The organism is Rhodococcus sp. 2H158 (genome assembly GCF_053764755.1).
Genome location: NZ_JBSNCE010000001.1, coordinates 341,586 through 382,184, shown reverse-complemented (window position 1 = coordinate 382,184; position 40,599 = coordinate 341,586). Strand labels below are relative to the sequence as shown.

Here is a 40,599-nt window from a genome sequence, read left to right as displayed (position 1 = left end):
ACGAACGCATCGAGACGTTCACCGACATCGGTCAGGGCTGCGGCATCCACCCGGTTATCGTCTCGAACACCACGCCGAATCTCGAGTCCCCACAACAAGAAGTGGTGAACCTAACAAAGTCCTACTACGCGGCCTTCTGAAAGTTGCCAGCTCATGACCATCTCTGTCCTCCGCACCGCCGACGCCTGGTGGGTCGTCACACCGACGGGTGCCGCCCGGGTAGACACCGAGGCCACCACCACCGCCCAACTGCTGGCCGACCGACCAGCCGTCGAGGCAGCGGCATCCAGCGAGGGCACCGTGCCCGTCGAGACCCTCTCGTTGCTCTCCCCGGTCACCGCCCCCTGCCGTGTGGTCGCACAGATGACGAACTTCGCCTCGCACGTCAAGGACGCCGGGATGAACCCCGACACCATTCCGTTGACCTTCTTCCGAAAGGCATCCGGTTCGATCAGCGGTCCCCACGACGACGTGATCCGTCCTGCCCATGTCCGGCTACTGGACTACGAGGTGGAGATCGGGCTCGTCTTCGGGCGCGAACTCCCCGTCGGCACCACGATCACCGCAGACACTCTCGCCGATCACGTCGCCGGCCTGGTTGTCACCAACGACATCTCCGCGCGCGACGTCCAGCTTCCCAAAACGCAGTTCTACGAGGCCAAGTCATACCCGACGTTCACCCCGGTCGGCCCCGCGCTCGTACTGCTCGATGCCGACGAACTGAAGCGGTTCACCGACCTGCGCCTGCGGCTCTGGGTCAACGGTGAGCCTCGCCAGAACATGACCGTTGCCGACATGATCTACCAGCCGGCCGAGACTCTGCAGGCGCTGACCCGGTTCCAACGCCTCGATGCCGGAGACCTGCTGCTGACCGGAACACCGGTCGGGACGGCGCTGAGCGCCCCACCGAAGCCGATCGAAATCCTCTCCTCCCTGCTGCCGCCGGCAGTCAAATGGAAGCTCTTCTTTGCGGGCCAGGCCAGGAATTCGAACTATCTGCAGGACGGCGACGTCATCGAAGCCACCGTCGCCACAGACGACGGGACAATCGACTTGGGGCGGCAGCGCACGGTGGTGAGGTACGCGCGATGACCACCGACCTGCTGTGGCCGCGGTACGCGGCGCCCACGGATGTGACGGCGATCGAGGCCGTGCCGCTGCGAGATCGGGGGCTTCCGGAGTCCACCTATGCCTTGCTCACCCGAGCGGCCCGCAGGTGGCCGGACCGCCTCGCGCTCACCGTCCTCCCGGACGCCGCGCGGTGGCGGGAGCCGTTGCAGCGCAGTTTCTCCGAACTACTCGACGATGTTCACCGTTACGCGAACCTGCTCCATCGTCTGGGCGTGCGGCGCCACGACCCGGTCGCCTTGATGGCGCCCAACTGCGCCGAACTGATCCCCGCGACTCTCGCCGCGCAGCTTGCCGGCATCGCCGCCCCCATCAACGCGGCACAGTCGCAGCAGCACATCGCTGAACTGTTGCGCCGCTCAGGCGCCCGGGTACTCGTCGCGGCCGGTCCGGAACTTGCGGCCGACACATGGGAGGTCGCGCACGAGATTGCCGTGAGCGGAGGGGTGGACGCAGTGCTGGTCCTCAGGCCCACCGGTGCCGCCGGCGCCCCTGCGGACCTGCCCGAAGTCGACGGAGTGCGGATCGGCTATCTCAGTGCGCTGTCGGCCGGCATCGACCCCTCCGGCTTCGCCGGTGATCCCCCCTGTGGGTTCGACATGGCGGCACTGTTTCACACCGGTGGTACCACCGGCGTTCCGAAGCTGGCCGCCCACACCCACGACAACGAGGTCGCCAATGCCTGGATGCTGGCCGCGAACTCGTTGTGGGACTCGGACTCCGTCGTATTCGCCGCCCTGCCGCTGTTCCATGTCAATGCCTTGATGGTCACGCTGTTGGCACCGCTGTTCAAGGGCCAGGGTGTGGTGTGGGCCGGCCCGCTCGGCTACCGCGACCCGGTACTGCTCAGCGAATTCTGGAAGATCGTCGAGCACTACCGCATCGCGTCGATGAGCGCGGTGCCCACCGTATACGCGGCCCTGGCGGAGCGCCCGGTCGACGCCGATATCAGTAGTCTGCGATTCGCCATGGTCGGAGCGTCGCCTCTACCGACTGCGCTCGTCGAGAAGTTCCGGGAACACACGGGTGTGCCCCTTCTCGAAGGCTACGGCCTGACGGAGGCAACCTGCGCGAGTGCACGCAGCTTCACCGACGCGCCACGGCCCGGCGCGGTCGGCCTACGGATGCCCTATCAGCAGGTCAAAGTGGTACGCGTCCGCGAAGACGGCAGCTGGGAAGACCTGCCCACCGGAGCGACCGGCGTGCTGGCCATCAGCGGTCCGACGGTGTTCGCCGGCTACGCTGCCGCCCACGACGAACACGGACACGTGCTCGACACCATGGGCAAACTGGTCGACGGGTGGCTCGATACCGGCGACCTGGCGCGCGTCGACAGCGACGGTTTCATCTACCTGGTCGGACGCGCGAAGGACGTCATCATCCGGGGCGGGCACAACATCGACCCAGCGGTCATCGAAGACGCCCTACTGGCCCATCCGCAGGTCACCGCGGTCAGCGCGGTGGGACGTCCCGATGCCCACGCCGGCGAAGTGCCCGTCGCGTACGTCACCGTTGTCGCAGACGCCGGCATCACCGAGGAAGAGCTGCACGCCTGGGCGAGTGAGCGTGTCCCCGAGCGGGCCGCGGCACCCAGAACGGTGACCGTCCTCCACGCCTTGCCCGTCACGGCGGTAGGCAAGCCCTACAAGCTCGCACTGCGCGCCGACGCGACACGGCGCGAGCTCGAGCAGGCCTTTGCCACCATCGCAGGGGTCGACAGCATCCATGCGTCCGTAGCGGACGGTTCGATTCTTGCCACCGTCGAGATCGACGGATCTGCCGGCGAACCGACGGTCAAGGCGATCTTGGACCGATATGCGATCAATTGGAAGGTAATGGTGCGCAAATGACCACCGCATCACTAGTTTTGGCAATCTCGCTCGCAGTCCTCTACCTCCTGCTCGGCGTGAGCAAGATGGCGGCAACCTCGCCGATGCGGGAACGGGCAGCCCACGTCGGTATTTCCGTCAGCACGTATCGGGGTATCGGTGCGCTCGAGGTCGCCGGTGCAGCCGGTCTCCTGCTCGGCGGACTCGTACCGGCGCTCGGCGCCGCGGCCGGCGTCGGGCTCCTGCTCCTGATGGCAGGGGCCGTCGTTACGCACGTACGCAACGGAGATGGATTGCGTGAGATGACGCCCGCCATCCTCGTCAGCGCGCTGATCCTCGCCTACCTCGTCGTCCTGTTCGGATCGATCCGATGAGCGAGCGGGTTGTCCCGGTCGTCATCGTCGGTGCCGGACCCACCGGACTGACCGCCGCCACGCTGCTTGCTCAGCACGGGGTCGAGTGCCTGGTACTCGAGCGCTGGGAGGGTGTCTATGCGCAGCCGCGGGCGGTCCACCTCGACGGTGAGATTCACCGGATCGTGGCGCACCTCGGGATCGCCGACGAGTTCGCGGCGATCTCCCGGCCGTGCCTCGGGTTGCGGCTCCTCGACCGGAACATGCGAATTCTCACCGAGTTCCACCGAGACCCCGGACCGGGCGTACACGGCTACCCCGAGGCCAACATGTTCGATCAGCCGCAGTTCGAGGAGATCCTGCGCGCCAATCTGGAACGGTACCCAGGGGCCTCTCTGCGCGGCGACGTCGAAGTAACCGGGCTGGCCCACGACAAGACCGGCGACATTCGCGTCGACTTCACCGACCGAAGCACCGGCGTGCACGAATCGGTGCGGACCAGATACGTGTTGGGCTGCGACGGCGCCAACAGCATGGTCAGAGACCAGATCCAGGCAACGATGCGGGACCTGAAGTTCGAACAACGCTGGCTGGTTGTCGACGTCGCTACCACCGCAGACCTCGGCGAGTGGGAGGGCGTGCACCAGGTGTGCGACCCCGTGCGCGCGGCAACGTACATGCGGATCGGAAAAACGCGCTACCGCTGGGAGTTCCGTCTGAAGCCCGGTGAGAGCGCCGAGGACTATCGCGAAATGGCCCGACTGCATCCCCTCATCTCGCCATGGACAAGGAACACACCGGCCGAAGACCTGGAGCTGGTCCGTCTGGCCGAGTACACCTTTCGAGCCCGAATCGCGGACCGATGGCGCGACCGGCGCGTGTTTCTGCTGGGCGACGCCGCCCATCTCACACCGCCGTTCATCGGACAGGGGATGGGGGCGGGGATGCGCGACGCGATGAACCTCGCCTGGAAACTTGCAGGCGTTCTCCGCGGGGATCTGCCTGAGAGCGCACTGGACACCTACGAGATCGAACGCAAGCCCCACGCACTGGCACTGATCCGGCGGGCCAAGTTCGTCGGAATGGCCATGACCGAGGGCGGCGAACTCGGTAATCTCATCCGCCGCGTCGCCTTACCGCTATTGCACCGCGTGCCGGGCCTCAGCGACAAGATCATGGACAACGAGACCCCGGCTCTTCACCGCTCCAGTCTCGTCGAGCGATCTCCACTACGCAGAAGCCGAGCGGGCCGCCTGATCCCGAATCCGGTCCTCGACGAGGGTCGCCGATTCGCCGAGGTCGTCGCCGGCCGGTTCGCGGTGGTCACCTCCATCTCCCCGACCCCGAAACAACGCACCGCCATCGAACAACGGGGTGGCACAGTCCTGCTGGCTCGACCGGACACCGATCTGCACCGGTGGCTACGCCGCGGCCGGGCGCGCGCTGCCATCGTCCGGCCCGACGGCACCGTCCTTCGTAGCGGCAACGAACTGTCCGCCCTCTGCGCCGCCCTGCCCCGCTTCCACACCGACCACTCGGCAACGTTCCTCACACAGTGAGCCACCCCTGACGGGGTCTCCACTGCGCACGCGTGCGGATGCTCCGACCTACCGGCCCGCCGTGTACTCGCGCCCCGTCATCCTCGACTCCGACCCGATTCCCCCACGCTTCGCCGACTCGGACCGGTGGTGTGGTTGTCGCGACAGGGAGTGTCCGATAAGGACACTCCCCAACGGCGACCGACGGACCCCACCCGCGCCGGGGGCGTGTGGCGGGTCCGTCGAGGCCCCGGCGGATGTGGGTCGGCAGGGCCGTACGGCGGCTCCGACCCTACGGTGCGGCCTCCGGTATGCGGGCTGTCGGCAGGTCGCTCGTGCCGGCAGTCGCGGAGGTTGAGGCGGCGAATTGTCAGCAGGACGAGGGTGGGGACGCCGATCAGCAACAGGACGGGGGCAAGAGCGTCGAGCATCGGGATTCTCCGATCGGAGTGAGAGGTCACGCTCGCACGGGGTGGTCGTGGACCGGGGTGAGACGGTTGTAGCGGACCACCGGGATCCCAGGAGGCGGTACCGGCCGGCGGCGGACATAGCGCAGCGGTGCCCGGGCCTTCGGCCGGTCCGAAGCGGTGTTGAGGTAGCGGATGACCAAGGCGGCTGTCACGAACGCCCCGAGGAGCATCCACGTGGTCAGCATGTCGCTCACGCGTACGTATCCTTCCTTCGCGTCGACGGGTTTCGACCAGCAACGAGCATCGGCCCGTCCCGACCCGCCAGGGAAGACTCGCCGTCGGATCCTTGCGAAATCTCTACGCCTCCGGACCAAGAAGCCGCCGCCCTGCGCCCCGTCACGGCCGGCAACAGCACACCGCGTTGTGGCCTGCGCCCCCGATTCGCTTCTCCTGCATCGCTCGATCGAACCCCACCGCCGACACGGGATGCGGTCAGATGCTCGAGTACTCCGATCTGCACACCGAATGCTCCTAGCCTCCGACAGTCGCCCCCATTCCGAGCGAGTGCGCCACGGGCCCCGCGAAGCTGGGTGAAGAGTAAGCACCGCATCAAACTTTCGGGCCAGAGCATAAGGAAAGCGTCAAGACGCACCCGTTTCGATCCTCGGCGGCGGTATGGGTGGAAGGACCCGCAACGGCGCGGGCCACCTGATCAAGGAGAAAGTCCGCAATGCTCGCCCATTGGCACCTGTTCGCCCGATCACGGCCGAAGCAGAACGTCTGGATCGACGTGTCCGAGTGCGCCGCGGACGTCGGCACGATCGATGCCGGCGTCGAGCGGGTGTTGCACCGACAGCACCTGCGCCTGGCGGGGATGTGTTGCGCACTCCAGACTCCCGGGGCCGGGGAACGCTGCCTGGACGCGTGCGTCGACCGTGCGGTCGCCGCGATGGAACACATCCGGCGCCGCCACGGGGTGCTGCTGAGTCAACTGGCGATCACCTTCGCGGACACGACCATTCATGCGGCTGCGGCATTGGATCAACTCGAGGTGAGTGCCGTGATCGAGGACTGCCTTGATGCGGCCTGCGCCCGCTACCGTTACCCGCGCCCGACCGTGACCCTGCTGCTCCACACCGTTGCGAGCACTCCGACCGGCCGCTCGCACACCAGCGCACTCGACATGGTCCGCGACGCGACCCTCGAACTCTCATGATCATCGCATCCGTCCGCACCGGCCGGGTGGGGTCAGCCGATGCCGATGCCGAGGCTGCGGCCTGCCGCGCCGACCGGGCACAGGCTCAGCTCCTTCTCGGCGTGCTCGAGCGAGAGTTCGAGCAGGTCACAGCGCGGATCAACTTTGCTGAGCACTGCGCCGCCGATGAACAACGGCACGGCTTCGCGGTCAGTGCCCAACGATTCGAGGACGAAGCACGCAGACTGTGGGTCACCCTCGGTGAACTCCACCGTATGATCGCCGCCCTGCGTGCCCGGCAGACCCGGCCTTGACGCACGGACGCCGGTCACAGCATGCGCTGCGGCCGAGCCAACGCCCTCGCCCGGCGCACCAGTAGTGCGGCGACATCGAGCAGTGCGAGGCACCATGGACGGACATGATCGCCTTGTCCTGAATGGGGAGCTGGTATGCCGCCACACCGTTCCACCGAGTCGCCGTTCCGCAACGGTGCGGGTAGCACCGCGCTTGTCGCGGGCATCACCGCCGCGGTGTTCGCCTTCGTTCCCCTCATCGGTGACCTGATCACGATTCCCGCCGGGCTGGCCGCGGTGGTCTGCGGCTGGGTCGGCCTGGACCGGGTCGACAAGGGCCTGGCAACGAACCATCGGGAGGCCCTCACCGGCGCCGTCCTCGGTACCGCGGCACTGTTCGTGGTGTTCGTCGTCTTCGCCGCAACCCACAGCGCCGGCGGATGACCATCGGCCGGCCACCGGGACCCGGCGACCGCGGCGAGTTCGGTGCGCGTGGTGCGCCAGGGTCCGGTGCAGGCGGGGATACGGCGCCACTGCTTCGGCGGGTCCGCGGCGATCATCTCGTCGGCCGTGCCCGGCCGTGAGTCCGCACGACGGCACTTCGAAACACCTACGTGTCGATCAGCGCATCCCCAGAAGCCGGCGCACGCCACGAATCCGGCGGTTCTCGCGGATCGTGGTGGCCAGTCCGCGCCGCCGGCCGGTGACGGGATCGACAACCGGCGTGCCGCCGAAGCCGCGTTCGGATGCGGTCTCGGGAGCGGCGTCCGAAGTGTCCGTGAGGTACTTGTTCGGCAGCGACAGTTTCGCGATGGTGCGCCATGTCTTGAGGTACTGCACCGCGAGCGGACCGCTGGTGTAGGGCAGATCGTACTTGCTGCACAATCCGCGCACCCGCACGGCGATCTCGGCATACCGGTTCGATGGCAGGTCCGGGAACAGGTGGTGCTCGATCTGATAGCTGAGGTTGCCTGTCATGAAATCCATCAACGGACCACCGGAGATGTTGGCGCTGCCGAGCATCTGTCGCAGATACCAGCGTGCCTGGGTCTCGTTGTCTACGTCAGCCCTGGTGAACTTCTCCGCGCCGTCGGGAAAGTGCCCACAGAAGATCACCGCGTTGGTCCACAGATTGCGGATCACGTTGGCAGTGGCGTTGGCCGTCAGGGTGGACTTCCACGCCCTACCGGTGAGGGCCGGGTACAACACGTAGTCCTTGCCGATCTGTCGGCCCACCTTCTGGCCCACCTCACGCAGCTTACGGCTGGTTTCGGCGCGGTCGTCCCGGCCTCTGGCGACCTTGCCGAGTTCGAGGTGTTGGATGGCGACGCCGTATTGGAACAGCAGCGCGAGCAACGCGTTGTAGACGAGGTTGCCGGCGTTGAACGGCTTCCACCGTTGGTCCCGGGTGACCCGGATCAGGCCGAATCCCACGTCGTCGTCCATGCCCAGGATGTTGGTGTACTTGTGGTGCAGATAGTTGTGGGTTTGTTTCCAGTGCGCCGACGGGTCGGCATTGTCCCATTCCCAACTCGCGGAGTGGATCTCGGGATCGTTCATCCAGTCCCATTGCCCGTGCATCACGTTGTGCCCGAGTTCCATGTTGTCGATGATCTTCGACACGCCGAGCAGACCCGTGCCGAGCAACCACAGCGGACGGCGCCGGCTGCCGAACAGGGTCACTCGCCCGACGAGCTCGAGGCTGCGCTGCAACCTGATGGTGTTGCGGATGTATCGGGCGTCGCGTTCGCCGCGGGATTCCTCGATGTCGCGACGGATGGCGTCGAGCTCTCGGCCGAGGGCCTCGACATCCGCGTCCGTCAGATGCGCGAATTCCTGAAGATCTGAGATGGCCATGCGACTACCCTAGCGTAAGTTACGACACCGTAAGTTACGGCACCGTAAGGAGATGGTGGCAGCCGGAGCCTCGCGTTTACACGCCATCGCGCCGTACCCACGCTCCCGCAGGGGCGCGACGACATGCTCCACGGAATCTCCGCCTGGTGCCGGCACTGGTCGAGCTGGCGCAGCGCCGGCCGGACCAATGCCCGCGCCGGCCACCACATACCCCCACATCACACACTGTCGTTGCAGTACTCAGCCCGGAGAGGACGTCAAGACCACCGGGTCGGCACGATCGTCCTCCGGCTCGTGGCGCCGACCGCGACCGTGCCGGCGACGGCCGCGACGATCAGCAGCACGGCCGGGGCCGGAGCCAGCCACCACGGGGACGCGAGCAGCACCGCCAGCACCAGCATCGCGATCAGCAGGGCCGTCGGGTCGGGGCGGGTGCGGGTCTCGCCGAGCGTTGCGTACCGGCGGAACCGGCGTCCGTCCTCCATGTCAGTGCTTCCCCTCGATCGCGCGAGCGGTCTGGGCGTGCGAACCCCAGCCCACGTGCGCCTCGGACCGCATTTTTTCGCTCATGTGCGGGTAGTGCAGTTCGAACGCCGGGCGCTCGGAGCGGATGCGCGGCAGCTCGTAGAAGTTGTGCCGCGGCGGCGGGCAGCTCGTCGCCCACTCGAGGGAGTTGCCGTAACCCCACGGGTCGTCGACGGTCACGACCTGCCCGTACCGGTAGCTCTTGAACACGTTCCACAGGAACGGCAGGGTCGAGGCGCCGAGCACGAAGGCACCGACGGTCGAGATGATGTTCAGGGTGGTGAACCCGTCCGACGGCAGGTAGTCGGCGTAGCGGCGCGGCATGCCCTCGTTGCCCAGCCAGTGCTGCACCAGGAACGTGGTGTGGAAGCCGAGGAAGGTCAGCCAGAAGTGCCACTTGGCGAGGCGCTCGTCGAGCATGCGCCCGGTCATCTTCGGGAACCAGAAGTAGACGCCGGCGTAGGTGGCGAAGGCGATGGTGCCGAACAGCACGTAGTGGAAATGCGCCACGACGAAATAGGACTCGTGCAGCTGGAAGTCGAGCGGCGGGCTGGCGAGGATGACGCCGGACAGGCCGCCGAACAGGAAGGTGACGATGAAGCCGACCGAGAACAGCATCGGCGACTCGAACGTCAGCTGGCCCTTCCACATGGTGCCGATCCAGTTGAAGAACTTCACGCCGGTGGGCACCGCGATCAGGAAGGTCATGAACGAGAAGTACGGCAGCAGCACGGCGCCGGTGGCGTACATGTGGTGCGCCCACACCGCGATCGAGAGCGCCGCGATGGCCAGCGTCGCGTAGACCAGACCCGAGTAACCGAAGATCGGCTTGCGCGAGAACACCGGGAAGATCTCCGAGACGATGCCGAAGAACGGCAGCGCCAGCACGTACACCTCGGGGTGACCGAAGAACCAGAACAGGTGCTGCCACAACATGACTCCGCCCGTTCCGGGGTCGAAGATGTGAGCGCCGAACTGGCGGTCGACGAACAGGGCGATCAGTGCCGCCGCGAGCAGCGGGAAGATCAACAGGATCAGCAGCGAGGCGATGAAGGTGTTCCAGGTGAAGATCGGCATCCGGAACATGGTCATGCCGGGGGCGCGCAGGCACACGATGGTGGTGATGAGGTTGACCGCGCCGAGAATCGTGCCGAGACCGCCGACGGTGAGTCCGAGGATCCACAGGTCGGCGCCGACGCCGGGCGAGTGCAGCGAGTTCGTCAGCGGCACATACGCCGTCCACCCGAAGTCGGCCGCGCCGCCGGGGGTGAGGAATCCGGTGGCGGCCATGAGCCCGCCGAAGATGTAGAGCCAGAAGCCCACCGCATTGAGTCGGGGAAAGGCCACGTCCGGAGCGCCGATCTGCAGCGGCAGGAGATAGTTGGCGAAGCCGAAGAACACCGGAGTCGCGTACAGCAGCAGCATGATCGTGCCGTGCATGGTGAACAGCTGGTTGTACTGCTCGTTCGACAGGAACTGCAGGCCGGGCACGGCGAGCTCACCACGGATGAGCAACGCCATGAGGCCGCCGATGAGGAACCACGCGAAGGCCGCCACGATGTACATCACGCCGATGACCTTGTGGTCTGTGGAGGTGACGACCGTGAGGATCGTCGAGCCCTTCGGGCGGCGGGTCGGAGGATACGGCCGCTGCGCGTCCGGCCTCCTCAGTATCGGCGCGACATCAACCATGACCACGACTCCTGACTTCGGCCCCACCGTCGTCCGTGTGGGGCATCGAGCTCCGACCTGCTGCCGCGAGAGGGTGGATCCGCGTCCTCCCGTTCGGCCGACGAGACGGCGGCGCAGGCGTTCGTCCCGGAACGGAACGGAGCCGTCGACCGTCGGCGCGCTGACTCTTGCACCGTCGCATCGGCATCGGCAATGAGACGCGGAGCACGTCCGCGGTGCGGCGAAGGCTCGGCGGCGTGTGTCGGCAACGGCCGCTGAGCCCGAACGGGCGGGACGGGCGCGGGTGCCGAGGCGGTAGTCGATCGGACCGAAAGGTACTGATCAACAGGTTGTTCCACAGCTGTGGACATTCTCGCGCGCGGGCGAGCCGGGCGGTGCGGGCACCGACCGCACACCGGCGGGACCGGGATCGCTCCCCCGACTCTGCCGCGTCGGCGGGACCGAGGACTCGGAGAAAGGGTCCAAAGTCTCCCGCCGACTGTGCCCATCGGCCGTCTATCGGCCGGAGCACTCCGGCGCCCACCGGAGGGACCGAGTGGCCGGATCGGCCGGGCACCTCGTCCCGTGCCGCTCGACGGGTCGCTCGGCCGTCCGGAAAACCACTTCCCGCAAGATATCCGGTCCGGGACCTTGGTCCCGGACCGACCGGCACTCGGCCTCTTACCGTCAGTCGTCGAACATGATGACCTGACGCACGGCCAGCCCGTCGGCGAGCTGGTCCATGGCCTCGTTGATCCGCGACAGGGGGATCCGTGAGGAGATCAGTTCCTCCACCGGGAGCCGGCCCTCCCGCCACATCCGCGCGTACTGGGGGATGTCGCGGCGCGGCACGGCCGAGCCGAGGTAGCTGCCGACGATCGTGCGTGCCTCCGCGGTCACCGTCAACGGGGAGATCGCCGCCGTCGCGGTCGGCGCGGGCAGACCGACCGTCACGGTCGTGCCGCCGGGCGCCGTGAGACCGAACGCGGTCTCGAACGCCCGTGCACTGCCGGCACACTCGATGACGTACCGGGCCTTGACGCCCCGCTCGACCGCCTCGCCCGGCGTGTAGGTCTCGTGTGCCCCCAGCTCGCGGGCGCGGGTGAGCTTGTCGTCGAGGGTGTCGATCGCGACGATGCGCGAGACACCCTGCGCGACGGCCGTGAGGAGGGCCGCCATGCCGACCCCGCCGAGGCCGACGATCGCGACGCTGTCCTGCGGCCGCGGCCGGGCCGCATTGAGAACGGCGCCCCCGCCGGTGAGCACGGCACAGCCGAGCACCGCGGCGACGTCGGGCGGCACGTCGTCGTCGACCGCGACGGCCGACGCGCGGTCGATCACCGCGTGCGTCGCGAAACCCGAGACCCCGAGGTGGTGGTGCACCGGGTGGCCGTCGCGGTGCAGGCGACGGCCGCCGTGCAGCAGTTCCCCGGCGTTGTTGGTGGCGGACCCGGCGGTGCAGGGCAGCCGGCCGTCCTCCGCGCAGCTGTCGCACGCCTCGCATCGCGGCAGGAACGACATGACCACTCGCTGCCCCACCCGGAAGTCGTCGACGGAGGAGCCCACCTCGACGATGCGGCCGGCCGCCTCGTGGCCGAGCAGCATCGGTACGGGGCGGACCCGGTTGCCGTCCACGACGCTCAGGTCGGAGTGGCACACCCCGGCCGCCTCGATCCGTACCAGCAGCTCGGTCGGTCCCGGCGCGTCGAGCTCGAGTTCGGACACGCTGATCGGTTTCGACTCGGCGAACGGCCGCGGCCGGCCGATCTCCTCCAGGACTGCGCCGGTGATCCTCATCTGCCGATACTCCTCGGGGCCGGGGGACGGTTTCCGTATCCCACCGTAGGTCTCGTGCGGAAAGGTTGGTGGGCGTCGGCACCGATCGGTGCGCCGTTTCGGACAGAAACAACGGTCGGGACGCGTATAGATGTCCGATTTCCGACACCTCGCGGCGGACGGACTCAGTGGCCGAGCGCCTCCTCGAGCCACGTGCGGGCGGCGCCCGGGTCGTCGGCGGTGCCGCCGTCCAGGCCGAACTCGAGGGCGCGGCGCACGTCTTCCGGTCCCCGCAGCGGCCAGCCGTGCATCTCGTACCCGAGCCCGCGGATGCGGTCGACGACCTCGGTCGTCAGGCCGTCCCAACCGCAGTAGAAGGCGCTGCAGCCGGTCGCTGTCAGCACGGTCTCGACACCTTCCGGATGCCGCCGCGCGTCGGGGTGGCCGAGCGTGATCAGGCCACGCGGCACGGCCGGGGCGTGCTGGGCGAGCAGGCGCAGGGCCTCCGGCTGGAAGCTCGTGAACCGGATACGGTCGGTGTCGGCGGGTCGTGCGGCGACGATGCGAGCGAGCTCGGGCACCACGGCGGGCGCCTTGATCTCGACCTGCAGGGTCACCGTCGTGGCGTCGAGCGCCTCGTCGAACGTCAGCACCGGATGCCCGGAGTCGAGCCGGACGCGGCGCAGCCGCTCGAGGGACAGGTCGGCGACCGGGCCGAGCCGGCGCCCCGACTCGTCCGCGGCGACGCGGTCCAGTGTGGGGTCGTGCAGCACGATCGCGGCACCGTCGGCGGTGAGACGGACGTCGAGCTCGATCTCGTCGGCCCCGAGTGCCTCCGCCAGGAGGAAGGATTCGACGCTGTTCTCGGGGGCGTGCGCCATGGCGCCGCGGTGTCCGACGAGGGTGAACGAGCGGGTGGGGGTCGGTGTGCTCATCAGGCGACCATCTCTTCGTAGCGGGGGCGGAGGATGTCGGCTTCGGCGCGGAGCTTCTCCGCGGTCTGCCGCAGCGTCGTGGCCGCGTCGGCGTTCTCGGTGTACAGCTTCTGGATGGCGGTGCGCATCTCGACGATCGTGCTCGAGACGTAGCGGCGCACGGCGTCCGGTTGCCGGGCGATGCCGAGCTGTTCGACGGCCAGCCGGTAGTACGGGTTCTCGATCATGCGCTGCTGCACGGTGGCGGATTCGGCCGCGCCGATCGTCGCCGGGAGGTAGCCAGTACCGACGGTCCAGTCGGCCGACGGCTGCGGCCGCGACAGGTACGCCAGGACCTTCGCCGCGGCATCCTTCCGTTCCGGCGCCGCGTGTTTCATGATCGACAGTCCGCCGCCACCGGTGGGCACCCCGGTGGTGGTAGCCGTGGGCAGGAAGCCGGCGCCGACCTCGAAGTCGGCGCCGGAGATCAGGCCGGTGAGCGAGCCGGTGGAGTTGGTGATGGTCGCGACGAGACCGTTGGTGAAGTCGTTGTTCATGCTCTGCGCGAGGTAGCCGATCCGGTCGTCGTTGACGACCGCGCGGTCGAACTCCGCTGCCGCGATGCTCTCCGGGGTGTCCAGCACCACGTCGAGGCCGTCGGAGATGCCGCCGCCGAAGTTCCACAGCAGGCCCTGGAAGTACCAGTCGTCGGTGCCGGTGTAGGCGCGCATCTGAAGTTTGTTGCCGCGGTAGTCGCGGCCGGTGATCTCCTTGCCCCAGCCGCGGAACTCCTCCCATGTGGCGGGCGCCCGGTCCGGCAGGCCGGCTGCGGCGAAGACTTCCTTGTTGTAGTAGAACAGCGGGGTCGAGCGGCCGTAGGGCACCCAGAACGACTGTCCGCGCACGACGCCCTCGTCGAACAGCCGCTTGTGGAACGTCGCGGGGCCGAACTCGCCGGTGAAGTAGCCGTCGAGCGGCTCGAGGCTGCCGTTGAGGAAGAAGATGTTCCAGTGCACGTCGGAGAATACGGCGATCTCGGGGATCTGCCGGGCCTGCAGGCCCGCGGCGAGCTTCTCGGAGACGCCGTCGTAGCCGTTGAACGTCTGGATCTCGGCGTAGACCTCGGACTGGGAGTCGTTGAAGCCCTTGATGATCGCGGCGAGTCGGTCGCCGTTGTTGCCCGTCCACGGGCTCCACACGACGACGTTGGTTCGGCCCGCGTACTCGGCGGGCGGCGCGACGTCGGGCTGCGCGAACGACGAGGAGCCGGAGGTGGGGCTGCCGCAGGCGGACAGGACGGGGACGGTGGCGGAGACCATCGCGGCGAGGGTGAGGAACCGGCGCCGGCTCAGGCGCGCCGAGGTGATCGACGAGGGGTGGGAAAGCGGGGACATGGCTTCTCCTGGAGAGGGGTACGGAGCGGAAGCGGAGGTGGTCGGGGTCATCGGCGGGCGGCGGCGCCGGCCATGCCGCTGATGATGTAGCGCTGGGCGAGCAGGAACAGCAGCAGCATCGGCGCCACGACGAACGTGGTGCCGGCCATGATCGAGCCCCACTGGTCGACGCCTTCGGTCTCCTTCAGGTACATCAGGCCGATCGGCAACGTGCGCATCTGCACGGAGTTGGTCACCAGCAGTGGCCAGATGAAGTCGTTCCATTCGTCGATGACGGCGATCAGCGCCACGGTGATCACCGCCGGCAGCGACATGGGCAGCACGAAGTGCACCAGTCGGCGCAGGTGCCCGGCGCCGTCCAGTTCGGCGGCCTCGAGGACCTCCGGGGCGAGACCGAGGAAGTGCTGCCGTAGCAGGAAGGTGCCGAATGCGCTGGCCAGTCCCGGCAATACGATACCGGCATAGGTGTTGATCAAGCCGAGGTTGCCGATGGTGATGTAGTTGATCAGCAGGGTCACGTGTCCGGGGACCATCAACGCGCCGAGCACGGCCACGAACAGCAGGTTCCGGCCGGGGAAGGACAGGAACGCGAAGGCGTAGGCGCTGAAGACGGCGAGCACCACCTTGAGCGTCGCCCCGACGGCGGTGACGACGAGCGAGTTGACCAGGAACCGGTCGAACGGGGCCGCCTCCCAGGCCCGGACGAAGTTGTCGAGGACGACCTCGCTCGGCAGCCACTGCAGCGGCCACCGGTAGATCTCGGCCTCCGGTTTGAAAGCGGAGGTGAGCATCCACAAGAAGGGGACGGCGAACACCAGGGCCGTCACGACGAGCGCGGGCAGCGCCTTCAGGCGCGCCCCACGACGGGGGATGAGGGTGGCCATCAGTAGTGCACCTTCTTCTCGATGTAGCGCATCTGGACGACCGTCATCGCCATGAGGACCAGGAACATGATCATCGAGCCGGCCGCGGCGGATCCGGTGTCGAACTCGCGGAAGCCCTGCTGGTAGATGAACCAGCTGAGGGTCGTCGTGGCACCGGCCGGTCCGCCGCCGGTCATCATCGCGATGAGGTCGAACGACTGGAACGCGGCGATGACCTGGGTGACGAGCAGGAAGAAGGTGGTGGGCGAGAGCAGTGGAAGGACGATGTACCGGAACGATTGCCACCGGCCGGCGCCGTCCAGCCGGGCCGCCTCGAGTACGTCCGGCGGAATCGACTGCAGTGCTGCGAGATACACGATAGCGACGAATCCCACGCCCTTCCACACCGCGACGATGATCAGTGCCGGCAGGGCCCACTGTCCGGACGTCGTCCAGTGCGGCGAGTCCGCGCCGACGGCGGAGAACAGGGCCCGGGACAGGCCGTAGTTGGGGTCGAACATGAACAGCCAGATCGCGGCTACGGCGGCACCGGAGAGGATGTGCGGGGAGAAGGCCATCGCGGTGACGGCGCCGCGGCCGGGCAGCCTCAGGTTGAACAGCAGGGCGAGGGCCAGTCCCCCGCCCAGGCTGATGCCGACCACACTGACGACCCAGATGCCGGTCAACCGCAGCACCCGCAGGAACGCGGGATCGGTGAACAGGGCCGCGTAGTTGTCGAAGCCGACGAACAGCGGTTGCGGGGCGATCATGTCCCACCGCGTCAGGCTCAGGTAGGCGTTACCGGCGACCGGCCAGTACGCGAAGACGACGATCAGCGCGAGGTTGGGCAGTGCGAACAGCGCGAACAGCACACGTTCGCGGCGCCTGCGCCGGCTGCGGCCCGGCCGGGGTGCCGGGGCCGGGATGCCCGGGGCGCGGACGACCGGGTCCGTCTCGCGCCGGGTCAGTGTCACGGACACGTCCACCGTCCTTGTCGAAATAACAGCGAATAGTTAAGAACCGAAGCGGCCGGGACGATGGTGGCACCGCCCGCATCGTTCGGTCAACACGGCCGGGTCCGTGTCCGAACTCCCGATCGCGACCGGTGTTTGTCTCTAATTGCATTGTTATGAACAAGAATACGAGTATTTGTCGCCGCGGTTCGGGACGCCGGTCGATTTCGGTTGGCGGTCCGTAGACCATCATTTCCCGGTCCGTTCACGCGGAGTTCATAACAAATAGAGTGATATAAAGTCCGGTGTCGAAACATTCGAACGTGAGGAGGTGATGCGCGATGTCCAGAGCGAACCGCAACCCCCGCCAGGAAAGGCTCGACGCGATCCTGGAATCGTTGCTGGCGGACGATCACGCCACAGCCCAGGGGCTCGCCGAGCGGTTCGGGGTGTCGTTGATGACGGTGCACCGCGATCTCGACGAACTGCAGCGCCGCGGCGTGGTCCGCAAGTTTCGCGGTGGTGTCAGTGTCGAACGCACCGGCACGTACGAGATCGCCGCGGCGGTCCGGCGGCGGCTCGCGCTGCCCCAGAAGCGGGCGCTCGGCGCCGCAGCGGCACGGATCGTCGCCCCCGGCACGTCGATCATGCTCGACGACTCGACCACCGTCGCGACGGTGATCGAGCGTCTGGCCGACGTCGAGGACCTGCGGGTGGTCACCAACTACCTGCCCGGCCTCGCGGCCCTCACGCACCATACCGGCATCGAAACCGTGGCTCTGGGAGGCACATTCGACGTCGGTCACGAGTCGTTCCTGGGAGCCGGCGCCCTCGCTGCGGTCCGCGGCGTGCGGGTGGACACCCTGTTCCTGTCCACCACCACCGCCGACACGGACGGGCTGTACCACCAGGAGGACTCGATCGTCGCCCTCAAAACCGAGATGCTGCGCGTCGCCGCCCGGCGTGTCCTGCTGCTCGATTCCGGGAAGATCGGCCGCCGGTCCTTCCACCTCGTCGCCGATTGGCGTGCGATCGACGACGTGCTCGTCGACGACGGCGCGCCGGCCGACTTCGTCGACGGCCTGCGCACCCGTGGGGTCCGCGTCCAGGTCGTGCCCGTGCCCCCCGCCACCGATCAGGAGTAGCCCCGAATGCACACGCCCCCCGCCGTCCACGCCGTGCTCTGGGACATGGACGGCACGCTCGTCGACACCGAACCGTACTGGTTCCGGGCCGAACGCGAACTGCTGGAGGCGTTCTCGGTCCCGTGGAGCGACGGGCAGGCCGCCGGCCTCGTCGGCAGCGCCCTGCCCGAGACCGCCCGGGTGCTGCAGCGCGCCGGCGCGGACCTGCCCGTCCGCACCATCGTGGACACGCTCGTCGACTCCGTCGTGGCCCAGGTGCGGCAGGCGGTCCCGTGGCGGCCCGGCGCCCGGGAACTGCTCGGCGAACTCGCCGCCGCCGACGTGCCGTGCGCGCTCGTGACGATGAGCGAGCGGCCCCTCGCCGACGTGATCGACCGCATGCTGCCCGCGGGCACGTTCCGGTTCCTCGTCACCGGCGACATGGTCGGCAACGGCAAACCCCACCCGGAGCCGTACCTGCGGGCCGTCGAGGCGCTCGGCCGCGACCTGGGCGCTCCCCTCGACCCCGCGCGCATCGTCGCGATCGAGGACTCCCTGCCGGGCCTGGCCTCGGCTCGTGCTGCCGGCGTCGTGACCGTCGGCGTACCCAACGTCGTGGCGCTGCCCGAGCATCCGGGGCACACCCTGTGGCCCACCCTCGCGGGCCGCTCGATCGCGGATCTGAACGACCTGCTCTGCGTGCAGTGACGCCGGGTCGGGACGAGGCCACGCGGCCTCGCCCCGCCGCCGCGCTTCAGTCGCTCAGCCGCACCCCGGTCCCGGCGTCGAACACGTGCACCCGTTCGGGGTCGGGCAGCAGCCGCACCACCGCGCCCGCCGACGGCGGGTTGTGCCCGCCGGTGCGGAACACCACGTCGCGGCGGTGGCCGTCCACCGTCGTGCCACCGTAGACGTAGGCGTCCGCGCCCAGTCCCTCCACACTCTCGACGGCCACATCGAACCCGGATCCGTCAGTGGACATCGTCAGGTGCTCGGGCCGGACGCCGATCGTCACCGTGGTCCCCCGGGCGGCCGCGAGCACGTGGCGGGGCACGGGCGCGACGTGCCCGCCGATCCGCACGCCCCCGTCGGTGACCGGCGCCTCGAACAGGCTCATCGCCGGGGAGCCGATGAACCCGGCGACGAACGCGTTCACCGGCCGCTCGTACAGCGCCCGCGGCGTGTCCACCTGCTGGAGCCTGCCGCCGTCCAGCACCGCGACCCGGTCCCCCATCGTCATCGCCTCCACCTGGTCGTGCGTGACGTACACCGTCGTCACGCCGAGCCGGCGCGTCAGCTGCGCGATCTGGTTGCGGGTCTGCACCCGCAGCTTGGCGTCGAGGTTGGACAGGGGCTCGTCCATCAGGAACACCTGCGGGCTGCGCACGATGGCCCGGCCCATCGCGACCCGCTGCCGCTGACCACCGGACAGTGCCTTCGGTTTGCGGTTCAGGTACGGCGTGAGGTCCAGCATCGCGGCGGCCTCCTGCACGCGCGCGACGCGCTCGTCCTTCGGCACCCCGGCGATCTTCAGGGCGAAGCCCATGTTGTCCGCGACGGTCATGTGCGGGTACAGCGCATAGCTCTGGAACACCATCGCGATGTCGCGATTGCGGGGTTCGACGTCGGTGACGTCGCCGGAGCCGATGAACAGCCGCCCGGAGTCGACGTCCTCGAGCCCGGCGAGCATCCGCAGCGAGGTCGACTTGCCGCATCCGGAGGGGCCGACCAGGACGAGGAACTCGCCGTCCGCGATGCTCAGATCCAGCGCGTCCACCGCCGGGGACGCGGCCCCCGCGTAGTGCCGGGTGGCGTGGTCGAAGGTCACTGAAGCCATTGTCTCGAAATCCCTTCACGGGCAGGAACGTGCCCGACGATCCGTGGTGAGTGGACGAACGTCCAGACCCGGTCAGTCCACCCCGCGCACGTGACGTTGCGGCACCGCCGAGCCGAACGGCAGGTGTCGGGCCGGGGTCCGTCCACGTGCCCCTCGGCGCGCGCCCACGCCGGGACGGTCGCACAATGATGCGATGCCGGACCGCGGATTCACCCACACCCAGCTCGCCGCGCGGGCTGCCTACCTGCTGCGCGGTAACGACCTCGGCACGATGACCAGTGCCGCCCCGAAGCTGTATCCGCACATGTGGAGCTGGGATGCGGCGTTCGTCGCGGTGGGGCTGGCCCCGTTGAGCGTCGAGCGGGCCGTCGTCGAACTCGACACCCTGCTCTCGGCGCAGTGGCGCAACGGCATGATCCCGCACATCGTGTTCGCGAGCGGGGTGGACGGCTACTTTCCGGGTCCGGCGCGCTGGGCCTGTACCGATCTCGCCGCCGCCGCGCCACTGGGCCCGCAGACGTCGGGCATCACCCAGCCGCCCGTGCACGCCATCGCGGTGCAGCGCATCCTCGACCACAGCCGCCGGCACGGCCGCAGCACCCGCGCCGTCGCCGAGGAGTTCCTGGACCGCCGCTGGCCCGACCTGGTGCGCTGGCACCGGTGGCTGGCCCGCGCCCGGGACCTCGACGGCAACGGCCGCATCGCGCTCTACCACGGCTGGGAATCGGGCATGGACAACTCGCCCCGGTGGGACGCGGCCTACGCGAACGTCGTCGCCGGCGCGGTGCCGACGTTCCGGCGCGAGGACCTCGCCCACGTCGGCGACCCGAGTCAGCGGCCGACGGACGCCGAGTACGCCCGCTACCTGTGGCTGCTCGAGGAGATGAAGGAGGTGCGCTACGACGACGACGCCCTGGCCACGGCCATGAGCTTCGCCGTCGAGGACGTGTTCGTCAGTGCCGTGTTCGCCCTCGCGTGCGACGTGCTCGCCGTCATCGGGGAGGAGCATTCGCGCCCGAACGCCGACGTCCGCGAGCTGCACGAGTACGCGGACCGGTTCCGCCGCGGCGTGCTCGACACCACCGATCCGCGCACCGGCGCCGCCAAGGACTTCGACCTGCGCAGCGGCCGCTGGATGGCCACCGACACGCTCGCGATGTTCGCGCCGTTGCTGTGCGGTGGTCTGCCCCGCGGCACCGAACGGGCCCTGCTGCGCACCTTCGAGGGCCCGAAGTTCTGCGGCCACCCCGACCTGCGCTACGCGGTGCCGCCGTCCACCTCCCCCGTCTCCCGGGATTTCCGTCCGCGCGAGTACTGGCGCGGGCCGGTGTGGCCGGTGATGACGTGGCTGTTCTCGTGGACGTTCGCCCGCCGCGGGTGGGCGGAGCGCGCTCACCTGCTGCGAGCGGAGGGTCTGCGGCAGGCCAGCGACGGCTCGTTCGCCGAGTACTACGAGCCGTTCACCGGCGAGCCGCTCGGCAGCATGCAGCAGTCGTGGACCGCCGCCGCGGTACTGGACTGGCTGGGGTGAGGCGGTGTCCCCCGCACCCGCCCGGGGCCGGGGGACACCACGGGACTCACAGCGCGCCGAGTGCCTCGCAGGCCTTGCGAACTCCCTCGCCGTAGGCCGGATCGGCCTGGGTGCAGTTGGCGATGTGCCGCTCGATCGTCGCCGCCGATGCCCCTGTGATGGCACGCGCGGTGTTCTCGAACAGCACGGTCTGCTGCTCGGCGGACATGCCGCGGAACAGGATTCCCGGCTGCTCGAAATAGTTCTCGTCGTCCGCCCGATGGTCGAACCGGTCCGCGACCGCGCCCACCGCGAGCGGCGGTTCGGCGTACTCGGGCTGCTCCCGGAAGCGGCCGTACGAGTTCGGTTCGATGCTCGGGACGCTGCCCTGGTTGCCGTCCACGCGCATCGCGCCGTCACGGTGGAAGGAGTTCACGTGCGCGGCGGCCCGGGGGCAGTTCACCGGGATCTGGTGGTGGTTCACGCCGAGCCGGTAGCGCGCGGCGTCCCCGTACGAGAACAGCCGGCCCTGGAGCATCCGGTCGGGTGAGAACCCGATGCCGGGAACGATGTTCGCCGGGGAGAAGGCGGCCTGCTCGACGTCGGCGTGGTAGTTGTCCGGGTTGCGGTTCAGCTCCAGCTCTCCGACCTCGATGAGCGGATAGTCGTTCTTGGACCACACCTTGGTCAGATCGAAGGGGTGGTACCGGTACGTCGCCGCGTCGGCCTCGGGCATGATCTGCACGTACAGCGTCCACTTCGGGTGGTTGCCGGCTTCGATCGCCTCGTACAGGTCCCGCTGGGCGGATTCGCGGTCGCCGGCGATCACGGCCGCGGCCTCCTCGTCGGTGAGGTTCCTGATGCCCTGCTGGGTGCGGAAGTGGAACTTCACCCACGAACGGGTGCCCTCGGCATCGACGAACGAGAAGGTGTGCGAGCCGAATCCGTGCATGTGCCGGTACCCGTCGGGGATGCCGCGGTCGGACATGACGATCGTGACCTGGTGCAGTGCCTCCGGCAGGTTGGTCCAGAAGTCCCAGTTGTTCTCGGGATCACGAAGATTGGTCCGTGGGTCCCGCTTCACGGCGTGGTTGAGGTCGGGGAACTTGAGCGGGTCGCGGAAGAAGAACACCGGCGTGTTGTTGCCGACGACGTCCCAGTTGCCCTCCTCGGTGTAGAAGCGGACGGCGAAGCCGCGGATGTCGCGTTCGGCGTCGGCGGCACCGCGCTCCCCCGCGACCGTGGAGAACCGGACGAACACCTCGGTCTGCTTGCCCACGGCGGAGAACACCGCGGCCCTGGTGTGCCGGGTGATGTCGTGCGTGACGCGGAAGGTGCCGAACGCTCCGGAACCCTTTGCATGCATCCGTCGTTCGGGGATGACCTCGCGGTCGAAGTGCGCGAGCTTCTCGAGGAACCACACGTCCTGGAGCAGCATGGGTCCGCGCGCCCCGGCCGTGAGACTGTTCTGGTTGTCCGGCACCGGCGCGCCGGCGGCGGTGGTGAGTCCGTTGTGGTCGGTCATCGATCACTCCTGTCTGGTCACCCCGGGCTGGTGGGGCGAACGTCTCTGCGCTCAGCAGTGTTTCCTGAGGAGCGGTGTCCCGGTGTCTCAATTTGACACGGGCACTTGATATTCGGAATCAGAGGATGATGCCGAACTCGCGGATCTTGCGGTAGATCGTCGCCCGCGACATGCCGAGCGCCTTCGCGGCCGCCGCCTTGTCGCCTCCGTGCAGGGCCAGTGCGTCCACGATCGCGTCCCGCTCGAGGGACTCGAGCCGGGTCAGGTTCCGGCGGGTCGTCGCCCGGCACTCGGCGGGCAGGTCGCCGACCTCGACGGTCCCCGAGCGCCGGCGCCGGCAGGTCTCCTCGAGGACGCTGCGCAGATGGGTCACGTTCCCCTGCCACGACAGCCGCATGAGCTGGTTCGCCGCGGCCGGCGAGAGCGTGAGGTCGGTGGCGCCGGCGGCGTCGAGGAGGAAGCGCACCAGCTCGGGGACGTCCTCGAGATGATGGCGCAGCGGGGGAACGGAGAGCGTCTTCGGAAAGAGCCGGAGCAGGGAGTGGGTGTCGCTCTCCTCCTGCGGGGGTTGCATGGTCAGCGCCACCCACGGGTCGTCCGGAAGGGTGTCCGGCGTGACGGTCTGCAGGAGCTGGCCGAGACCGGCGAGATCGTCGTCGCCGAGCGCATGGGCGTGCAGCACCGCCAGGTCGGAGCCGCCCTCGAGCGCGGCCGACGCCTGCTCCAGCAGCTCCCCACCGTCGACCGCGGCCGCGTCGAGCACCGCGAGGCCGCGGTCGCTCCGGACGTGCTCGTGCGCGGCCCGGATCAGCGCGGTCTTGCCGACGCCGGGCTCGCCGTCGAGCACGAGCCATTCCCGTCGCCGGCAGGCCTCGACGACGCCGTGGACGGTGTGCTGCCACTGCGCGCTGCGACCGGCCAGCGCGCGCAACGCCGGCTGCTTCGCGGCGCGCGGGCTCCGGGTCCGGGCGAGTTGCTCCTTGATCCGCACGACCCCGCCCGCGAGCCTGTCCTCGACGAAGGTCGGCTGGTAGGACAGTCGCGCCGTGATCCCGCTCGGCAGGTCGGCGAGCATCGTGAACGGTTCGGCCCGCCCGCGGGCGTCCCGGGTCCGGTCGATGATCGCGGCCTGGTCGCGTGAGTCGAACTGCTGCTGGGTCTGGGCGTTCATCATCAGGACCTCGTCGCCGACGGCGATGACCGGGCGACCCGAATGCTGGCAGGCCGCGTGGTAGTCGTGCAGGAGGGCCCGGTCCAGTTCGTTGGCCTCCTCGAGGATCCGTTCCCTGATGCGGGTGGCGGCCAGCTTGGCGAAGGACAACAGCAGCGAGTTCGTGTTCTCGGTCTTGGTGGTCAGGTCCACGACGCCGAGGAGTGTCCCGGTGATCGGGTGTGTCACCAGGGCCCCGGCGCAGGAGAACAACCGCAGGTGCCCGCTGTAGTGCTCGTCCCCCCGGATCAGCAGGGGTGCACCGACCTCGAGCGCGGTCCCGATGCCGTTGGTCCCCACCTGGGACTCGGCGTAGCGGAAGCCGGGAGCGAGGTCGACCCGGTCCAGGGCGGTCAGCAGGCCGCGGTCGCCGCCGTAGCGGCTGAGCACGGTGCCCTTGGCGTCGGTGAGGATCAGGGACACCGGCTCGTTCTCGATCTCCGCCGACAGCGCGGACAGCACCGGGCGGGCCGCGCGGGTGAGGACGGTGTCGACCGGGAGCGGTTCGACGTAGCCGGCGCTCGGGCGGTCCACGTCGACCTTCGCCGCCCGCGACCGCAGCCACGAGACCCGCAGCCAGTTCCGGACCCGGCGGTCGCCGGGATCGTCCGCGGCCTGATCGGCCGAGTGGAACGCCTCGCGTGCCTCCCGGAGTGACGTGTGGTCCTGGGAACTGCTCCGGCTGAATTCACCCACCTCGGTCTCCCGGTCGTCTGGAGTTGTCACGGGGACATTCTCATCGGGCCCTGCGTCCACAAGGGTAATTGTGCCGAATGTGACCTGCGTCTCACATTGAGACAGATCGGGGTGGCGCCCGCGGGTTGTATCTGCATCCACACCCCACCGTCCACGGCTGGCACCGAGCCGGCTCCCGATCCAGGAGGCGCACATTGAGTAGGCAGAGCCTGACCAAGGCCCATGCGAAGATCACCGAGCTGTCGTGGGAACCGACGTTCGCGACGCCGGCCACCCGCTTCGGCACCGACTACACGTTCGAGAAGGCCCCCAAGAAGGACCCTCTCAAGCAGATCATGCGGTCCTACTTCCCCATGGAGGAGGAGAAGGACAACCGGGTCTACGGCGCGATGGACGGCGCCATCCGCGGGAACATGTTCCGGCAGGTCCAGCAGCGCTGGCTGGAGTGGCAGAAGCTGTTCCTCTCGATCATCCCGTTCCCGGAGATCTCGGCGGCCCGCGCGATGCCGATGGCCATCGACGCGGTGCCCAACCCGGAGATCCACAACGGGCTCGCCGTGCAGATGATCGACGAGGTTCGGCACTCGACGATCCAGATGAACCTCAAGAAGCTCTACATGAACAACTACATCGACCCCGCCGGGTTCGACATGACCGAGAAGGCGTTCGCGAACAACTACGCGGGCACCATCGGCCGGCAGTTCGGGGAGGGCTTCATCACCGGTGACGCGATCACCGCGGCCAACATCTACCTGACCGTCGTCGCGGAGACGGCCTTCACGAACACCCTGTTCGTGGCGATGCCCGACGAGGCGGCCGCCAACGGCGACTACCTGCTGCCCACCGTGTTCCACTCGGTGCAGTCCGACGAGTCGCGGCACATCTCCAACGGCTACTCGATCCTGCTCATGGCGCTGGCCGACGAGCGGAACCGGCCGCTGCTCGAGCGGGACCTGCGATACGCGTGGTGGAACAACCACTGCGTGGTCGACGCCGCGATCGGCACCTTCATCGAGTACGGCACCAAGGACCGCCGCAAGGACCGCGAGAGCTACGCCGAGATGTGGCGGCGGTGGATCTACGACGACTACTACCGCAGCTACCTCATCCCGCTCGAGAAGTACGGGCTGACCATTCCGCACGACCTCGTCGAGGAGGCGTGGAAGCGCATCACCGAGAAGGGCTACGTCCACGAGGTGGCCCGGTTCTTCGCGACGGGCTGGCCGGTGAACTACTGGCGGATCGACGCCATGACCGACGCGGACTTCGAGTGGTTCGAGCACAAGTACCCGGGCTGGTATTCCAAGTACGGCAAGTGGTGGGAGAACTACAACCGCCTCGCCTACCCCGGCCGCAACAAGCCGATCGCGTTCGAGGAGGTGGGATACCAGTACCCGCACCGCTGCTGGACGTGCATGGTGCCCGCCCTCATCCGCGAGGACATGGTCGTGGAGAAGGTGGACGACCAGTGGCGGACCTACTGCTCGGAGACCTGCTACTGGACCGACGCCGTCGCGTTCCGCAGCGAGTACGAGGGACGTCCCACCCCGAACATGGGCCGCCTCACCGGGTTCCGTGAATGGGAGACCCTGCACCATGACAAGGACCTCGCCGACATCGTGCAGGACCTCGGGTACGTGCGCGACGACGGCAAGACCCTCGTCGGTCAGCCGCACCTCGACCTCGACCCGAAGAAGATGTGGACCCTCGACGACGTGCGGGGCAACACCTTCCAGAGCCCGAACGTGTTGCTGAACCAGATGTCCGACGCAGAACGCGACGCCCACATCGCCGCGTACCGCGCCGGCGGCGCAGTTCCTGCCTGATTCAGGCTCGGTGGGTGGCGCCGCGGCCACTCCGGCGCCACCCACCGCCTCACCATTCATTCCACGAGCCCAGGAGACACCCCCGTGGCCGACAAGCACCGCATCAATTTCGAGCCCGTCGACATCGAGATGGAAGTCGGCGAGGACGAGTACATCCTCGACGCCGCCTTCCGGCAGGGCATCCATCTGATGCACGGCTGCCGCGAGGGGCGTTGCTCGGCCTGCAAATCCTTTGTCCTCGAAGGCGACATCCAGATGGAGGACTATTCGACGTTCGCCTGCAACGACGCCGAGACCGACGAGGGGCACGTACTGCTCTGCCGCTCGACTGCATACAGCGACTGCACCATCGAACTGCTCAATTTCGACGAGGACGAACTCCTGGGTGGTATCCCCATTCAAGAAGTGCGCACCCGGATCACCGCGATCGAGCCGATGACCAAGGACATCGTGTCGCTGCAACTGCAGCCCGTCGAACCGACGGGGTACGAGTTCAAACCCGGTCAGTACTCCGACCTGCAGATACCGGGAACCGAGGAACATCGGTCCTTCTCCATGGCGACGACCCGATCGACGCCGGGACATGTCGAGTTCCTCATCAAGAAGTACCCCGGTGGCAAGTTCGCCGGCTTGCTCGAGGACGGCATCTCGGTGGGCGACGAGATCACCCTGACCGGACCGTACGGATCCTTCACCCTCAAGGACGGTCACGTCCTGCCGGTGGTCTTCATCGGCGGCGGCGCCGGCATGGCCCCGATCCTCTCGCTCCTGCGGCACATGAGCGAGACCGGCAGCACCCGGCCCGTCCGGTTCTACTACGGTGCCCGCACGCCGGCGGATCTGTTCTACCTCGACGAGATCCTCGAACTGGGAAAGACCCTGACGGACTTCGTGTTCGTGCCCTGCCTCTCGGAGTCGGCGGAGCCGGCGCCGTCCGGACTCCCGGAGGTCGAGGAAGGCAACGTCACCGACATCGTGGACCGCCGCGAGCCGGACATCCACCGGTGCGAGGTCTACCTGTGCGGGCCACCCCCCATGGTCGATGCAGCCCTGGAATTGCTCGAGGTGCACAACACCCCGAAAGACCAGATCTTCTACGACAAGTTCACCAGCCCCGCCTTCGAGTAGGCGCCGTAGGAAACCACCCTGCTCCTTCACCGACAGAAGTGAGAAACGAGATGACCGCATCTACCGACTCCAAGCACCGTAGCTTCCCGAAGATCGAGTTCACCGACTCCGAAGCCGGCGCGCTGGACTTTCCCAGCTCCCGCAGCCGCACCTTCACCTACTACACGCCGGCCAAGAAGCGGTCGACGATGTACGAGGACGTCACCGTCGACGTGCAACCCGATCCCGAGCGGCACCTGTCGCAGGGCTGGATCTACGGCTTCGGCGACGGACCGGGCGGATACCCGAAGGAATGGACGGCCGCGAAGTCGTCGAACTGGCACGCCTTCCTCGACCCGAACGAGGAGTGGGACCAGACGATCTACCGCAACAACGCGGCGGTCGTGCGCCAGGTGGATCTGTGCCTGCAGAACGCCAAGCGCGCCCGCGCCTACGACGGCTGGAACACGCCGTGGCTGAAGTTCATCGAACGCAATCTCGGCGCCTGGATGCACGCCGAGAACGGCCTGGCGCTGCACGTGTTCACCTCCATCCAGCGGTCCGGGCCCACGAACATGATCAACACCGCGGTGGCGGTCAACGCGGCACACAAGATGCGGTTCGCGCAGGACCTCGCGCTGTTCAACCTCGACCTGTCCGAGGCCGGGATACCGTTCGACGGGGCCGCCCACAAGGAGGTCTGGCAGTCGGCGCCCGAATGGCAGCCCACCCGCGAGGTCGTCGAACGGCTCACCGCGGTGCCGGACTGGTGCGAGCTGCTCTTCGCCACCAACATCGTCTTCGAGCAGCTCGTCGGCTCGCTGTTCCGCAGCGAACTGGTCATGCAGATCGCCGCCCGCAACGGCGACTACATCACGCCGACGATCGTCGGCACCGGTGAGCACGACTACGACCGGGATCTCGCCTACACGCGCAACCTCTTCCGGCTGCTCACCCGCGACGAGCAGTTCGGCGAATCGAACAGGGAGCTGTTCGGGACGTGGCTGGCGACCTGGGTGCCGCGCTGCCTCGACGCCGCGCGCGCCCTGCAGCCGATCTGGTCGCAGCCGGCCGACAAGGCGGTCACCTTCGCCTCCAGCCTCGAGGCCGCCGAGGCGAAGTTCCGTTCCCTGCTCGAGGACATCGGGCTCGACAACGCGAAGGAGCTGGACAAGTGAGCATGCAATTCGGATCGGCCACCGAGTTCTCCAACATGTGTGGCGTCACCCTGATGAACACCCCGATCGGCCGCGTGGTCGCCGAGGTCATGGGCGCCAAGGACGGCGTGCAGCTGACGGAGTACCCGTCGATGATCCGCGTCGACGGCGTCAACCGCCTCGAGTTCGACTACGAGGAACTCACCGACGCTCTCGGCTCCGACTTCGACGGGTCCGTCTTCGAGGAGATCAGCTCCACTCACTACGGGCGCATGGTGCACCTCGATGACAAGACCATGCTCTTCGCCAGTCCCGAGGACGCCGCCGAGTACATCGGATTCGATCTCACGGCGCACTGACCGCGGCCGTCCGGGCCCGCAGACCGGGCCCGGACGGCTCCCGATCCACCACCGGCACACGACAGAACGAGGGAAGCGATGTACGAGAAGGACGGGCAGCAGTACTTCATCGTGGACGGGCACGTGCACATCTGGGACGGCCGCGAGTCGAACCAGAAGAACGTGCACGGGCGGCAGTTCATCGACTGCTTCTACGACTACCACAAGAACCTCAGCCCCGAGGAGGAGGTGTGGGACTACGACACCTACACCTACTACGGCGGCGAACGCCTCATGAAGGACCTGTTCGTGGACGGTCACGTGGACCACGCGATCTTCCAGGCCACCCTGCTGAGCGACTTCTACCGCAACGGGTTCGGGCAGACCGAGGAGGCGTTCGGGCTCACCCGCAAGCACCCCGACAAGCTCACGTACAACCATGCCTACGATCCCCGCCACGGGGAGGCCGGCCTCGAACAGCTGCGCCGGGACGCCGAGCGGATGAACCTCCAGGGCGTCAAGCTCTACACCGCCGAATGGCACGGCGACTCCCGCGGATACAAGCTCGACGACCCGTGGTCGAGGCGCTACCTCGAGGAGTGCATCGAGCTGGGCATCAAGAACATCCACGTGCACAAGGGCCCCACCATCCGGCCGCTGGACCGCGACGCCTTCGACGTCGCCGACGTGGACAAGGTCGCCACCGACTACCTCGACCTGCGCTTCGTCGTCGAACACGTGGGCCTGCCCCGGCTCGAGGACTTCTGCTGGATCGCCACCCAGGAGTCCAACGTGTACGGCGGTCTGGCCGTGGCGATGCCGTTCATCCACACCCGTCCCCGGTACTTCGCCCAGATCATCGGCGAATTGCTCTACTGGCTCGGCGAGGACAAGATCCTGTTCGCCAGCGACTACGCGCTGTGGACCCCGAAGTGGCTGATCGAGAAGTTCGTGGACTTCCAGATCCCGGAGGACATGACCGAATACGCGCCGATCACCGTCGAGCAGAAGAAGAAGATCCTCGGCCTCAACGCCGCGGCGCTCTACGACATCGACGTCCCGGAACACCTGCGGCTGCCCGAGCCGGCCGGACAGGAGGGGGTCGAGGTCGCCGCGGGAGCCCAGCAGGCGGTGTCGTCGTGACCGCGGCTCCGGTGTCGGGCAGCGACGTGCTCGCCGCGCTCGGCACCGTGGTCGATCCCGAACTGGACGAACCGATCACCGAGCTCGGCTTCGTGCGGTCGGTGGTCCTCGACGACGAGGGGGTGACCGTGCACCTGCGGCTGCCCACCGCGTTCTGCTCGCCGAACTTCGCCTACCTCATGGCATCCGACGCGCAGGACGCCCTGCGGGCGATCGAGGACATCGGGCACGTGCGAATCCTCCTCGACGACCACCACGACAGCGGCAAGATCAACAGCGGTCTCGCCGCCGACGCCGGCTACCGGGGCACCTTCGGCTCCGAGGCGGAGGAGAACCTCGACGAGTTGCGCCGCACGTTCCGGCGCAAGGCGCACCTCGCCGCCCTGGAACGCTGCCTCGAGAACCTGCTGAAGCACTCGGAGCTCACCGTCGACGACATCCCGTCGCTGACGCTGAGCGACATCCCGCCCGGCCGGCAGAAGGCGGCCCTGATACGCCGGCGGCTCGACATCGGCCTGAGCCTGTGCCCGGCCAGCCGGGTGTTCGTCGACGACGACGGGCGGCCGATCCCCCGTGAGGCGGTACCGATGCGGCTGCGGTTCGCCAAATCCGTGCGGATCTCCATGGAGGGGAACGCACACTTCTGCCGCGGGCTGCTCGCGACCCGGTACGCCGACAGCGAGGGCGGATCGGCAACACCCCGGGTCGCCGACGTCCGAACCAGTTGTTCCGCAATCATCAGGAGAGTGTCATGAAGGCCGTGCAGGTGGTGGGGTACCACACCAAGCTCCAGCTCGAGGAGATCCCCGAGCCGAAGATCGAGGGTCCGCTCGACGTCGTCGTCCGCATCGGCGGAGCGGGCGTGTGCCGCACCGACATCCACATCCTCGAGGGGCAGTGGGCCGAGAAGAGCGGCGTCGTCCTGCCGTACACGATCGGCCACGAGAACGCCGGCTGGGTCCACGCCGTCGGCGACGCCGTCACCAACGTCGCCGTCGGCGACAAGGTCATCCTCCACCCCCTCATCACGTGCGGACTCTGCCGCGCGTGCCGGTTCGGCGACGACGTGCACTGCGAGAACAGCCGGTTCCCCGGCATCGACACCAACGGTGGCTACGCCGAGTACCTGCGCACCACCGCGCGCAGCGTGGTCCGGATCGACGACTCGCTCGAGCCGTCCGACGTCGCCGCCCTCGCCGACGCCGGGCTCACGGCCTACCACGCGGTCGCCAAGGCCGCGCGGGCGACGCGACCGGGCGACGTGTGCGTCATGATCGGCGCGGGCGGCCTCGGCCACATCGGCATCCAGGTCCTGAAGGCGGTCTCCGCGGCGACCCTGATCGTGGTGGACCGCAACCCGGCCGCCGTCGCGCTGGCCGTCGAGATCGGTGCCGACCACGGCATCGTCGCCGACGGCACCCACGTGCAGCAGGTGCTCGAGCTGACCGGCGGCCGCGGCGCCGAGGCCGTCGTGGACTTCGTCGGCGAGGGCGGCGCCACGAGGGACGGCGTCGCGATGCTGCGCCGCGCCGGCAACTACTACGTCGTCGGATACGGCGAGAACATCGACGTCCCCACGATCGACGTGATCTCCACCGAGATCAACTTCATCGGCAATCTCGTCGGCTCCTACAACGACCTGCAGGAGCTCATGGCCCTCGCCGCCCAGGGAAAAGTCACGCTGCACACCACGAAATATCCGCTCGAGCAGTTCCAGCAGGCGATCGACGACCTCGACGCGGGACGGGTCCGCGGCCGCGCGATCCTCGTCCCCTGAACCGCACCCCGCACAGTCAGCACGAAAGGAAGCCCAGCCATGGCCAAGGATCTGCGGTTCAACCAGGAGGCACGCCTCCTTCTCGAGTACGGGGTCAACGCACTCGCCGACGCGGTCAAGGTGACCCTCGGTCCCAAGGGCCGCAACGCGGTGCTCGAGAAGCTGACCGGCCCACCCACCATCACCAACGACGGTGTCACGATCGCCCGCGAGATCCAGCTGCGGGACCCGTTCGCCAACATGGGCGCGCAGCTGGTCAAGGAAGTGGCGATGAAGACCAACGGCGTCGTCGGTGACGGCACCACGACCGCGACCGTGCTGGCGCAGGCCATGGTCCGCGAGGGGATGCGGGCCGTCGACGCCGGTGCCAATCCCATGCGGGTGCGGCGCGGCATCGAACGCACCGTTCCCGTCGTGGTCGAGGCACTGCGGGACCGGTCGGTACAGGTCGACGGACGCAAGGATCTCGAGCGGATCGCGACCCTCGCCGCGAGCGACGACGAGGCCATCGGCGAGGCCATCGCCGAGGCGGTCTCCCACGTGGGCAGGTCCGGCATCGTCACCACCGAGGAGAGCGAGACCCTCGGGATGTCGGTGAGCGTCGTCGACGGCATCGAATTCGACCACGGCTACATCTCCGGCTACATGGTGACGAACCCCGAACGCATGGAAGCGGTCCACGAGAACCCGCTGATCCTGTTGACCAACAAGAAGATCACCCAGGTGCAGGAGATCATGCCGAGCATCGAGGCGGCCAAGCGCGCCGATCGGCCCCTCGTCGTGCTGGCCGAGGACGTCGACGGCCCCGCCCTGCAGCTCCTCGTCGGCGGCAACATGCACAACACCATGCAGTCCGTCGTCGTGCGGGCGCCCGGCTTCGGGCACCGGCGCGTCGCCGAGCTGCAGGACCTCGCGGTCGCGCTGGGCGGGCACGTCGTCGCCAAGGACACCGGCGTCGAACTGTCCGAGGTGACGGCCGAGCACCTCGGTTCCTGCGACCGCATCACCGTCACCGAGAACGAGACGACGATCGTCGGCGGCCACGGCGATCAGGGTCTCCTCGATGCGCGGATCGCGCAGCTCGAGGCGCAGCTCGGACGGGCCCGGATCGACGCCGACCAGGACAGCCTCCAGCTGCGCATCGCCCGGCTCACCGGGCGGGTCGCCGTCATCCGCGTCGGCGGCGCCACCAGCGTCGAACTCAAGGAACGCATGCTGCGCGTCGAGGACGCCCTGGCCGCCACCCGGGCCGCCCTCGAGGACGGCATCGTCGCCGGGGGCGGCACCGCTCTGGGGCAGGCGCACCGGGCGCTGGCCGACCTCGACCTGCCCGGCGACGAAGGCATCGGCCGCGACGTGGTGCGGCGTGCCCTGCCCGAGCCGCTCCGGTGGATCGCGGTCAACGCCGGCTTCGACGGCGACGAGGTCGTGGAGGTCGTCGCGGGGCTGCCGTCGGGACACGGGTTCAACGCGCTTTCCGGCAAGTACGGCGACATGTTCGACGAGGGCGTCGTCGACCCGTTCAAGGTCACCCGCGCCGCACTCGAGAGCGCCGCGTCCATCGCGGCGCTGCTCATCACCACCGAGACCGCGATCGTGGAGGAGGTCTTCGGCAACCCCGGGGCGATCCACGCGCCCGGCTTCGGGGACCTGGCCGAGGGCATGGTCCGCCCGTCCAACATCTACTGATCGCCGGGGGATCGTCTCGGCGGCGGCCGGGCCTCGTCGGTCGCTTCCCTCCGAGGCAACCGGCCGCCGCCGTGCCCACCACGGCTCGACAGGAACGGAGTGCGCAATGATCTTCATCGTGGTCAGGTTCCGGGTCCGCCCCGACTACCGGGACGACTGGCTCGCCCTCACAAAGGAATTCACCGAGTCGACGCGGGCCGAACCGGGCAATCTGTGGTTCGAGTGGTCGCGCAGCGTGGACGACCCGTCCGAGTACGTGCTCGTCGAGGCGTTCCGCGACGGCGAGGCCGGTGCCGCCCACGTCGGTGCCGACCACTTCCGCAAGGGGCTCGACGCCATGCGCCCGGCGCTGAGCGAGACCCCGCGGATCCTCAATACCGAGATCCCCGGCGTCGAGTGGTCCCGCATGGGCGAACTCGCAATATAGGCGGCTGCGCCGCCGTGGTGCCCTTTCGGATCTCCCCCGGTCCGAAAGGGCACCACACTCAATGACTCTCCCGCACGAGCAGGCGCAGTTCCGCGCTGAGCGTGCACGCCCGCGGCAGATCGACGAGCCCGTCCTCGCGCAGTTCGGTGGTCAGGCGCGTCACCCGGGCGATCGCGTCCGGGACCCGCCGCTGCCACCGTGCCAGGACCTCGTCGACGTCGGCCGGAGCGAACGGGGTGCCGTCCCGGCGCAGGATCGCGGCGACGAGGGCGTGGTGGCGTTCGGCGAGCTCGTCCCGCACCGTGGCGATCGCCGTGCTGTCCCACCAGGTGTGGGATCCGGCGGACAGGTCCGGCGACGTCCCGTCGAGCCCCAGCAGCGAACCCGTGCCGGCGTGCACCCGGGCGACGGTGCGCGCCGGGCAGTTCAGCGTGTACGCAGTGTCGACCAGGGCCGGGCACTCGCCGAGAAACCGGAAGTCCGGCCCCCCGTCCGCGCCGGTGTCACCCAGCAGATCCTCCACTCCGGTACGCAGCCGGGTGATCTCGGCGCTCACGTCGAGCGGCGACGGTCGCAGCCGCAGGATCCACGAGGCCGCATGCTCGACGAAACTCTGCACGGTGCCGAGCCGCGCCCAGCGTTCGGCGCCGGAACCGGGGCGGTCCCGCGCCTCGGCCCACAGCCGGTCGGTGTCGAACACCGCCCGGATCACCGCGTACGCCCGTGCGACCGCCGGCGTGCGCACCCCGAGTCGTTCCTCGAGCTGATAGATCATCCCCGGTCCGACGTGATCGACGAGGTCGGAGGCGATCCGGGTCGCGACGATCTCGCGGCGCAGGGGATGATCCCGGATCTCGTCCTGCAGCAGTCCGCGCATGCGGTCGGGGAAGTACGCCTGGGCGACGTCGGCGAAGACGGGGTCGTCGGGCACGTCCGACTCGAGCAGGTCCCGGCACACGACGTTCTTCGACCGCGCGAGCAGCACCGCGATCTCCGGCCTGGTCAACCCGCGGCCGGCGCCGGCCCGCGCGGCCAGCTCCTGCACCGTGGGCAGTACCTCGGCGCTGCGACGGATCCCGTCACCGGTCTCGAGGTGGCTGATGAGCCGCTCGTGCCGGCCGAGGAGCCGGGCCGCGCGCGAGACGGCAAGCCCGAGCGTCACCGACTGGTCCCGGCTCGTGCGCAACACCGTGCGGGCCACCTCGTCACGGGCGTCGCCGAGCAGGCGGTTGCGTTCCTCGAGTGTCAGACGTCCGCTGCGCCGGGCGGATTCGAGGGCGATCTTCAGGTTCACCTCGGCGTCGGAGGTGGCGACGCCGGCCGCGTTGTCGATGAAGTCCGCATTGATGCGGCCGCCCGCCGCCGAGAACTCGATGCGTGCCCGCTGCGTGAAACCGAGGTTGCCGCCCTCGCCGACGACGCGGCAGCGGAGCTGCGAGGCATCGACGCGGACGTCGTCGTTACCCGGATCGGCTGCATCGGTGTGACTTTCGGATGTGGCCTTGACGTAGGTGCCGACGCCGCCGTTCCAGAGCAGGTCCACCGGTGCGGTCAGCAGCGCCTTGATCAACTCGCTCGGGGTGGTGGTGGGGTGCGGCAGACCGAGCAGGCGCCGTGCGGGTTCCGGGACGGTGACGGACTTCGCGGAGCGAGGCCACACCCCTCCGCCGGGCGAGAGGACGTCGCGGTCGACATCGTCCCAGCTCGATCCGGGACGCTCGAACAGCCGGCGGCGCTCCGCATAGGCGCGGGCCGGGTCCGGGTCCGGGTCGAGGAAGATGTGCCGGTGGTCGAAGGCGCCGACGAGGCGCAGGTGCGGGGAGAGCAGCATCCCGTTGCCGAAGACGTCGCCGGACATGTCTCCGATCCCCACCGCCGTCACCTCGGTGGTGTCCACGTCGATGCCGAGGTCGGCGAAGTGCTCGCGAACCGCGACCCACGCGCCGCGCGCGGTGATGCCCATGGCCTTGTGGTCGTATCCGCTGGATCCGCCGGAGGCGAAGGCGTCGCCGAGCCAGTAGTCGTACTCCGCTGCGATGGAGTTCGCCAGGTCGGAGAACGTGGCGGTGCCCTTGTCCGCGGCCACCACCAGATATCCGTCGTCCCCACCGTGGACGACCGTACGGTCCGGGTGCACGATCGTCCCGTCGACGATGTTGTCGACGAGATCGAGCATTCCCCGGATGAACGTCGAATAGGCCTGGGCAGGAGCGACATCCGGGTTTCGCCGCACGAACGCGCCCTTGGCGCCGACGGGGACGATGGGAGCGTTCTTCACCACCTGCGTCTTCATCAGGCCGAGTACCTCGGTGCGGTAGTCCTCCGGACGGTCCGAGAATCGCACACCGCCGCGGGCGACGGTGCCGCTCCGCACGTGGATGCCCTCCATGTCGTCCGAGTGGACGAAGATCTCGCGGTGGGGGACGACGGGCCCGGGATCGGTGAGACGTCCGGAATCGAGCATGAATGCGCCGTACGATTTCGGTGCGCCGTGTTCGTCGCGCTGGTACCAGTTGGTGCGCACGGTGGCGGTGACGAACGACTCCAGGCTGCGCAGGATGCGGTCCTCGTCGAGGCTTTCCGCCGCGCCGCGCCGCGCGGCGAGCGCCCGCTCCGCCCGCTCGGCGGCGACGTCCCGGTCGCGCCGGTCCGGGTCGAAGCGCGCGGCGAAGCAGGTGACGAGGGCCTCGACGAATCCTGCATGCCGGCAGAGGGTATCGACGATGTACCCCTCCGACATGATCAGGCCGGCCTGGCGGGCGAAGCGGCCGGCGGCCCGGACCAGGGCGATGTCCCGCACGTTCACATCGGCGACGACGGCGAGGCGGGCGTACCTGTCGACGACGGTGCGGCCCTGCGCGTGGGCGTCGAAGACCGCCGCCACCCGCCGCGGCGAACCCGGCCCCCACTCCGGGGGCGTGACGAACGCGAACCGATGCACCCGGCGGTCCTCGCCGTCCCCCGTCAGGAGTTCGTGATCGTCGATCCGCAGCCCGAAATGTTCGAAGGTGTGGACGGAGTCGGACAGCGACGGATCCCGGCCCGGCCACCTCATGACGGCGTCGGCGACGCGGTCGCGGGCAGCGCTCTCGACGAACAGGAGGGCCGGATGCTCCCCGCGTGACCCGGCGAGATGCCGCGCGGCCCCGGCGACGTCGGTGGGTATCGGTTCGTGTCGATGCGTGGTGGCGGTATCGGTGGTCATCTGCGTGTCCTTTCGATCACCCGGTGCGGGCCGTGGTGTGCCGCCAGTCTGCGGGCGACCCCTGGAGACGGACATGTACTCGATGTCTATTTAGTCGTAGGAACTTGTACTTCCAGTCCATGAGTGACCGGCGTTCTCGCCCCTACAGTTCGAGGAAACCGACGGAGGGAGAAGGACATGACCGCAGTGGAACTCGTACGGGGTGGCCCCGGGCTCGAGCAGGCCCGTCGCATCGTGACGGAAATCCCGGGCCCCCGGTCCCGCGAGCTGGCGCAGCGTCGTGCCGCCGCGCTGCCGGCGGGCCTGGCCAGTGGCGCCGAGATCTACGCGGCGGTGGGCGGCGGGGGTGTGCTCGTCGACGTGGACGGGAACTCCTTCATCGACCTCGGTTCCGGCATCGCCGTCACCACCGTCGGCAACTCCGCGCCGCGCGTCGTCGAACGCGCCACCGCGCAGCTGCAGCAGTTCACCCACACCTGCTTCCTCGCCACGCCCTACGAGCCGTACATCGAGGTCGCCGAGGTCCTCAACCGGCTGACCCCGGGAACCCACGCCAAGCGCACGGCACTGTTCAACACCGGCAGCGAGGCCGTCGAGAACGCCGTGAAGTACGCCCGCGCGGCGACCGGTCGTTCCGCCGTGGTCACGTTCGACCACGCCTTCCACGGCCGGACGCTGATGACGATGACCATGACGGCGAAGAACCAGCCCTACAAGCACTCCTTCGGTCCGTTCGCCCCGGAGGTCTACCGCGCGCCGATGGCCTACCCCTACCGGTGGCCGAGCGGGCCCGACCGCGCCGCGGACGAGGCGTTCGAGCAGTTCCGGCTGCTCGTCGACGCCCAGATCGGCGCGGACCAGGTGGCGTGCGTCGTCGTCGAACCCATCCAGGGCGAAGGGGGATTCATCGTCCCCGCCGACGGATTCCTCCGCCGCGTCGCCGATTTCTGCCGGGACCGCGGCATCCTCGTCGTCGCCGACGAGGTGCAGACCGGCATCGCCCGCACCGGAGCATGGTTCGCCTGCGAGCACGAAGGCCTCGTGCCGGATCTGATCGTCACGGCGAAGGGACTCGCCGGCGGACTTCCGCTCGCGGCCGTCACCGGCCGGGCCGAGATCATGGATCGCGCCCACCCGGGCGGCATCGGCGGCACCTACAGCGGCAACCCCGCGGCGTGCGCGGCGGCCCTCGGGGTGTTCGAGACGATCGAAGCGGAGCATCTGCTCGACCGGGCTCAGGAAATCGGCGCGCTGATGCTGCGGGAACTGCGCGACATCGGCACCCACCACCCCGTCGTCGGCGACGTCCGCGGACGCGGCGCCATGATCGCCGTCGAACTCGTCGAGCCCGGTACCACCACTCCCAACCGCGAGGCCGTCGCGGAGATCGTCCGGTACTGCCAGGCCCACGGAGTCCTCACCCTGACCGCCGGCACGTTCGGGAACGTGCTCCGTTTCCTGCCGCCGCTGTCGATCTCCGACGAGCTGCTCACCGAGGCGTTCTCGGTGCTGCGCGACGCGTTCGCCGCCCTCTGACCACCACCGCTCCCCTACTCCGCGAGGACCAGCACATGACCACCACCGCACCCGCCCGCACGACCGGTCCGCTGCGACCGCTCGAACTCCTCGGCGCCGACACCCTGCTCGACGCCGACGAACGCGACATCGCCGCCACCGTCCGCCGCTTCGTCGAGACCCGGCTCGTCCCCGAGGTCGGCGACTGGTTCGAATCCGCGACGCTGCCCAAGGAAGTGGCGAAGGAGTTCGGCGCCCTCGGCGTACTCGGCATGCACCTGGACGGGTACGGCTGCGCCGGCACCAACGCCGTCAGCTACGGTCTGGCCTGCCTGGAACTCGAGGCCGGCGACAGCGGATTCCGCAGCTTCGTCTCGGTGCAGGGCTCGCTGTCGATGTTCTCCATCCACCGCTACGGCTCCGACGAACAGAAGCAGGAATGGCTGCCCCGGCTGGCCTCCGGAGATGCCATCGGGTGCTTCGGCCTGACGGAACCCGACTTCGGTTCCAACCCTGCGGGAATGCGCACCCGCGCCCGTCGGGACGGCTCGGACTGGATCCTCACCGGCACCAAGATGTGGATCACCAACGGCAATCTCGCGGACGTCGCCACGGTGTGGGCCCAGACCGACGAGGGCGTGCGCGGGTTCGTCGTTCCCACCGACACCCCCGGCTTCACCGCCAACCCGATCCACCGGAAGCTGTCGCTGCGGGCCTCGGTGACCTCCGAGCTGGTGCTCGACAACGTGCGCCTGCCGGCATCGGCCGAGCTGCCGCTCGCCCGCGGACTCGGCGCCCCCCTGTCGTGCCTCAACGAGGCCCGGTTCGGCATCGTGTTCGGCGCGCTCGGCGCGGCCCGCAACAGCCTCGAGACCGCGTTGGACTACGCCGCCTCGCGGGAGGTCTTCGACCGCCCACTTGCCGCCTACCAGCTCACCCAGGAGAAGCTGGCCGACATGACGCTCGAGCTCGGCAAGGGCTTCCTGCTCGCACTGCACCTCGGCCGCCTCAAGGACGAGTCCGGTGTCACCCCCGAACAGATCAGCCTCGGCAAGCTCAACAACGTGCGCGAGGCATTGGCCATCGCCCGCGAATGCCGGACCATTCTCGGCGCCAGCGGAATCACCCTCGAGTACTCGCCGCTGCGGCACGCCAACAACCTCGAGTCGGTGCTGACCTACGAGGGCACCAGCGAGATGCACCTGCTCTCGATCGGCCGCGCCCTGACCGGTCACGCCGCATTCCGCTGACCCGCACCGTCGAAGCGTCGAAGGGACACACGATGACGACACCCGTTCTGCTGCAGCACTACATCGACGGCGAGTGGTTCGACGGCGGGGCCGAGGCCCTGGCGAGCATCAGCCCCGCCGAGCCGGACGTCACCGTGGCCCGCGGTCGTGCGGCCACGGGCGACGACGTCGACCGGGCCGTGGCCGCCGCGCGCGCCGCGGCCCGGCCATGGGCGAAAACCCCGGCGCACGAGCGCGGTGCCGTCCTCGCCCGGGCGGCTGCCGTCGTCGAATCGTCCGCGTCGCAGTGGGGTGCGGAACTTGCCCGGGAGGAGGGCAAGACGCGCGGCGAGGGCGTCGCCGAGGTGCTCCGCGCGGCCCAGATCCTGCGCTTCTACGGCGGCGAGGGAGACCGGGAGGCCGGCGAGGTGTACGCCTCCCCCCGGCGCGGTGAGCAGATCCTGGTCGCGCGCAAGCCCGTCGGCGTGGTCGGGGTCATCACCCCCTTCAACTTCCCCATCGCCATCCCCGCCTGGAAGATCGCCCCGGCACTGACCTACGGCAACACCGTGGTGTGGAAGCCGG

The 40,599-nt window shown here is 68.7% G+C and carries 35 protein-coding genes (1 of these 35 cut by a window edge); 21 read left to right on the top strand and 14 right to left on the bottom strand.

Annotated features, from left to right (window positions below; genetic code table 11):
* Positions 1-153: 153 nt before the first annotated feature.
* Genes ACWPOB_RS01755 through mhpA form a run of 4 tightly spaced genes read left to right on the top strand, consistent with a single transcriptional unit; the run spans position 154 to position 4,869 of the window.
* Positions 154-1,092 (top strand): fumarylacetoacetate hydrolase family protein, encoded by a 939-nt coding sequence (locus ACWPOB_RS01755; protein WP_100055580.1) that lies wholly within the window; start codon positions 154-156, stop codon positions 1,090-1,092.
* On the top strand, positions 1,089-2,978 hold the full coding sequence (locus ACWPOB_RS01750) for an acyl-CoA synthetase (protein WP_455399700.1): 1,890 nt from the start codon (positions 1,089-1,091) through the stop codon (positions 2,976-2,978). The genes ACWPOB_RS01755 and ACWPOB_RS01750 overlap by 4 nt, the downstream gene beginning before the upstream one ends.
* Positions 2,975-3,331 (top strand): DoxX family protein, encoded by a 357-nt coding sequence (locus ACWPOB_RS01745; protein ID WP_455399699.1) that lies wholly within the window; start codon positions 2,975-2,977, stop codon positions 3,329-3,331. Before ACWPOB_RS01750 ends, ACWPOB_RS01745 begins: the two co-directional genes overlap by 4 nt.
* On the top strand, positions 3,328-4,869 hold the full coding sequence (mhpA, locus tag ACWPOB_RS01740) for a bifunctional 3-(3-hydroxy-phenyl)propionate/3-hydroxycinnamic acid hydroxylase MhpA (RefSeq protein WP_455399698.1): 1,542 nt from the start codon (positions 3,328-3,330) through the stop codon (positions 4,867-4,869). Before ACWPOB_RS01745 ends, mhpA begins: the two co-directional genes overlap by 4 nt.
* A 436-nt stretch (positions 4,870-5,305) precedes the next feature.
* Here the strand turns inward: mhpA and ACWPOB_RS01735 are convergent, their stop codons facing one another.
* Positions 5,306-5,512 (bottom strand): hypothetical protein, encoded by a 207-nt coding sequence (locus ACWPOB_RS01735; protein ID WP_455399697.1) that lies wholly within the window; start codon positions 5,510-5,512, stop codon positions 5,306-5,308.
* A 476-nt stretch (positions 5,513-5,988) separates the two neighbouring features.
* Here ACWPOB_RS01735 and ACWPOB_RS01730 point away from each other — a divergent pair, with 476 nt between their 5' ends.
* Positions 5,989-6,474, top strand: coding sequence for a hypothetical protein (locus ACWPOB_RS01730; RefSeq protein WP_100055577.1), 486 nt, complete (start codon positions 5,989-5,991; stop codon positions 6,472-6,474).
* A gap of 32 nt (positions 6,475-6,506) precedes the next feature.
* Here the strand turns inward: ACWPOB_RS01730 and ACWPOB_RS01725 are convergent, their stop codons facing one another.
* On the bottom strand, positions 6,507-6,725 hold the full coding sequence (locus ACWPOB_RS01725; RefSeq protein ID WP_455399696.1) for a hypothetical protein: 219 nt from the start codon (positions 6,723-6,725) through the stop codon (positions 6,507-6,509).
* 177 nt (positions 6,726-6,902) lie between these two features.
* Between ACWPOB_RS01725 and ACWPOB_RS01720 the strand changes: the two genes are divergently transcribed.
* Positions 6,903-7,190 carry a hypothetical protein gene (locus ACWPOB_RS01720; RefSeq protein ID WP_006947522.1) on the top strand — a complete coding sequence of 96 codons (288 nt, stop codon included), beginning with the start codon at positions 6,903-6,905 and terminating at the stop codon, positions 7,188-7,190.
* Positions 7,191-7,367: 177 nt separating this feature from the next.
* On the opposite strand, the gene ACWPOB_RS01715 is transcribed toward ACWPOB_RS01720, so the two are convergent.
* From ACWPOB_RS01715 to ACWPOB_RS01680, 8 genes are all read right to left on the bottom strand, one after another.
* A complete protein-coding gene (locus ACWPOB_RS01715; protein ID WP_455399695.1) occupies positions 7,368-8,603 on the bottom strand; it encodes a fatty acid desaturase family protein in 1,236 nt (411 codons plus the stop codon).
* A 257-nt stretch (positions 8,604-8,860) separates the two neighbouring features.
* Complete coding sequence (locus ACWPOB_RS01710; protein ID WP_100055573.1) at positions 8,861-9,088, bottom strand: hypothetical protein; 228 nt, start codon at positions 9,086-9,088, stop codon at positions 8,861-8,863.
* Position 9,089: 1 nt separating this feature from the next.
* Positions 9,090-10,820 carry an aa3-type cytochrome oxidase subunit I gene (ctaD, locus tag ACWPOB_RS01705; protein WP_455399694.1) on the bottom strand — a complete coding sequence of 577 codons (1,731 nt, stop codon included), beginning with the start codon at positions 10,818-10,820 and terminating at the stop codon, positions 9,090-9,092.
* A 666-nt stretch (positions 10,821-11,486) separates the two neighbouring features.
* Positions 11,487-12,596: an alcohol dehydrogenase catalytic domain-containing protein gene (locus tag ACWPOB_RS01700; protein ID WP_455399693.1), complete on the bottom strand. Its 1,110-nt coding sequence runs from the start codon at positions 12,594-12,596 to the stop codon at positions 11,487-11,489.
* Between the two features lie 164 nt (positions 12,597-12,760).
* Positions 12,761-13,510 (bottom strand): glycerophosphodiester phosphodiesterase, encoded by a 750-nt coding sequence (locus tag ACWPOB_RS01695; protein WP_100055570.1) that lies wholly within the window; start codon positions 13,508-13,510, stop codon positions 12,761-12,763.
* Positions 13,510-14,883, bottom strand: a complete 1,374-nt coding sequence (locus ACWPOB_RS01690) for an extracellular solute-binding protein (protein ID WP_455399692.1) — start codon at positions 14,881-14,883, stop codon at positions 13,510-13,512. The genes ACWPOB_RS01695 and ACWPOB_RS01690 overlap by 1 nt, the downstream gene beginning before the upstream one ends.
* Positions 14,884-14,930: 47 nt before the next feature.
* Positions 14,931-15,767: a carbohydrate ABC transporter permease gene (locus tag ACWPOB_RS01685; protein WP_100055569.1), complete on the bottom strand. Its 837-nt coding sequence runs from the start codon at positions 15,765-15,767 to the stop codon at positions 14,931-14,933.
* Positions 15,767-16,726 (bottom strand): carbohydrate ABC transporter permease, encoded by a 960-nt coding sequence (locus ACWPOB_RS01680; RefSeq protein ID WP_455399691.1) that lies wholly within the window; start codon positions 16,724-16,726, stop codon positions 15,767-15,769. Before ACWPOB_RS01680 ends, ACWPOB_RS01685 begins: the two co-directional genes overlap by 1 nt.
* Positions 16,727-17,040: 314 nt before the next feature.
* Between ACWPOB_RS01680 and ACWPOB_RS01675 the strand changes: the two genes are divergently transcribed.
* Together ACWPOB_RS01675 and ACWPOB_RS01670 are read left to right on the top strand one after the other, a co-directional pair.
* Positions 17,041-17,844 carry a DeoR/GlpR family DNA-binding transcription regulator gene (locus tag ACWPOB_RS01675; protein ID WP_100055567.1) on the top strand — a complete coding sequence of 268 codons (804 nt, stop codon included), beginning with the start codon at positions 17,041-17,043 and terminating at the stop codon, positions 17,842-17,844.
* A gap of 6 nt (positions 17,845-17,850) precedes the next feature.
* A complete protein-coding gene (locus tag ACWPOB_RS01670) occupies positions 17,851-18,531 on the top strand; it encodes an HAD family hydrolase (RefSeq protein WP_100055566.1) in 681 nt (226 codons plus the stop codon).
* 46 nt (positions 18,532-18,577) lie between these two features.
* Here the strand turns inward: ACWPOB_RS01670 and ACWPOB_RS01665 are convergent, their stop codons facing one another.
* On the bottom strand, positions 18,578-19,660 hold the full coding sequence (locus tag ACWPOB_RS01665; RefSeq protein ID WP_455399690.1) for an ABC transporter ATP-binding protein: 1,083 nt from the start codon (positions 19,658-19,660) through the stop codon (positions 18,578-18,580).
* 193 nt (positions 19,661-19,853) lie between these two features.
* Between ACWPOB_RS01665 and ggh the strand changes: the two genes are divergently transcribed.
* Positions 19,854-21,191 (top strand): glucosylglycerate hydrolase, encoded by a 1,338-nt coding sequence (gene ggh, locus ACWPOB_RS01660; RefSeq protein WP_006932115.1) that lies wholly within the window; start codon positions 19,854-19,856, stop codon positions 21,189-21,191.
* A gap of 46 nt (positions 21,192-21,237) precedes the next feature.
* Here the strand turns inward: ggh and ACWPOB_RS01655 are convergent, their stop codons facing one another.
* On the bottom strand, positions 21,238-22,695 hold the full coding sequence (locus tag ACWPOB_RS01655) for a catalase (RefSeq protein WP_455399689.1): 1,458 nt from the start codon (positions 22,693-22,695) through the stop codon (positions 21,238-21,240).
* 118 nt (positions 22,696-22,813) lie between these two features.
* A complete protein-coding gene (locus tag ACWPOB_RS01650; protein ID WP_455399688.1) occupies positions 22,814-24,631 on the bottom strand; it encodes a sigma-54-dependent Fis family transcriptional regulator in 1,818 nt (605 codons plus the stop codon).
* Positions 24,632-24,795: 164 nt separating this feature from the next.
* On the opposite strand from ACWPOB_RS01650, the gene ACWPOB_RS01645 reads away from it, so the two are divergent.
* The 9 genes from ACWPOB_RS01645 to ACWPOB_RS01605 all read left to right on the top strand — a co-directional run bounded on the left by ACWPOB_RS01645 (position 24,796) and on the right by ACWPOB_RS01605 (position 34,065).
* A complete protein-coding gene (locus ACWPOB_RS01645) occupies positions 24,796-26,427 on the top strand; it encodes a ferritin family protein (RefSeq protein WP_029546748.1) in 1,632 nt (543 codons plus the stop codon).
* Between the two features lie 84 nt (positions 26,428-26,511).
* Positions 26,512-27,555 carry a 2Fe-2S iron-sulfur cluster-binding protein gene (locus ACWPOB_RS01640; RefSeq protein WP_455399687.1) on the top strand — a complete coding sequence of 348 codons (1,044 nt, stop codon included), beginning with the start codon at positions 26,512-26,514 and terminating at the stop codon, positions 27,553-27,555.
* 50 nt (positions 27,556-27,605) lie between these two features.
* On the top strand, positions 27,606-28,712 hold the full coding sequence (locus tag ACWPOB_RS01635) for an aromatic/alkene monooxygenase hydroxylase subunit beta (protein WP_100056431.1): 1,107 nt from the start codon (positions 27,606-27,608) through the stop codon (positions 28,710-28,712).
* Positions 28,709-29,050: a propane 2-monooxygenase effector subunit MimD gene (gene mimD / locus ACWPOB_RS01630; protein WP_029546745.1), complete on the top strand. Its 342-nt coding sequence runs from the start codon at positions 28,709-28,711 to the stop codon at positions 29,048-29,050. The genes ACWPOB_RS01635 and mimD overlap by 4 nt, the downstream gene beginning before the upstream one ends.
* Before the next feature lie 78 nt (positions 29,051-29,128).
* Complete coding sequence (locus tag ACWPOB_RS01625; protein WP_100056432.1) at positions 29,129-30,172, top strand: amidohydrolase family protein; 1,044 nt, start codon at positions 29,129-29,131, stop codon at positions 30,170-30,172.
* The gene (locus tag ACWPOB_RS01620; RefSeq protein ID WP_455399686.1) at positions 30,169-30,927 is read left to right on the top strand and encodes an iron-sulfur cluster assembly protein; all 759 of its coding nucleotides are present in this window, start codon (positions 30,169-30,171) and stop codon (positions 30,925-30,927) included. The genes ACWPOB_RS01625 and ACWPOB_RS01620 overlap by 4 nt, the downstream gene beginning before the upstream one ends.
* Positions 30,924-31,949, top strand: coding sequence for an NAD(P)-dependent alcohol dehydrogenase (locus ACWPOB_RS01615; RefSeq protein ID WP_100056434.1), 1,026 nt, complete (start codon positions 30,924-30,926; stop codon positions 31,947-31,949). The genes ACWPOB_RS01620 and ACWPOB_RS01615 overlap by 4 nt, the downstream gene beginning before the upstream one ends.
* 39 nt (positions 31,950-31,988) lie before the next feature.
* A complete protein-coding gene (gene groL, locus ACWPOB_RS01610; protein ID WP_455399685.1) occupies positions 31,989-33,638 on the top strand; it encodes a chaperonin GroEL in 1,650 nt (549 codons plus the stop codon).
* A gap of 106 nt (positions 33,639-33,744) precedes the next feature.
* On the top strand, positions 33,745-34,065 hold the full coding sequence (locus ACWPOB_RS01605) for a putative quinol monooxygenase (RefSeq protein ID WP_100056436.1): 321 nt from the start codon (positions 33,745-33,747) through the stop codon (positions 34,063-34,065).
* Positions 34,066-34,123: 58 nt separating this feature from the next.
* Here ACWPOB_RS01605 and ACWPOB_RS01600 read toward each other — a convergent pair whose 3' ends face one another.
* Positions 34,124-37,270 (bottom strand): NAD-glutamate dehydrogenase domain-containing protein, encoded by a 3,147-nt coding sequence (locus tag ACWPOB_RS01600; RefSeq protein WP_455399684.1) that lies wholly within the window; start codon positions 37,268-37,270, stop codon positions 34,124-34,126.
* 177 nt (positions 37,271-37,447) lie between these two features.
* On the opposite strand from ACWPOB_RS01600, the gene gabT reads away from it, so the two are divergent.
* The 3 genes in view from gabT to ACWPOB_RS01585 are tightly spaced (at most 35 nt apart) and all read left to right on the top strand, a layout consistent with a single transcriptional unit that may run on beyond the window.
* Positions 37,448-38,806 carry a 4-aminobutyrate--2-oxoglutarate transaminase gene (gene gabT, locus ACWPOB_RS01595; protein WP_455399683.1) on the top strand — a complete coding sequence of 453 codons (1,359 nt, stop codon included), beginning with the start codon at positions 37,448-37,450 and terminating at the stop codon, positions 38,804-38,806.
* Positions 38,807-38,841: 35 nt separating this feature from the next.
* Positions 38,842-40,035, top strand: coding sequence for an acyl-CoA dehydrogenase family protein (locus ACWPOB_RS01590; protein WP_455399682.1), 1,194 nt, complete (start codon positions 38,842-38,844; stop codon positions 40,033-40,035).
* 32 nt (positions 40,036-40,067) lie between these two features.
* Positions 40,068-40,599 carry the start of an aldehyde dehydrogenase family protein gene (locus ACWPOB_RS01585; protein ID WP_455399681.1) on the top strand. 935 nt of this gene lie beyond the right edge of the window, so only the first 532 of its 1,467 coding nucleotides appear in the window; it begins with the start codon at positions 40,068-40,070; the stop codon falls past the right edge of the window.

Bases quoted from the DNA above. Each gene is read 5' to 3' on its own strand.
- ACWPOB_RS01755 (WP_100055580.1), top strand. From the start codon at position 154: ATGACCATCTCTGTCCTCCGCACCGCCGACGCCTGGTGGGTCGTCACA.
- ACWPOB_RS01750 (WP_455399700.1), top strand. From the start codon at position 1,089: ATGACCACCGACCTGCTGTGGCCGCGGTACGCGGCGCCCACGGATGTG.
- ACWPOB_RS01745 (WP_455399699.1), top strand. From the start codon at position 2,975: ATGACCACCGCATCACTAGTTTTGGCAATCTCGCTCGCAGTCCTCTAC.
- mhpA (WP_455399698.1), top strand. From the start codon at position 3,328: ATGAGCGAGCGGGTTGTCCCGGTCGTCATCGTCGGTGCCGGACCCACC.
- ACWPOB_RS01730 (WP_100055577.1), top strand. From the start codon at position 5,989: ATGCTCGCCCATTGGCACCTGTTCGCCCGATCACGGCCGAAGCAGAAC.
- ACWPOB_RS01720 (WP_006947522.1), top strand. From the start codon at position 6,903: ATGCCGCCACACCGTTCCACCGAGTCGCCGTTCCGCAACGGTGCGGGT.
- ACWPOB_RS01715 (WP_455399695.1), bottom strand. From the start codon at position 8,603: ATGGCCATCTCAGATCTTCAGGAATTCGCGCATCTGACGGACGCGGAT.
- ACWPOB_RS01710 (WP_100055573.1), bottom strand. From the start codon at position 9,088: ATGGAGGACGGACGCCGGTTCCGCCGGTACGCAACGCTCGGCGAGACC.
- ctaD (WP_455399694.1), bottom strand. From the start codon at position 10,820: ATGGTTGATGTCGCGCCGATACTGAGGAGGCCGGACGCGCAGCGGCCG.
- ACWPOB_RS01700 (WP_455399693.1), bottom strand. From the start codon at position 12,596: ATGAGGATCACCGGCGCAGTCCTGGAGGAGATCGGCCGGCCGCGGCCG.
- ACWPOB_RS01695 (WP_100055570.1), bottom strand. From the start codon at position 13,510: ATGAGCACACCGACCCCCACCCGCTCGTTCACCCTCGTCGGACACCGC.
- ACWPOB_RS01690 (WP_455399692.1), bottom strand. From the start codon at position 14,883: ATGTCCCCGCTTTCCCACCCCTCGTCGATCACCTCGGCGCGCCTGAGC.
- ACWPOB_RS01685 (WP_100055569.1), bottom strand. From the start codon at position 15,767: ATGGCCACCCTCATCCCCCGTCGTGGGGCGCGCCTGAAGGCGCTGCCC.
- ACWPOB_RS01675 (WP_100055567.1), top strand. From the start codon at position 17,041: ATGTCCAGAGCGAACCGCAACCCCCGCCAGGAAAGGCTCGACGCGATC.
- ACWPOB_RS01670 (WP_100055566.1), top strand. From the start codon at position 17,851: ATGCACACGCCCCCCGCCGTCCACGCCGTGCTCTGGGACATGGACGGC.
- ACWPOB_RS01665 (WP_455399690.1), bottom strand. From the start codon at position 19,660: ATGGCTTCAGTGACCTTCGACCACGCCACCCGGCACTACGCGGGGGCC.
- ggh (WP_006932115.1), top strand. From the start codon at position 19,854: ATGCCGGACCGCGGATTCACCCACACCCAGCTCGCCGCGCGGGCTGCC.
- ACWPOB_RS01655 (WP_455399689.1), bottom strand. From the start codon at position 22,695: ATGACCGACCACAACGGACTCACCACCGCCGCCGGCGCGCCGGTGCCG.
- ACWPOB_RS01635 (WP_100056431.1), top strand. From the start codon at position 27,606: ATGACCGCATCTACCGACTCCAAGCACCGTAGCTTCCCGAAGATCGAG.
- ACWPOB_RS01625 (WP_100056432.1), top strand. From the start codon at position 29,129: ATGTACGAGAAGGACGGGCAGCAGTACTTCATCGTGGACGGGCACGTG.
- ACWPOB_RS01615 (WP_100056434.1), top strand. From the start codon at position 30,924: ATGAAGGCCGTGCAGGTGGTGGGGTACCACACCAAGCTCCAGCTCGAG.
- groL (WP_455399685.1), top strand. From the start codon at position 31,989: ATGGCCAAGGATCTGCGGTTCAACCAGGAGGCACGCCTCCTTCTCGAG.
- ACWPOB_RS01605 (WP_100056436.1), top strand. From the start codon at position 33,745: ATGATCTTCATCGTGGTCAGGTTCCGGGTCCGCCCCGACTACCGGGAC.
- ACWPOB_RS01600 (WP_455399684.1), bottom strand. From the start codon at position 37,270: ATGACCACCGATACCGCCACCACGCATCGACACGAACCGATACCCACC.
- gabT (WP_455399683.1), top strand. From the start codon at position 37,448: ATGACCGCAGTGGAACTCGTACGGGGTGGCCCCGGGCTCGAGCAGGCC.
- ACWPOB_RS01590 (WP_455399682.1), top strand. From the start codon at position 38,842: ATGACCACCACCGCACCCGCCCGCACGACCGGTCCGCTGCGACCGCTC.